Origin of the sequence: Sporosarcina cascadiensis (genome assembly GCF_009650995.1) — a bacterium.
In the GTDB taxonomy this organism is placed as follows: domain Bacteria; phylum Bacillota; class Bacilli; order Bacillales_A; family Planococcaceae; genus Sporosarcina; species Sporosarcina cascadiensis.
On sequence record NZ_WHVV01000003.1, the window covers coordinates 172095 to 229765 of the forward strand.

57 protein-coding genes and 1 riboswitch (2 of these 58 cut by a window edge) are annotated in these 57671 nt (G+C 44.3%); of the genes, 40 read left to right on the forward strand and 17 right to left on the reverse strand.

Annotated features, from left to right (window positions below):
- A protein-coding gene (locus GDZ68_RS04760; RefSeq protein ID WP_153721245.1) for a 2OG-Fe(II) oxygenase crosses the window boundary here: on the reverse strand, positions 1-16 show its 5' end (the start). Its footprint begins 566 nt before the window's first position; only the first 16 of its 582 coding nucleotides appear in the window; its start codon is at positions 14-16; the stop codon falls past the left edge of the window.
- A gap of 420 nt (positions 17-436) precedes the next feature.
- Here GDZ68_RS04760 and GDZ68_RS04765 point away from each other — a divergent pair, with 420 nt between their 5' ends.
- The 8 genes from GDZ68_RS04765 to GDZ68_RS04800 all read left to right on the forward strand — a co-directional run bounded on the left by GDZ68_RS04765 (position 437) and on the right by GDZ68_RS04800 (position 7961).
- Positions 437-700, forward strand: coding sequence for a hypothetical protein (locus GDZ68_RS04765; RefSeq protein ID WP_153721118.1), 264 nt, complete (start codon positions 437-439; stop codon positions 698-700).
- Positions 701-930: 230 nt separating this feature from the next.
- Positions 931-2322 carry a vWA domain-containing protein gene (locus tag GDZ68_RS04770; protein ID WP_153721119.1) on the forward strand — a complete coding sequence of 464 codons (1392 nt, stop codon included), beginning with the start codon at positions 931-933 and terminating at the stop codon, positions 2320-2322.
- A 204-nt stretch (positions 2323-2526) separates the two neighbouring features.
- A complete protein-coding gene (locus GDZ68_RS04775) occupies positions 2527-3141 on the forward strand; it encodes a sterol desaturase family protein (RefSeq protein WP_153721120.1) in 615 nt (204 codons plus the stop codon).
- 22 nt (positions 3142-3163) lie between these two features.
- The gene (locus GDZ68_RS04780; protein WP_153721121.1) at positions 3164-3880 is read left to right on the forward strand and encodes a GntR family transcriptional regulator; all 717 of its coding nucleotides are present in this window, start codon (positions 3164-3166) and stop codon (positions 3878-3880) included.
- Between the two features lie 7 nt (positions 3881-3887).
- Positions 3888-5846 (forward strand): bifunctional metallophosphatase/5'-nucleotidase, encoded by a 1959-nt coding sequence (locus GDZ68_RS04785; RefSeq protein ID WP_153721122.1) that lies wholly within the window; start codon positions 3888-3890, stop codon positions 5844-5846.
- A 211-nt stretch (positions 5847-6057) separates the two neighbouring features.
- Positions 6058-6630 (forward strand): hypothetical protein, encoded by a 573-nt coding sequence (locus GDZ68_RS04790; protein ID WP_153721123.1) that lies wholly within the window; start codon positions 6058-6060, stop codon positions 6628-6630.
- 100 nt (positions 6631-6730) lie between these two features.
- The gene (locus tag GDZ68_RS04795) at positions 6731-7108 is read left to right on the forward strand and encodes a PH domain-containing protein (RefSeq protein ID WP_153721124.1); all 378 of its coding nucleotides are present in this window, start codon (positions 6731-6733) and stop codon (positions 7106-7108) included.
- A gap of 211 nt (positions 7109-7319) precedes the next feature.
- Positions 7320-7961, forward strand: a complete 642-nt coding sequence (locus tag GDZ68_RS04800) for an HD domain-containing protein (RefSeq protein ID WP_153721125.1) — start codon at positions 7320-7322, stop codon at positions 7959-7961.
- A gap of 70 nt (positions 7962-8031) precedes the next feature.
- Here the strand turns inward: GDZ68_RS04800 and GDZ68_RS04805 are convergent, their stop codons facing one another.
- Positions 8032-9705, reverse strand: a complete 1674-nt coding sequence (locus GDZ68_RS04805) for a ribonuclease J (RefSeq protein ID WP_153721126.1) — start codon at positions 9703-9705, stop codon at positions 8032-8034.
- A gap of 150 nt (positions 9706-9855) precedes the next feature.
- Between GDZ68_RS04805 and GDZ68_RS04810 the strand changes: the two genes are divergently transcribed.
- Complete coding sequence (locus GDZ68_RS04810; protein WP_153721127.1) at positions 9856-10338, forward strand: nucleoside deaminase; 483 nt, start codon at positions 9856-9858, stop codon at positions 10336-10338.
- Between the two features lie 48 nt (positions 10339-10386).
- Here GDZ68_RS04810 and GDZ68_RS04815 read toward each other — a convergent pair whose 3' ends face one another.
- On the reverse strand, positions 10387-11118 hold the full coding sequence (locus GDZ68_RS04815) for an MOSC domain-containing protein (protein WP_153721128.1): 732 nt from the start codon (positions 11116-11118) through the stop codon (positions 10387-10389).
- A 174-nt stretch (positions 11119-11292) separates the two neighbouring features.
- On the opposite strand from GDZ68_RS04815, the gene GDZ68_RS04820 reads away from it, so the two are divergent.
- From GDZ68_RS04820 to GDZ68_RS04830, 3 genes are all read left to right on the forward strand, one after another.
- Positions 11293-11445 carry a hypothetical protein gene (locus GDZ68_RS04820; protein ID WP_153721129.1) on the forward strand — a complete coding sequence of 51 codons (153 nt, stop codon included), beginning with the start codon at positions 11293-11295 and terminating at the stop codon, positions 11443-11445.
- A gap of 144 nt (positions 11446-11589) precedes the next feature.
- The gene (locus GDZ68_RS04825; protein WP_153721130.1) at positions 11590-11865 is read left to right on the forward strand and encodes a DUF2564 family protein; all 276 of its coding nucleotides are present in this window, start codon (positions 11590-11592) and stop codon (positions 11863-11865) included.
- Between the two features lie 182 nt (positions 11866-12047).
- Positions 12048-13514: an S-layer homology domain-containing protein gene (locus GDZ68_RS04830; RefSeq protein ID WP_153721131.1), complete on the forward strand. Its 1467-nt coding sequence runs from the start codon at positions 12048-12050 to the stop codon at positions 13512-13514.
- A 75-nt stretch (positions 13515-13589) separates the two neighbouring features.
- Here the strand turns inward: GDZ68_RS04830 and GDZ68_RS04835 are convergent, their stop codons facing one another.
- The 3 genes from GDZ68_RS04835 to GDZ68_RS04845 are packed head-to-tail and all read right to left on the reverse strand — an operon-like array spanning position 13590 to position 16175.
- Positions 13590-13865 (reverse strand): DUF3006 domain-containing protein, encoded by a 276-nt coding sequence (locus GDZ68_RS04835; RefSeq protein WP_153721132.1) that lies wholly within the window; start codon positions 13863-13865, stop codon positions 13590-13592.
- A 3-nt stretch (positions 13866-13868) separates the two neighbouring features.
- The gene (locus GDZ68_RS04840) at positions 13869-15137 is read right to left on the reverse strand and encodes an MBL fold metallo-hydrolase (protein ID WP_228551013.1); all 1269 of its coding nucleotides are present in this window, start codon (positions 15135-15137) and stop codon (positions 13869-13871) included.
- A 51-nt stretch (positions 15138-15188) separates the two neighbouring features.
- Positions 15189-16175 carry a polysaccharide deacetylase family protein gene (locus GDZ68_RS04845; protein ID WP_153721133.1) on the reverse strand — a complete coding sequence of 329 codons (987 nt, stop codon included), beginning with the start codon at positions 16173-16175 and terminating at the stop codon, positions 15189-15191.
- Between the two features lie 354 nt (positions 16176-16529).
- Between GDZ68_RS04845 and GDZ68_RS04850 the strand changes: the two genes are divergently transcribed.
- The 6 genes from GDZ68_RS04850 (at position 16530) to GDZ68_RS04875 (ending at position 23133) form a co-directional block, all read left to right on the forward strand.
- Positions 16530-17726, forward strand: coding sequence for a phosphoenolpyruvate hydrolase family protein (locus GDZ68_RS04850; protein ID WP_153721134.1), 1197 nt, complete (start codon positions 16530-16532; stop codon positions 17724-17726).
- A gap of 119 nt (positions 17727-17845) precedes the next feature.
- Entirely contained in the window at positions 17846-19054 is a 1209-nt protein-coding gene (locus GDZ68_RS04855) for a Tm-1-like ATP-binding domain-containing protein (RefSeq protein ID WP_153721247.1), read from the forward strand.
- Positions 19055-19072: 18 nt separating this feature from the next.
- Positions 19073-19900, forward strand: a complete 828-nt coding sequence (locus tag GDZ68_RS04860) for a phosphoenolpyruvate hydrolase family protein (RefSeq protein ID WP_153721135.1) — start codon at positions 19073-19075, stop codon at positions 19898-19900.
- A 74-nt stretch (positions 19901-19974) separates the two neighbouring features.
- Complete coding sequence (locus GDZ68_RS04865) at positions 19975-20403, forward strand: cupin domain-containing protein (RefSeq protein ID WP_153721136.1); 429 nt, start codon at positions 19975-19977, stop codon at positions 20401-20403.
- 151 nt (positions 20404-20554) lie between these two features.
- On the forward strand, positions 20555-22363 hold the full coding sequence (locus tag GDZ68_RS04870; RefSeq protein ID WP_153721137.1) for a M3 family oligoendopeptidase: 1809 nt from the start codon (positions 20555-20557) through the stop codon (positions 22361-22363).
- A gap of 125 nt (positions 22364-22488) precedes the next feature.
- Positions 22489-23133 (forward strand): FMN-dependent NADH-azoreductase, encoded by a 645-nt coding sequence (locus GDZ68_RS04875; protein WP_153721248.1) that lies wholly within the window; start codon positions 22489-22491, stop codon positions 23131-23133.
- A gap of 517 nt (positions 23134-23650) precedes the next feature.
- Here the strand turns inward: GDZ68_RS04875 and GDZ68_RS04880 are convergent.
- The gene (locus GDZ68_RS04880) at positions 23651-24391 is read right to left on the reverse strand and encodes an SH3 domain-containing protein (protein ID WP_153721138.1); all 741 of its coding nucleotides are present in this window, start codon (positions 24389-24391) and stop codon (positions 23651-23653) included.
- A gap of 633 nt (positions 24392-25024) precedes the next feature.
- Here GDZ68_RS04880 and GDZ68_RS04885 point away from each other — a divergent pair.
- Positions 25025-25945 carry an HNH endonuclease gene (locus GDZ68_RS04885; protein WP_153721139.1) on the forward strand — a complete coding sequence of 307 codons (921 nt, stop codon included), beginning with the start codon at positions 25025-25027 and terminating at the stop codon, positions 25943-25945.
- A gap of 123 nt (positions 25946-26068) precedes the next feature.
- On the opposite strand, the gene GDZ68_RS04890 is transcribed toward GDZ68_RS04885, so the two are convergent.
- Positions 26069-28624, reverse strand: coding sequence for a CBS domain-containing protein (locus tag GDZ68_RS04890; RefSeq protein WP_153721140.1), 2556 nt, complete (start codon positions 28622-28624; stop codon positions 26069-26071).
- A gap of 216 nt (positions 28625-28840) precedes the next feature.
- Here GDZ68_RS04890 and GDZ68_RS04895 point away from each other — a divergent pair, with 216 nt between their 5' ends.
- Positions 28841-29461 (forward strand): HutD/Ves family protein, encoded by a 621-nt coding sequence (locus GDZ68_RS04895; RefSeq protein ID WP_153721141.1) that lies wholly within the window; start codon positions 28841-28843, stop codon positions 29459-29461.
- A 51-nt stretch (positions 29462-29512) separates the two neighbouring features.
- Here the strand turns inward: GDZ68_RS04895 and GDZ68_RS04900 are convergent, their stop codons facing one another.
- Entirely contained in the window at positions 29513-30298 is a 786-nt protein-coding gene (locus GDZ68_RS04900) for an SH3 domain-containing protein (protein WP_153721142.1), read from the reverse strand.
- A 91-nt stretch (positions 30299-30389) separates the two neighbouring features.
- Positions 30390-30941, reverse strand: coding sequence for a hypothetical protein (locus GDZ68_RS04905; protein ID WP_153721143.1), 552 nt, complete (start codon positions 30939-30941; stop codon positions 30390-30392).
- A 110-nt stretch (positions 30942-31051) separates the two neighbouring features.
- Between GDZ68_RS04905 and GDZ68_RS04910 the strand changes: the two genes are divergently transcribed.
- The 3 genes from GDZ68_RS04910 (at position 31052) to GDZ68_RS04920 (ending at position 32644) form a co-directional block, all read left to right on the forward strand.
- The gene (locus GDZ68_RS04910; protein WP_153721144.1) at positions 31052-31648 is read left to right on the forward strand and encodes a TetR/AcrR family transcriptional regulator; all 597 of its coding nucleotides are present in this window, start codon (positions 31052-31054) and stop codon (positions 31646-31648) included.
- A gap of 30 nt (positions 31649-31678) precedes the next feature.
- Positions 31679-32158, forward strand: a complete 480-nt coding sequence (locus tag GDZ68_RS04915; RefSeq protein ID WP_194841061.1) for an OsmC family protein — start codon at positions 31679-31681, stop codon at positions 32156-32158.
- Between the two features lie 66 nt (positions 32159-32224).
- The gene (locus GDZ68_RS04920; RefSeq protein ID WP_153721146.1) at positions 32225-32644 is read left to right on the forward strand and encodes a cupin domain-containing protein; all 420 of its coding nucleotides are present in this window, start codon (positions 32225-32227) and stop codon (positions 32642-32644) included.
- Positions 32645-33125: 481 nt separating this feature from the next.
- Here GDZ68_RS04920 and fabG read toward each other — a convergent pair whose 3' ends face one another.
- Positions 33126-33869 (reverse strand): 3-oxoacyl-ACP reductase FabG, encoded by a 744-nt coding sequence (fabG, locus tag GDZ68_RS04925; protein ID WP_153721147.1) that lies wholly within the window; start codon positions 33867-33869, stop codon positions 33126-33128.
- 117 nt (positions 33870-33986) lie between these two features.
- Here fabG and GDZ68_RS04930 point away from each other — a divergent pair, with 117 nt between their 5' ends.
- The 6 genes from GDZ68_RS04930 to GDZ68_RS04955 all read left to right on the forward strand — a co-directional run bounded on the left by GDZ68_RS04930 (position 33987) and on the right by GDZ68_RS04955 (position 41274).
- Positions 33987-34379, forward strand: a complete 393-nt coding sequence (locus tag GDZ68_RS04930) for a hypothetical protein (protein ID WP_153721148.1) — start codon at positions 33987-33989, stop codon at positions 34377-34379.
- A 189-nt stretch (positions 34380-34568) separates the two neighbouring features.
- Positions 34569-36839 (forward strand): S-layer homology domain-containing protein, encoded by a 2271-nt coding sequence (locus GDZ68_RS04935; protein WP_153721149.1) that lies wholly within the window; start codon positions 34569-34571, stop codon positions 36837-36839.
- Between the two features lie 107 nt (positions 36840-36946).
- A complete protein-coding gene (locus GDZ68_RS04940) occupies positions 36947-38215 on the forward strand; it encodes a polysaccharide deacetylase family protein (protein WP_153721150.1) in 1269 nt (422 codons plus the stop codon).
- A 19-nt stretch (positions 38216-38234) separates the two neighbouring features.
- A complete protein-coding gene (locus GDZ68_RS04945) occupies positions 38235-38732 on the forward strand; it encodes a sigma-70 family RNA polymerase sigma factor (RefSeq protein WP_153721151.1) in 498 nt (165 codons plus the stop codon).
- Complete coding sequence (locus GDZ68_RS04950; protein ID WP_153721152.1) at positions 38729-39802, forward strand: S26 family signal peptidase; 1074 nt, start codon at positions 38729-38731, stop codon at positions 39800-39802. Before GDZ68_RS04945 ends, GDZ68_RS04950 begins: the two co-directional genes overlap by 4 nt.
- Before the next feature lie 113 nt (positions 39803-39915).
- Positions 39916-41274, forward strand: coding sequence for an S-layer homology domain-containing protein (locus GDZ68_RS04955; RefSeq protein ID WP_153721153.1), 1359 nt, complete (start codon positions 39916-39918; stop codon positions 41272-41274).
- Between the two features lie 224 nt (positions 41275-41498).
- Here GDZ68_RS04955 and GDZ68_RS04960 read toward each other — a convergent pair whose 3' ends face one another.
- Together GDZ68_RS04960 and GDZ68_RS04965 are read right to left on the reverse strand one after the other, a co-directional pair.
- Positions 41499-42635 (reverse strand): CapA family protein, encoded by a 1137-nt coding sequence (locus GDZ68_RS04960; protein WP_153721154.1) that lies wholly within the window; start codon positions 42633-42635, stop codon positions 41499-41501.
- A 368-nt stretch (positions 42636-43003) separates the two neighbouring features.
- The gene (locus GDZ68_RS04965) at positions 43004-43444 is read right to left on the reverse strand and encodes a cell wall hydrolase (protein ID WP_153721155.1); all 441 of its coding nucleotides are present in this window, start codon (positions 43442-43444) and stop codon (positions 43004-43006) included.
- A gap of 475 nt (positions 43445-43919) precedes the next feature.
- Here GDZ68_RS04965 and GDZ68_RS04970 point away from each other — a divergent pair, with 475 nt between their 5' ends.
- Positions 43920-45128, forward strand: a complete 1209-nt coding sequence (locus GDZ68_RS04970) for an MFS transporter (protein WP_153721156.1) — start codon at positions 43920-43922, stop codon at positions 45126-45128.
- A 121-nt stretch (positions 45129-45249) separates the two neighbouring features.
- Positions 45250-45825, forward strand: a complete 576-nt coding sequence (locus GDZ68_RS04975) for a uracil-DNA glycosylase (protein WP_153721157.1) — start codon at positions 45250-45252, stop codon at positions 45823-45825.
- A gap of 90 nt (positions 45826-45915) precedes the next feature.
- Here GDZ68_RS04975 and GDZ68_RS04980 read toward each other — a convergent pair whose 3' ends face one another.
- Together GDZ68_RS04980 and GDZ68_RS04985 are read right to left on the reverse strand one after the other, a co-directional pair.
- Positions 45916-46506: a hypothetical protein gene (locus GDZ68_RS04980; protein ID WP_153721158.1), complete on the reverse strand. Its 591-nt coding sequence runs from the start codon at positions 46504-46506 to the stop codon at positions 45916-45918.
- A gap of 44 nt (positions 46507-46550) precedes the next feature.
- Positions 46551-47042, reverse strand: a complete 492-nt coding sequence (locus GDZ68_RS04985; RefSeq protein WP_153721159.1) for a hypothetical protein — start codon at positions 47040-47042, stop codon at positions 46551-46553.
- A gap of 123 nt (positions 47043-47165) precedes the next feature.
- On the opposite strand from GDZ68_RS04985, the gene GDZ68_RS04990 reads away from it, so the two are divergent.
- Positions 47166-48044, forward strand: coding sequence for a 5'-3' exonuclease (locus GDZ68_RS04990; protein ID WP_153721249.1), 879 nt, complete (start codon positions 47166-47168; stop codon positions 48042-48044).
- On the opposite strand, the gene GDZ68_RS04995 is transcribed toward GDZ68_RS04990, so the two are convergent.
- Entirely contained in the window at positions 48033-48548 is a 516-nt protein-coding gene (locus tag GDZ68_RS04995; protein ID WP_153721160.1) for a C39 family peptidase, read from the reverse strand. The genes GDZ68_RS04990 and GDZ68_RS04995 overlap by 12 nt on opposite strands.
- A 56-nt stretch (positions 48549-48604) precedes the next feature.
- Positions 48605-48925 (reverse strand): thioredoxin family protein, encoded by a 321-nt coding sequence (locus GDZ68_RS05000; protein ID WP_153721161.1) that lies wholly within the window; start codon positions 48923-48925, stop codon positions 48605-48607.
- A 178-nt stretch (positions 48926-49103) separates the two neighbouring features.
- On the opposite strand from GDZ68_RS05000, the gene GDZ68_RS05005 reads away from it, so the two are divergent.
- From GDZ68_RS05005 to GDZ68_RS05040, 8 genes are all read left to right on the forward strand, one after another.
- Positions 49104-51524 carry a 3-hydroxyacyl-CoA dehydrogenase/enoyl-CoA hydratase family protein gene (locus tag GDZ68_RS05005; protein ID WP_456242903.1) on the forward strand — a complete coding sequence of 807 codons (2421 nt, stop codon included), beginning with the start codon at positions 49104-49106 and terminating at the stop codon, positions 51522-51524.
- Positions 51525-51551: 27 nt separating this feature from the next.
- Positions 51552-52727 carry an acetyl-CoA C-acetyltransferase gene (locus GDZ68_RS05010; protein ID WP_153721163.1) on the forward strand — a complete coding sequence of 392 codons (1176 nt, stop codon included), beginning with the start codon at positions 51552-51554 and terminating at the stop codon, positions 52725-52727.
- 39 nt (positions 52728-52766) lie between these two features.
- The gene (locus GDZ68_RS05015) at positions 52767-54566 is read left to right on the forward strand and encodes an acyl-CoA dehydrogenase family protein (RefSeq protein ID WP_153721164.1); all 1800 of its coding nucleotides are present in this window, start codon (positions 52767-52769) and stop codon (positions 54564-54566) included.
- Between the two features lie 145 nt (positions 54567-54711).
- Positions 54712-55071, forward strand: a complete 360-nt coding sequence (locus GDZ68_RS05020) for an arsenate reductase family protein (RefSeq protein WP_153721165.1) — start codon at positions 54712-54714, stop codon at positions 55069-55071.
- A 78-nt stretch (positions 55072-55149) separates the two neighbouring features.
- Positions 55150-55533 (forward strand): glycine cleavage system protein GcvH, encoded by a 384-nt coding sequence (gene gcvH / locus GDZ68_RS05025; RefSeq protein ID WP_153721166.1) that lies wholly within the window; start codon positions 55150-55152, stop codon positions 55531-55533.
- A gap of 59 nt (positions 55534-55592) precedes the next feature.
- Positions 55593-55946 carry a toprim domain-containing protein gene (locus GDZ68_RS05030; protein WP_153721167.1) on the forward strand — a complete coding sequence of 118 codons (354 nt, stop codon included), beginning with the start codon at positions 55593-55595 and terminating at the stop codon, positions 55944-55946.
- Positions 55939-56238, forward strand: a complete 300-nt coding sequence (locus GDZ68_RS05035) for a thioredoxin family protein (protein ID WP_153721168.1) — start codon at positions 55939-55941, stop codon at positions 56236-56238. The genes GDZ68_RS05030 and GDZ68_RS05035 overlap by 8 nt, the downstream gene beginning before the upstream one ends.
- Positions 56239-56289: 51 nt before the next feature.
- Positions 56290-56395, forward strand: a riboswitch (SAM riboswitch).
- 339 nt (positions 56396-56734) lie between these two features.
- Positions 56735-57671: the 5' portion of a methionine ABC transporter ATP-binding protein gene (locus GDZ68_RS05040; RefSeq protein WP_153721250.1), read on the forward strand. It continues 86 nt past the right edge of the window; 937 of the gene's 1023 nt are visible here — the first part of the coding sequence; its start codon is at positions 56735-56737; the stop codon falls past the right edge of the window.

Here is a 57671-nt window from a genome sequence, read left to right on the forward strand (position 1 = left end):
TCTCTCGATCAGTCATGATTTTTTTGCCTGCATGATGAAATATCGTTTGCTCTTTATTCTCCGCTATCAACTTCGAACACCTCTTTAACTGTGTGATTTTCAAAACCAAAACGCTTTTTGTAATGGGTTACAGCTAATAACGGGTACTTTTTAAATTTCACACTTCCTTTTGGAATTAAATTCAATTTATTGTAGCATGCTGAATCAGAAAACGTGAAATTTGAATGTCTAATAGAAAAATGGTAATTACTCTCTGCAATTCAAGTATTCATGTTTGTTTCGTACACAGGTACCCTTGAATTGACTGAATTGAGTCAATATACTTCACCTTTGATTTCAGTGGCAAATACATATAAAATAAACTACTGTACATGATTTTTTTGCAGAAAGAAGTATGGACGGACATAAAGAATAAATGTTTTAGTGGAGGGTCTTTATGAATTATAGAGTTATGAACAAACAAGTATTTGATCAAGCACAGCTGCGGTCGGTTTCAGATGTGCCGTTTACAGAAGAAGAACTTCAAAATGGTATGAAGCTGGCAGTATCCAAGGAAGATGCTGAACTAGCGCTTTACTTGGTAGAAGTGGACGGGCAGAAGAAATTCGAAGTGCGCTGGGATGATTCGCAGGAGTTTTTCACCGGCTGGTATTCCGCCTGGGAAAACTTCACATGGTGCCTAAGTATTGCAGGCAGCTGATTTACAGACAACTGCGCGCAACGTATTACTTATATAGTTTCAATAAGAGTCTCCGCCGGTTGCAAACTGGCGGAGTTTTTGCGTTTTTAGATGACAGATAACATAGCAAGTACTTTACACATAGACGTTTTGCCCCCCGCCATAAGAACGGTTTTGTAAATACGGTCTTTTCTCATCTGCAGTTTTCGCTATAATCAAATCAAAATGGTAGTGGCAAAGGAGACAGAGCGATGAAAAAACTGTTGTACGGGTTATTTTGTTCATTCGCAGTGCTGGCAGGCTGCTCAGCGAAAGAAGAGCCCCAAGTGCAGGCGGACAGCCAGGAGCAAACACAGAAAAAGGATGAGGTGCAATCGCAAACAGTTGAGACTGATGCGGACGATTTTGAACTGACAGAACCTGAGTACTATGAGATCGAAGGCGTTGACCGCCCCTTGACCGACGCAGAGAAGGATCTGCTTCGGAAACCGGGAATCTACAGCGGAGAGAACTATGATGAAGAAAAAGTGAATGAAGCAATGGATCAGTGGCCGGATGGGTTGACAGTAGAGGAGTATTTGAATGAAATGCTGCACTTAGTCGGGGAAGATTATTATGAAGGGATGAAGACGTTTCTGACGTTTGATACGTCAGTGGAAGTCGATCATACAAAACCGGATGAACAAGTAAATCAGCCTGCATTGAAAACGGCGCATTATGCAATCTTGATTGATGCGAGCGGCAGCATGAGGGCAACGGCCGGCAGCAAGACCCGAATGGAGTCCGCAAAGGATGCGGTCCTGGATTTTGCCAAACAGATTCCCGAAGATGCGACGATGTCGATGCGTGTATACGGGCATAAGGGTTCGGGTAATCAGGCAGATAAACAGCTTTCATGCACAAGCACAGAAAACTTCTACAGCGGAAAGTTTGAAGATACGGCATTTCGGGAAGCGCTCAGCAAAGTACAACCGGCCGGCTGGACACCGATCGGGCTTGTCCTGGAAACTGTAAAAGAGGATATTCCGGAAGATGCAGAAGAAGTCGTCGTGTATGTGGTGAGTGACGGCATTGAAACATGCGGCGGCGATCCGGTGAAGGCTGCGGGAGATCTCGTTGCCGGGAATATACAGACGGTCGTCAATATTATTGGCTATGATGTGGATAATGAAGGACAGACATTGCTTAAGAAAGTGGCGGATGCAGGAAACGGGGAATTTATTTATGTTAATTCTGAAAAAGAATTAAGGAAGTATATGAGAAAACAATACGAAGAAATCCAGAAGCAGTGGCTGGAGTGGAAGGAGACCGGCAAAAAAGACGCAATAGATCAAAAAGAGAACCTTAAGGAACTTTCTATGAATACGAAAGAGGCTCTTCAGAAACAATCCATGCAGGAAAAAGAACGGTTGAAGGCAGCGCGTGCTTATTTACGAACGAAATATACAGACTATGACCATCCTGTCATCCAGTTATCGAATTATTTGATAGAAGACCAGCATAAGAAATATAACTATATTACGCAGACAGGTAATGAACTCTATAATGAAAGTGTGACAAATGGCCATAAAACATACAATGAAGTAATAAATGAAGGTCAAGAGAAATATAATGAGGCGGCTACGAAAAAACATCAGCAATAGACATGTAATATACACTCCGGAGATCAGAGGATATTTGATCTTCGGAGTGTTTTTAACTGTTTTAGAAAAAACAAATTGACTATCTTTTCTGAACAACATATAGTTAGGTAACGCCAAAAATGCATATGGTCTTACCAAACGAATCGCTTTGCACAGTCGCAACGGCTATAGCGTAATTCAACTATTATGACAGGAGGATGGTCTATGAATAAGAAATATCTGAAAGAGTTTATGACGTTTCCAGACATCACCATCATGCTGATTCTCTTTCTGCCGCTTATGGCCTATACTTTTTTACATGCTCTCTCCATTGGCATCTGGATTGCTTTTATTATAGGGATGGCTACGTATGCGCTGAGTGAGTATGTCATTCACCGATTTTTATTTCATATGAAAACACCGGAAAATCCTTTTTTACTAAAATGGATAAAGCGCTTACACTTTGATCACCATGCTGATCCGGATGACTTGAAGCTGCTGTTCCTGCCGATTTGGTTCAGTCTGCCCGGCTTCTCGATCTATGCCGCCATTTTCTTCCTCATCACAAACAGTTTTCAATTAACACTTGCTTACCTTGCTGGAATCATCATCTACTTTTTATTCTATGAATGGAAGCATTACATCGCACACCGGCCGGTCCAGCCGCGCACAGCCAGGGGAAGGAAGATTAAGAAAGCTCATCTCTGGCATCATTTTAAAAATGAAAACTATTGGTTCGGCGTGACACATACTGCTGTAGATAAAACGTTCGGTACGTACAAAAATCAGAAACTAGTGGAAAAAAGCGAGACGGCTAAAAATTTAGAGAAGCGTGTATGAACGGGTAAAAGGAGATTTTGCAATGAATCGAACAACCATAGTTGAAAAGAAACTGATTAAGGCCATTCTGCAGGGAGATTATCCGGCAGGAAGTCAAATGGAGACGGAAAGAGAATTGGCTATGAAATATGAAATAGGGCGTCCTGCGGTCCGGGAAGTTCTGCAGCGCTTAAGCCACGGCGGCTGGCTGACGCTGAAAAAAGGGCATCGTGCTGTTGTCAATGACTATTGGTACGGGGGAAACAGCACGACGATTGTGGACATTATCGAGTATTTTGATCAAGTGCCCGATGCGTTCGTTCTCTACTTTCTGGAAATGCGCATTGCACTGACACCCCAGTATGTGAAAAGGGCGGTACAGCTCAATCATCCTAAAGTGGTTGGACTGCTGTCGGAAGTCGATGAACTGCCAGATACGCCGGAAGCATTTGCATTATATGACTGGAAGATGCAAAAGGAGCTGGCCAGATTATCGGGGAATCCTATTTTCTCGCTTGTGCTCAATAGTTTTGAACCCGCATATGTAAAAATTGCATGGAAGTATTTTGATGATTCTTTTCGCCGGGAAGCATCAGTAAGCTATTATCAGAAATTATTAGATGCCGCCTTAAAAGGAGATAATCAGCAGGCCGAAAAGCTGGCGCATACCATGATGGAGAAAAGCTATGCGTTATGGGAAGGCCAGTTATCTCCTCAAGAAAAGATCGGTGTGAAGTTTAAATTCGATGACATAGAGTAAGAAGGAGATGAGAGAGATTAACAGACTGCCCGCACTTTATTGGTTGATTTTGCTCGCTGTAACAGTCTTCCTACTGCCTGCTGCTGAGATAAGCGCGGATTCGGCAGAGGATTCCGTCACCATCCTTTTTACGCATGATCTGCACGATAACTACCTTCCTTTTGAGGTCGAAAGGGAGCAAGGGAAAATGACAGTCGGCGGTTATGCCCGATTATACAGCGCGATTCAGGAACAAAGAGAAAAGGACCCGGATGCTATTTTAGTAGATGCCGGAGATTTGTCGATGGGAACATTATTTCAAACCATTTATATCACAGACGCGCCGGGTTTAACCATGATGGGACAAATGGGTTATGACGCAATCACATTTGGTAATCATGAGTTTGACTTTAGGGCGGAAGGGCTGGCGGGAAGCCTGCGCGCTGCGAAAGGCAGTGGAGAAAAACTTCCCCCTATCGTCTCTTCCAATATGAGATTCCCTAAAGACAAGAATGGAAATACAGACGCCGGCGTTCAGACGTTACAAGAGGCGGTGGACGCGTACGGTGTAAAGGAGTATATGGTCATCGAGCGTAAAGGAATCCGAATCGGCATACTTGGCTTGATGGGAGAAGAGGCCGCCGGCAATGCACCTATGTCGGGTGTATCGTTTGATGATGCGGTGGAAAGTGCTAAATCAACGGTCGCTGCGTTGAAGAAAGATCAGGATGTGGACTTGGTGATTGCTCTTTCGCATTCCGGTACTTCGCTTGACCCGTCCCGTTCGGAAGATGAAATCCTGATGAAAAAAGTACCGGACATCGATGTCGTTATTAGCGGTCATAGCCATACCGCTTTTGAAGAACCGATCATTGCAGGGGACTCGATTTTAGGTTCAGCGGGCGAGTATGGGGAAAATCTGGGTGTGCTGAATATTTCACAAAATGAAAACGGCAAATGGAAAGTGAATCATTATGAATTACGCAAAATTGACGACTCACTGCCTTCGGATCCTGACATTTCCCTAATGATTGAGGAGTATAAACAGGTAGTTCAAGAGAATTATCTGCGTGACTTTGGGATGGAATTCGATGAGGTTCTCGCCTACTCGCCCTTTGATTTCACTTCATTTTCAAAGTTAGGGTTTGATCAGGGAGAAGAGCCGATCGGAAACTTGATTGGCGACTCTTTTATTCATATGATCCAGAAAATAGAAGGAAGCGAGTATGAGCCTGTTGCAGCGGCCGTCGTTCCGGTGGGGACGATCAGGGATTCATTCAGCAAGGGGGATATTACGGCTTCCCAAGTTTTCAATGTGAATTCATTGGGCATCGGACCGGATGGAGTTTCGGGTTATCCTCTGCTGGATATCTATTTAACCGGGAAAGAATTGAAGACGGTTGCGGAAGTCGATGCCTCGATCACGCCGCTTATGAACACGGTTCAACTGTATATCGCCGGGTTAAGTTATACGTTTAACACCAATCGTTTCATTTTCAATAAAGTGACGGACATTGATTTGCAGTCTTTTGACGGCGCGAAGGAAGAAATCGATGATAAGAAGCTTTATCGTGTCGTCGGGGGTCTGTATTCCGTTCAAATGCTTCCTTTTGTCAATGAAAAGTCGTTTGGAATCCTGCCCGTCGTGCCGAAGAATGAAGACGGCACGCCTGTCGAGAATTTTGAAGACCGGATCATTTATATGAATGATCACCAGGAAGTGAAGGAATGGTATGCGATTGCGAATTATCTTTCGTCTTTTGAAAAAATAGACGGAGCAGCACAAGTGCCGGATTATTATGAGAAAACCCAGAGCAGGAAAATGGTGGAGCACGATGCGAATGTTTTGGCGATACTAAAAAATCCGAATGGCATCATCTTATCAGCATACGGTATCTTACTGGCTTTCATTGGCATTTTGGTGCTGATTATTGTTTTTGTTGTAAAAAGGAGAAGACGCAGTCTGGGGAAGGGTACTGTCCGGTGAATTCTGTGTAAGCCAGAGCAACACTTTTTATATAGTTTTAACGATGATTTTATCGCTGCGAGTATTTACTGTGAAAGTCGGGTAAATAGGATATAGATGAGGATGGTTGTTCTTCAGAGGACAGAACAGAGCGTTGCTGTGTCCTTAAATATGTCTGTAACTAATCGATATCATAACGGAATAGACGAATAGAATGAGAGGAGAATGTAAAATGAAAATTTCACCAAACCAATCTGCGTTTAGGATCCCTCAGAATCAAAAGCCAGGAGATGAAAAACAGCAGGCTGTGAAGAAAAGTGAGTCAGCCGCCAATAAACCGATCGATCAGTATATACCGACGGAAAAGGTTCAAAACGCCGGATATGAGAAACCTGTATTTAAAGCGGACACAACGACTATCGAACGACTGAAAGCAGAAAGTGAAAAAGCATTTGAACAGCTGCGGAATTTAGTTCGTGATCTGCTGGAAAGACAAGGAATCAGTATGGAAGATGCAGTCAGCGGAGAAAAAGAGGTTATCACGGACGAGCAGACGCGAACGGAAGCACAGAATGCGATCAGACCGGGCGGAGCACACAGTCCAGAAATGGTCAGTGACCGACTCGTTGAATTCGCCAATGCGGTTTCCGGCGGAGACAGAAGTAAGTTTGAACTGCTGAAGAATGCGATTGAGGAAGGATTCAGCGAGGCAAAGAAAGCGCTGGGCGGGGAACTTCCAGAAATTTCTCAGAAAACCTATGAACTTGCGATGGAAAAGCTGAATAAGTGGAAAGATGAAGTATAATATAGGTAATTATTTTTGGGTCTGATGAAATTCATATATGTATAAGAATAACCCGCCGGTCAACCCGCCGGGTGGATTTCATTTCAAAGGGGGAGTTTTGATGGGGTTTTTTGATTCACTGCTGGGTAATGCATCGACAATGGATGTGAAGAAGGTAGAGAAGGATCTGGCATCCATTTTAATTGCTGATGAAGAAGTGAAGGCTGCGTTTAAGATATTCCGTGATCTGATGGTTTTTACGGAAAAGCGCCTAATTCTGGTCGATAAGCAAGGGGTGACTGGAAAGAAGATTGAATATCACACCATTCCGTATAAGAGCATTGCTCATTTCAGTGTGGAAACTGCTGGTACTTTTGATTTGGATGCAGAATTAAAAATTTGGGTGTCGAGTGCAGCGGAACCGCTGGTGAATAAGCAGTTCAAGAAGGACAGCAGCATTTACGACATCCAAAAGATCTTAGCGGCTGTTTGTTTATAAGATTTGCAGAAAGCACCTATGTGAGAAGCATGGAAATCGAATCCTTTCTTACACGGGTGCTTTTAAATAAGTGATATTTTGGAAAGTAATCTACCTTTTTTAAAGGGCAGTGGAAGTGAAAGAAATAGCCATTCCTATACCGGCATATTTTAATCAAAATAGGGAAAAGATAAAGAACAGCTTGTGAAACGCTGGAAAGGAGATGAGCCGTATGGGTATGCATCATTATTTTAAAAGCTTGTCAGATCTGGAGCAAATAATCCGATGTCCGGGAAAGTTTAAATATCAGGAGCATTCTGTGGCCAGCCATTCATTTAAAGTGGCGAAAATTTCTCAATTTCTTGGGACGGTCGAAGAACGATCCGGGCAGGAAGTGGATTGGAGATCCTTATATGAAAAGGCGCTGAATCATGATTACGCGGAACTTTTCACCGGCGATATCAAGACGCCTGTAAAGTATGCTTCGAAAGAGCTGAAGCAGCTGTTCAGTGAAGTGGAAGAAGAAATGACCAGAAACTTTGTGGAAAAGGAAATCCCGTCTGAATATCAGGAGATTTATTTGGAACGATTTAAAGAAGGCAAAGATGAGACGCTGGAAGGTCGTATTTTAGCCGTTGCGGATAAAATTGACTTGCTGTATGAATCATTCGGTGAGATTCAAAAAGGAAATCCCGAGCCGCTGTTTTTAGAAATTTACGAAGAAGCATTGCGGACAATCCTGCTGTATCAAGATATGAACTGCGTAGAATATTTCATGGAAAATATTATTACGGATATGCTCAGTGAACAATTTACCGAGCATGAAGAGTTGAATGACATTACAGTGTGGATCATAGGGGAATGCAGAAAGTAAAAGATGTCCAATAAGAAAATCAGAGTGGAATACAGTTATTCCGCTCTGATGCCGAAACATATTCTGCCATTTACATCTCGATGATAAAAGGAAGAATCATCGGTCTTCTCTTCGTTCGTTCAAATAATAATTTCTCCACTGAACTCTTCACATTTTGTCTAATTACGTTTCGTTTGCTGCCATTTGTGTCCAGTAAGTTATTTACTGTCGTCGTGACAGCGTCATTTACTTCTTTAATCAGTTCCTGGGCATCCCGCTGATAAACAAAACCGCGTGAAATGGTGTCAGGTTCAGAAACTAGCTGACCGTCTGTTTTGCTCACTGTAATCAGAATTACCAGCATGCCTTCTTCCGACAGAACCCGCCGGTCGCGCAATACCACACTCCCGACATCCCCGACACCCAGTCCGTCTACAAATACACGGCCGGCATGGACCTTACGTGTCTGGACTGCTTGATCCGCATCTATATCCACTACATCACCGTTAGAAATAATAAAAATATTTTCTGACTCCACACCTACAGATTCCGCTAGTTGTTTATGTTTATAGAGCATCCGGTGTTCTCCATGAATCGGAATGAAATACTTCGGTTTCATCAGTGTCAGCATGAGCTTGAGCTCTTCCTGATTAGCATGTCCCGACACATGCATGCCCGTCGCCGAGCCTGAGCCATAAATCACATTGGCTTTCAGCTGATATAAATTATCGATAATACGTGACACATTCTTTTCGTTTCCCGGAATCGGGGACGATGCGAAAATCACCGTGTCATCAGGGAGTACTTTCACCTGTCTGAAATTCGAACTGGATAGACGCGACAAAGCGGCCATTGGTTCTCCCTGGCTGCCTGTACATAAAATAGCAACCTTTTCGGGACTCAACTTGCCTGTTTCGTATGGCTCGATCAGCATGCCGTCGGGAATATTCAAATGTCCGAGTTCTGAAGCGACATTCACCACATTATTCATACTTCTGCCGAGCAATGCCAGTTTTCTTCCTGTCTTTTGTGCCGCATCGATGACCTGCTGAACACGGTGTACGTTGGATGCGAAAGTAGAAATAAATACTTTATTACGCGCTTTCCGAAACTCCTCTTCAATATGTCCGCCGACCGTTATTTCAGAGGGATTAAACCCGGGACGCTCCGCATTGGTGCTTTCAGACAGTAATGCCAGCACGCCTCTTTCGCCGATCTGCGCCATCTTATGAATATCGGGCGTTTCATTATTGACTGGTGTCAAATCAAATTTAAAATCACCTGTATGGACGACAGTTCCGACGGGTGTATGAAAGACAACCCCTACGCAGTCGGGAATACTATGGTTCGTTTTAAAAAACGTCACCTCCACATTTCCAAAGACCAATTTTGATTCTGCATGGACGATTGTCATGTCGGTACTGCGGAGCAGGCCGTGTTCTTTCAATTTACTATTGATTAATCCTGCGGTTAAGGCGGTTGCATAAACAGGGATATTCAGCTGTTTTAAAAAATAGGCGATGCCGCCGATATGATCCTCGTGTCCATGGGTAATCAGCAATGCTCTGATTTTGTCCTGGTTTTGCTTTAAATAGCTGATGTCCTGAATGATCAAATCAATTCCCAGCAGGTTTTCGTCGGGAAACATAGAACCGCAGTCAATGACGAACAGATCCTCTTCATATTGCAGCACATACATATTTTTCCCTATTTCATTGATCCCGCCTAATGCAAAAATGGATACGGTGTTTTTGAGAATAGTCATCATAAGATCTCCTTTACATGATAAGCTTCATGTAAGTATGCCCTTTGAAACCTAATTTATTTTGTTGCCGGTGAATCTTGTGAAATAACCTTTACTTTTGATGTGTTACTAGAGAGCGTTTAGGGAACTTAAGAAATGGGAGGGATTAGTATGATAAATGAAATAGACAGGAAGCATTTAACCAGGTGTATTGAATTAGCAGAGAAGGCTTTGGAAAACGGGGACGAGCCGTTTGGATCGATTTTGGTCTCGGCAGAAGGAGAGGTGCTGGCCGAAGATCGCAACCGTGTGGGAGGAGGCGATCCGACGCAGCACCCGGAGTTTGCACTGGCACGCTGGGCAGCTGAAAATATGCCGGCAAATGAAAGAGAAAAGGCTACAGTCTATACTTCCGGTGAGCACTGTCCGATGTGTTCGGCTGCACACGGCTTCACGGGTCTCGGTAAGATTGTCTATGCGAGCTCGTCCGGTCAGCTGTCCGAATGGATGAGTGAAATGGGTGTTGCACCTTCAAGTGTGAGAACCTTGTCAATCCAGGAAATTGTGCCGGATCTGCCAGTGGAAGGCCCGGTTCCTGAGTTGGCGGAGCAGGTGCGCGAACTGCATCGCAGGTTTCATTCGAAAAATCAGTAAGACGCTCTGAGAGGCCAGGAGGGAGAGGAGACAATTTTGGCTTTTTCCTCAGTCGGAATTTGGTCCGTACACTCGATTGCTGATGTCTTCCACCCTTCTGCTGTCCACCCGTTTTCCTAAGGTTGTTTTCCAATTGACAGCCAGCTCATGAACTCCCGCGAGTGTCGCTGCTTCTTCAAAATTTTCCCGGTCGATGTGCATAATAAAATTGCATCTGTCAATCGTCCATTCAGGATGCGGACGTTCAAGTAATCGTAATGTCTGTCCTGCTTCAATATAGCCTTTCTGCAATACACGGTAATACCAGCCGGTGCGTCCGGTGTTCTGAAGAAGCAGCGCCAATTCTTTTACCCGGAATCTGCGCGCCGGTTTCCAGCAAGGCTGGCGGGGCTGGGAAACTTGGATAATCGCCTCCCCGATCGCAAACGTATCGCCAATAGCGATGTCTGTTTCGAGCAAGCGGGCTGTTGAGAAATTCTCTCCCATTCCGCCAGGCTTTATATCCTGATTGCCAAGTTCCTTCTGCCAAACGGAATAATGCTCCGACGGGTAGGAAAATACAGCTTTTTCAGGTCCGCCGTGATGTCTCAGGTCTGCCTGTTCATCGCCTGTCAGATTGGTCTGCGTCAACCAAACAGGACCGGACACGGGCTCTTTAAGAATAGATGTGCTCCATTCCCGGTCCATCGGCTGTTCTGCACCGGCTGCTCCAAATACTTTCGGTCTGCCGGCAAAAAGAGTTTCCACAGTTGGTGATTTTCCTGCAGGTTTGTTGTTCATGGCTATCATCCATCCTCTCTGCTTTCATGTTCAAGTGATCGAACTGAACAATCAACCTGGGCCTCATCGATGTGCCGCGGAAAGAAAGCATATATAATATGTTAATTATTCCATTCCCCTGTTGTATGTACAAGGATTTTGGCAGTATTCGGTTTAAGTCGGCAGTGCCGCATTATGTATTTCCCTCAATCGCTACTCGATGACAGAAGTGTGCCGATGCTGCTGGTGGATTCATTCAGCGGGTCATTCCCCGGAGCATATTTCATTGTTAAGGGAGCAGGGGTGGCTGCTGACTTCAATGAGCTGGCCATGCCGGATCATGGCTGATTCGTATATAATGAAAGACTTTCCTGCTTTATTATCTGGAGTCTGCTTTTTTGAAAAATGACCGTTTTCCCTTCTTATGCATACTTGAGGGACAAAGTGAAATACTAAGTCTGTCAGAATTTTAATTTGCGGGAGGGGAAGTACTTGGCGAAAAATCCAGGCCCAAGTTGGAAAAAGAATCATCCGGGCACTTTTTTCAGTAATTCAGTTGAAAAGGCAGACCGTGCAGTGAAACAGGCGATGTCCCATCCGGAAGAAATGGCAATTGAGCATGCGTTCAATTCGATAGAAACTGCTGAGAATGCATACACGAATGCAGAGCAGTTTAATGTGCATTTGGATAATGTTCAGCAGCATAAAGATCAGTTGGATTCACTCAAGCAGCAGTTGAATGAAACCCATAAGAAAATGGGTGAGTAGTGAAAATCTCTTTTAATACTATTGCATCTGCTCTTCACTGTTTCAGTGGACAGCGGATGCTTTTTTGTCATGCTGCTTAGATCAGGAAAGAACTTTCTAAGATTTTTTGAAACTTTTATAGGGGTCTCCCGTCTGTACGCTGAATGAATTACAGACTTGCATAAAAGGGAGAGAGTAAACACATGAAAAACAAAATAATAGCGCTAGTTGGCGCTTTACTGCTCGCATGCAGTCTGCCTTTATCCGGCGCGTCTGCCGCTGCACAGCCATTTTCAGATGTACCGCCGGCGAAGCACTTCGCAGAAGCAGTCAATGACTTAGCAGCACGCAAAATTATAGGGGGCTATCCGGACGGCACATTCAAACCGGGAAACTCGATCACGCGCGGACAGGCGGCAGCCATTATCGCAAAAATGATTAAATTAGATACAGCAAGCGTCAAGAATCCCGGCTTTAAGGATGTTTCGACATCGAACGGGTTCTACAAAGCGATTGCCGCGATGGCGGAAAAAGGAATTATCGGCGGTTATCCGGACGGCAGTTATAAGCCGAACGATCCGATCAACCGTAAGAATATGGCGGCGATACTGGTTGAGGCGTTTGATTTGCCTCGTGATGCGGATGTGAAAAATCCATTCAAGGATCCAAGCGGTATCACAAGTGACGTGCTCATTATCTACAAACTGGGCATTACAACCGGTACGAGTCCGACTGCATTCAGTCCGAATGCGTTCATCACAAGAGGTCAGGCGGCGAAAATGCTGAAGGCAACAGAAGAAGTGAATATTACGAACGTAGTAACGCTCGAACCAAGTGATCTGGGGTGGGATACTATCTATTTCGTTAATGAATCAGGGAAAGAAGCAGGTCTTGCATCTGAAGTGTTTAAAGCTGTCTTTATTAAAGGAAAAGAAGGCTATACGAAAGACAAAGTGCAGTTAATACCTCAAAAAGAAGGGAAAGGGGCAGTTGTTCTTGGTGGAACATCATCGGGAGAACTGGCAGCAAAGCATCGTAAATACTATGTCTATAGTAAAAAGGTTGATAATGAACTCAAGCTGACATTGGAAGAAACGAACGATATACGCACGACGCCCGTAATCATCGATTCACAGGACAATCCAATCCAGAATATCGCCCTTTCCACAATGGACGGAAAGAAGTTGACTGAAAGTGCGGAAACTTCCACATGTGAAACTATCTTTCATTGCATCGATATTGAAGAAGCAGGGCAGTATATTGCAAACGTGCGGTATACAGACGGAGCTGAAGTTCGCTATGGAATTGAAGCGAAAGCAGAGAATGACAGCTTTCAATATCTAACCAGAAGAGTGAAAGAACAACCAACTGCTGTATTGAAAATAGATGAGACATATGACATTGGCAAACATAAACTTTATCCGGAGAATCAAGAGCAGATTGCAGCCGTGACAAGGGATCCCGGCACAAACACTTTCCGGATAACCGGAAAGAAAGAGGGCAGGATCGAAATTGATTTCGAAAAACCTAACTTTGATGAAGAACATTATGAAGTGTGCAATACTCCCGGTGACTGCGGAAGCCATGTGTTCACCGGGGCCTATGTATTGGTAGAGCAGATCGGTTCGATTATAGGTGTCTACGCAGGGAAGTTTTATTCGGATTACTGATAGTATGACATAAAAAGTACCGGCCTCTGTATGATCAGAAGCTGGTACTTTTTTATAGAATTCGGTCAGCAGGCACTACCCGCGTTTGAACCGACTTCCCTTCGAACGTGATTTAACTTTCTTCAACTGCTCTTCTATTTTCTTTTCCATCACTTCGGTTTCCTGCCTGTTAATCACCAGTTCCGTAATTTTATCACTGACCAAAGTGATCGTTACATAGACGCCTTCTTTTGCGCCTTCCGGCAAGGCGGTGACATCCGCAATGAATTCTTCGCCTGTATCCTCCACAAGCAGGACGGCAAAGCGTCCGTCTTCCATGCGGTCAATGTATCCGATTTCTCTCCGCTCCATTTTTCACCCTCCTGTACAGGCTGCGCCTTCAGCGAGGATATCTGCAATCCTGCCGGGCCCGATACCTTTTATTCTGCTCAAATCTTCTACACTTGCAAACGGCCGTAATTCTATCAGATCCTTTGCTCTGGCAGGTCCGATATGTGTAATATTCATCAGTTCCTCATACGAAGCACTGTTGACATCGATACAGTCGGCCGAGGGAGCTGCTTGATTTTCTGCAGGTTTCTCCACAGGTTTTTCTTCCGGTGTGCCTGCAGGTTCATCTCTCGTACTATCATCTTTAACTGTCCCGACTGTATACGTACTTCCGTCTGTCACGACGACAATCGAGCCGTGTACAGATGTCTCATAGATGTCGATGCCTTTCGCCTTTACCCGTGAGACGACTTCCTCATGCGGATGATCGTACTGACTGTCTTCTCCAGCTGAAATAATCGCGACTTTTGGATCGACTGCCTCTAAAAATGGCAGGGAAGTGGATGTTTTGGAGCCGTGATGCCCGAGCTGCAGGAAATCCGCTTTCAGGTCGTATCCACTGTCGATCATTTTCTGTTCGGTCTGGACTTCAGCGTCTCCTGTGAACAAAAAGGACACATCACCGTACGTCAGTTTCATTGAAAGGGACCCTTCATGCACGTCACCGTTGATTTCATTTGGGTTAAAGATTTCGATCACCATTGGGCCGACATCGAATACATCGCCTGCACGAGGTTCGTAATAGCCGGTGTCGTTCAGTTCGATTGCATCCAGCACGCGGCTGAATACTTTGGAGTTGGCGGTGTCTCCGGAAAGCCAGACTTCATCCGTTTCGATCTGTTCAATGATTTTATCGATCTGCCCGATATGGTCGGCGTGCGGATGGGTGCCCGCTATAATATCGAGATGTTCTACATGCTGTTCGCGTAAATAACTCACTACGTCAGTCGAGTTCCAGTTTCCCGCATCAATCAATATCCTGAATTGCTCACCGTTTTCAGAGAAAGACAACAGTGCGGCGTCTGCCTGGCCCGCATTGATGTAATGAACGGTCAACTCCTCCAAGTCATCGCTTGACTGTAAGGGAGAAGCATCCTTTTCAATTTCTGTTTCCTCTGCCTTGGGCAAAGGAGCGGTTTCACTGCCGCCGATCTGTCCGACCGGCATGGGTTCGCTTTGTTCTTTCTTCGCTTGATCTGCTGCATCTTCGATTTTTTCCTGCACAGGATTGCCTGTACTGCAGCCCCACAGCAATAAAATCAGAAGGAATGATGCCCATAACCTGTTTTTCACTCTGCATCCTCCTATTTAAAAGATAGCTATATTATAGCAGTTTGCAAATTTTTATTGGGAAAGAGGGGGTACGGGGCCATCTTTTTTGATTATCACACGTTTTTCACTCATCAATTCACTGACAGTTCCGAGACGATAGCCTTGTTCAGTAATTTGTGTAATCATGGCTCCTATTCCTTCCGCTACGGGTTTCGTTGGATGCATTAATATCATCGAGCCATTCTCTACTTGAGTTACTACTCTGTTCACCATCACAGAAGTAGCGGGCTTTTTCCAATCAACTGTGTCCACTGTCCATAAAACTGTATGCATTCCGAGCTGACTGGCGACTTCAACAGTCTGCTGATTAAAACTGCCGCTGGGCGGACCGAACCACTTTGGCGATTCGATTCCAAGTGTTTTACTAATGATATCATTTGTCCTTTTTAATTCTTCGCTCGTTTCAACTTCCGATTTTCGCTGCAAATCGGGATGACTGTATGCATGGTTGCCAATTTCATGACCGTCCTTAAAAATCATTTTTGCCAAATCAGGATTATTTCTTACCCAGCTTCCGTCAAAGAAAAAGGAGACTTTCGTTTTATTTTCCTTCAGTACATCCAAAATTTCAGGAATAAATTCATTGCCCCATGCAACATTAATTAAGAAGGCCACCATTGGCTTATCCGGGTTTCCTTTGAAAATAGGATGGGGTCCTAAATCTTCCAAATGAACAGCAGGCGAAGTTTCCTTATAGACTACTTTTGATTTGTCCATTTTGCCATTAGCTTTCATAATTTTATGACTGGCTTCTATATCTACTTCCAATCCATTATAGCCGGGAATGGCCTTCCAGACTCGGTCGACTTTTGCGTCAACCGCAGGTATATGATGTTCTTGACTAAATGATTCTAGCTCGATGGTCAGCGGGTCTTTACCAGTTTTTGATGCGGAGGCAGTATTCGTTAATTCAGCATCTACTTCAAAATACTTTGTGGAAAAACCTAAGAATAGTATCCCCATACAAATGAAAATTGAAATCAGCCTTAGATGTTTCACTTTTCCAACTCCTTTATTCGTAAATGTATTACTGATTAGTATTTCCTGCACTTGAATTAGTATGCTTTCACGGTATCAGCATTTTTATTAAGCAGACAAAAGCAGTACGGAATGCGATTTTTAACTAATCTGTATTACTTTATAAAAGAGTTCTAGCTGTTACTTATCTCGAAAAATCAAGTGTGCTATAGTAATCAGTAAGAAATTGATTCAAACTGCATTTCCTTCAAAACGTCTCTCGTTAAATGGTATTTCAGGTTGGTTTGTCACTTCCGGTCTACTGCTTGATGAAGGGGTGTTTTTTTCTTTGAAGTAAGTTTGGAGTTTTGGAACTTTTAAGTGGGAGTATATGTGATGAATAAATTTGATGTAGCAGATCTATTAAAAAGACGGTTGAAAAAAGACGGAAAGCTGGTGGGGGTTGCCGCCGGAAATGGAATGACGGCCAAATATGCGGAGGAAGGCGGTGCTGATTTTATATTGGCGTTAAGCTCAGGGCGTTTTCGGCAAATGGGAGTTAGTTCATTGACTGGTTTTCTTCCGTATGCAAACAGCAACGAGATCGTAATGGAATTCGCATCGAAAGAACTGATTCCAAGGATAAATGATATCCCTATTTGTTTTGGTTTATGTGCTACAGATCCAACTATTCAGTTGGACAACTATATTGAATTCATTAAGAGCAGAGGATTTGCCGGCATTAATAATTTTCCGAGCGTCGGACTGTTTGATGGCATTTTCGGGGAATCGCTGGAGGAGCAGGGGATTTCATATGCTCTTGAGGTAGAAGCCATACGGATAGCAAGTGAAAAAGAGTTGTTTACCGTAGCATTTGTATTCAATGAGGAGCAGGCGGTATCGATGATCAACGCAGGTGCAGATGTTATTTGTGTACATTTGGGTTTGACCCAGGGCGGTACTTTAGGAGCCAAAAACATTTTATCTCTGCAGTCTGCCAAAAAGTTGGCTGTGAAAATTTTTGACCGCTGCGATGAACTGAACACGAATATTATTAAAATGGTCTACGGAGGCCCGGTCAATAAACCGGTAGATGTTCAATTTATGTATGATGGCACCAATATTATGGGATATATCGGAGGTTCTGTTTTTGAACGGATTGCCACAGAGCAAATGTTAATCGAGATTACAAAATCATTTAAGCAGACCAATGATTTTCATTACGATGAATTGATTAGGAAAGTGATGAACGGGATAGGAAATCACGAAGATTATATTGATTTTATAAAGAAATATATCAGTTTGAATTATATGAATGAAATCACACTGAATGAGATTGTAGAAATATTGAATCTGTCCCGATCCTATGTAAGTACCCTATTTAAGAAAGAGGTCGGCATTTCATTCACGCAGTACTTGATTGAATACCGCCTGAATCGAGCACTGGAAATAATAGAGCTGGAAAATCTGCCGCTGAATAGAGTGGCAGAAATGACAGGCTATCAGGATTATTCTCAGTTCAGCAAAATCTTCAAAAAGTATAAAGGTATATCACCTAAAGAAATGTTAGATAAAAAACGAAACGACAACTAACCCTAACATAAAGACATGCCAATTTCCTTATGAAAGCGCTATTATTGAAATAGTAAGAATTATAGAGTTTTCTAGATCGTTTATTTTGTAAAATAAACTGAAAGAGGAGTGTTTTCATGGTGAAAACAATTGCTTTAGCCGGAACTTTTGATTCTAAAGGGAAAGAGTTTTTATTTGTTAAAGAACTAATCGAATCGTTGGGTGCTCGTACATTTACTATTCATACAGGTGTATTTGACGCGGAGTTTGAACCGGATGTGTCGAATGCCAGAGTAGCAGAGGCAGCGGGTGAAGACATTCAGGAGATTGCCGCTAAAAGAGACCGGGCGAATGCAACGGAAGTACTTGCCAAAGGAATGGAAATTTTGCTGCCGCAATTATATGAAGAAGGAAATTTTGATGGCGTATTGTCGTTTGGGGGTACTGGGGGTTCGTCCATCGTAACGTCTGGAATGAGAGCGCTGCCGATTGGTGTGCCTAAACTGATGGTATCGACCGTTGCTTCAGGAAATACAGAACCTTATATCGGCACGAGCGATATTATTATGATGCCTTCCGTAGTGGATGTTGCCGGTTTAAATATCATTTCAACAAAAATATTTTCCAATGCAGTGTTTGCCATAGTGGGCATGGTGAAATTTGAAAGCAATACCGAAGTGGAAAAAAAGCCGCTTATTGCTGCTTCTATGTTCGGTCTGACAACTCCTTGCATCAATCAGGCGAAAGTCTATCTTGAGGACAAAGGATATGAAGTCCTGATTTTCCATGCTACTGGTATTGGCGGGCGCACGATGGAAAGTCTCATAGCAGATGGCTTCATCGATGGTGTACTGGACGTTACGACAACGGAATGGGCAGATGAACTGGTCGGCGGTGTGCTGGCTGCTGGTCCTCATCGTTTGGAAGCGGCGGCAGCCAGAGGAATACCTCAAGTTGTTTCGGTAGGAGCAATGGATATGGTGAATTTTGGGCCTTTTGCTTCCATTCCAGAAAAATTTGAAGGACGGAATTTCTACAAGCATAATCCGACTGTTACGCTGATGCGGACAACGGCTGAGGAAAACAGGCAAATCGGCGAAGTAATTGCAGAAAAATTAAATATGGCCGAGAAAGATACAGTCTTGTTATTACCGTTAAAAGGATTGTCGGGTCTGGACGTCGAGGGTCAAGCTTTTTATGGGCCAAATGAAAATAAAGTGTTATTTGACACGTTGAAAGAAAAAATAGATCAACAAAAAGTAGAAATCATTGAACTGGATACAGATATAAACAGTCAGGAATTTGCAATAGCTGCTGCTGCACAATTGATCAAACTACTTGAAAAGTAAAGAAAGGAGCAAAAAAACATGTTAACAAAACAAGAAATTCTTAACCGTTTTAAAGCAGAAGTCAATGAAGGTAATATTTTATTGGGAGTAGGCGCAGGGACCGGGGTGACGGCTAAGAGCAGTGAAGCCGGCGGGGCGGATATGCTGATCGTATACAACTCAGGACGTTACCGTATGGCGGGCCGGGGTTCATTAGCCGGGTTATTGTCCTATGGAGATGCAAATCAAATCGTTGTCGAGATGGGGAATGAAGTACTGCCGATCGTAAAAGATACACCTGTGCTTGCGGGAGTAAACGGAACAGATCCATTCCGGGTCATGAGCAGATTCCTGGCACAGCTTAAAGATCAAGGTTTCCACGGAGTTCAGAATTTCCCTACAGTCGGGCTGATTGACGGAACATTCCGTGCCAATCTCGAGGAAACCGGGATGGGGTACGATCTGGAAGTCGAAATGATCCGCTTGGCCAGCGAGTTGGATCTGCTGACCACTCCTTATGTATTTGATGAGGAGCAGGCGAAAAAAATGGCTGAAGCTGGTGCCGATATGCTGGTGGCTCATATGGGGTTAACAACGAAAGGAACGATCGGTGCAAAAACGGCCCTGACTTTAGACGACTGTGTGGAACGCATTCAAGGTATTGTGGACGCTGGTAAGTCAGTCAATCCTGATATTATGGTCATCTGTCACGGTGGACCGATTGCAGAGCCGGAGGATGCGGCTTATGTAATTGAAAGAGTGGATGGGATTGTCGGATTCTTTGGTGCCTCAAGCATTGAACGTTTCGCGGCAGAAAAAGGAATTAAAGAACAATCGGAAAGATTTAAAGATATTAAGAAGAAGTAAAAAGTAAGGTCTCACTTTTATAATATTGGATGCAGAAGCATGCAAATAAAATTTCGGCAGAAGGAGCAGATAACATGAGCCAAGAAAACCAAACGGGAAATTTGCGCTATATTCATCCGGAAGATGTGGAAACTCAGATGTTTGATTGGGGAACATTGAAGTGGTTCAGTGAGCCACGTGTAACGAATGCACAGAAATTCAGCATGGGCATTGTAAATTTAAAACCCGGAAAAGGACATGACCGGCACAATCATCCTGAAGAAGAGGAAGTGCTGTATGTCGTGTCAGGCGAGGGCGAGCAGACAGTAGATGACGGCGCTCCTACTAAAATAACAGCCGGCATGTGTGTGCATATACCGGCTGGGTCTTATCACTCCACGATTAACACAGGATGGGAGACACTGAAGTTAGTTGCCATCTACAGTCCGCACGGTCCTGAGACTGTTCTAAGAGCAGATCCGGCCTGCACAGTACTGAAGCCTGGTGAACTTCCTGAGTTTTAACCTATACAACAGTCTACGGCGCATGACAAATCACAGTCATGCGCTTTTTCGTATGCTGAGGTTCATTAGGGAAAGCTGTATTCACGGATTTGGAAAGTGGAATTGAAAGTGACATAAAGTTTACAATAGATAGATAAGGGAGTGAGTTAAATTGAAATATCATGACACGTGGGATTTAGAAACGGTATTTAAAGGCGGGACAAATTCTCAGGAAGTACAAACTAAAATCTCTTCTATAAAAGAAGAGATTGCACAGTATGCGAAACAGCTAGAGGGATGGAATAGTGAGCCCGCCGAAGATGCATCTGCATTGCAGGTCATATTAAAGCAGCAGGAAGTAATCGGAAAAGGTTTGGGCCAAGTGGCTACATTTGTCAATATGTGGCGAGATGCCTTTATGGATGATGAACATGCAAGTGTCGTCAACGGCCAGGTAATGGAACTGAGCAGTGAAATCCAGCAGCTCGCAACGATATTCACTAAAAAACTTGTGGCCATTACAGACGAACATTGGACTAAACTGCTGCAGGATGACGCATTAAACGAAATTAGTTTTTCTTTGAATGAAATACGGGAACAAGGCAAACGTCTGTTATCTGAAGAGGAAGAGAAGCTGATTGCTAAATTAAATAAAGACGGCATCGCTGCGTGGAGCGATTTATATAATACAGTCGGCTCTATTATGACAGTTCCTTTTCCAAACGAAGATGGCGAAACTGCTGATTTATCTATTGGACAGGCAATGAACAAAATGTATGCAGATCCAGATCCCAAAGTGCGCGGTAGACTTTTTGAGGAATGGGAAAAGGTATGGTCTAAGAATGGTCCCGTATTTGCAGACATTCTGAACCATTTAGCCGGTTACCGCTTAACATTGCAGGAAGCTCACGGCAGAGAAGGTCATTTGGAAGAACCGCTTGAATACAACCGTATGACAGAACAGACGCTGGCGGCAATGTGGTCAGCAGTCGATACGCAAAAACACAAGTTTCTTGAGTACTTAGATGAAAAAGCGAAATTATTGGGCATGGAAAAGTTGGGCTGGCAGGACGTGGACGCCCCAGTTGCGGCAGGCGAAACAAAACCCACACGTTTCACTTATGATGAGGCGGCTGATTTTATTATCGAGCACTTCGCTTCATTTGGTCCGAAACTGACGGAGTTTACCAAGCATGCACTGGAAAATCGCTGGGTTGAAGCGGAAGACCGTCCGAATAAACGTCCAGGCGGTTATTGTACGAGTTTACCTGAATTTGAAGAGTCCCGTATATTCATGACATTTACCGGATCACCAAGTGATGCCAGTACATTAGCACATGAATTAGGACATGCTTTTCACAGTTACGTTATGAAAGATTTACCTGAAATGAATCAGGGCTATGCCATGAACGTGGCAGAAACAGCCAGTACATTTGCGGAGACAATTATTGCGGATGCTACAGTGAAAAATGCGGCAACCGATGAGGAAAAAATCTCTCTTTTAGCGAATAAATTAGAAGGCGCTACGGCAATGTTTTTAAATATCCGTGCACGCTTCTTATTTGAAGATCAGTTTTATCAGGAACGTGCAAAAGGAATTGTGTCAGAGAAACGTTTGAATGAATTAATGACCGCAGCGCAAAAAGAAGCATTCGGTGATAGTCTTTCTTCTTATCATCCACATTTCTGGGCCGCCAAGCTGCACTTCTTTATCGACAGTGTGCCGTTTTACAATTTCCCTTATACATTTGGTTACTTGTTCAGCTTGGGGATCTATGCGGAATACTTGAAATCCCCTGAAGGATTTGAAGAGAAGTATATTGCCTTACTGCGAGACACTGGATCCATGAAAGTGGAAGAGCTGGCGAAGAAACATCTCGGTGCGGATATTACGAAAGAAGATTTCTGGACAGCCGGAATTGAGCTTGTCGGAAAAGATGTGGTAGAATTCATTGAGTTGACTGATCGGCTGCAGAAATAAGGTGAATTCGTACAGTATACTTTTTGATACTATACCACTTTAAAGTGCGTACTTACCTAATTGATTAATGTAGATTATAATAAAAAAGCAGTATATTTTTAGACATAAGAGGAGAAGTATAAATGATGAATATTCTAGTTGTAAAAGCAAATAACCGTCCAGCCACTGAAGCGATTTCCAGTAAAATGTATGAAACGTTCATGGCTGAATTAGAAGAAAAAAACGTAAACGTTGTAACATACGATGTATTTGAAGAGGATACGCCGTATTTTGGCCAGGAATTGTTTAACGCTTTCGGTAAAGTGCAGAACAGTGAAGAGCTGACTGATGTCGAATCACGCCTGTTGGCTGCTAAACAAAAAGCAATGGATGCCATCTCAGCTGCCGACGTTGTCGTATTTGCATTTCCATTATGGAACTTAACGATCCCTGCTAAACTGCAGACATTCATCGATTATGTCTATGCTGCAGGCTTCGCTTTCAAATATGATGCGGAAGGCAATATGATCAGCTTGATGACAGATAAGAAAGCGATCTTCTTAAATGCCCGCGGCGGTATTTATTCAGCACCTCAGACGGCTCCGATGGAAATGGCTGTTACGTATATGCGCAATGTATTTGGCGGCGTCTTCGGAATGGAAATCATCGATGAAGTCGTAATTGAGGGGCATAATGCCAAGCCGGACCAAGCAATGGAAATTATTGCTGACGGTATGGAAGAAGTGAAAGCTTCGGCAAAACGTTTGCTGGAAATGGCAGTTCACGCGTAAATCATTTATTTACTAAATGTATTACAGAAATTCAACTCTAACAAAAAAACGATATTCATCGGGCTGAGCCTGTTTGATATCGTTTTTTTTGTATGCACATATAACAGTCAGCCAATAGCTGCCTGTACACGCATTTCAGGAAAAGGGATAATTTTGGTGAATGGTTAATTCGGCAGGCGTTTATGCGGGCATGCAAAACGGTTCAGACTTTCGTTTGATTGCTTCGAACAAGAGTGGGGTAAAGCATTTTCAATGTAACTACTGGCAAAACGTCTTGATATTGGATTGCATAAGTGGGTATGGTTTGTCCATTCAGAAATATCTTCAAGGCTGTAGCTGGCTGCGATGAATAAGCCAGACGACACAGAAATAGAGCGACTTCAGGAAGAGGTTGGTTGTTTGGATTTGTAAGTATTAACCAAGTATAAGAGGCTTTCTTGTTTCTTCCTATACGAATACTTTCTCAATAATTAAAACAATCGCTGCCCCGTTCAATCTGGAGCAGCGATTTTCATATTTATTTGCCTGTTGAATAAGATGCCAACTCGGTAATTGTTTGTCCAGAACCATTTACACTTTTAATAATACCGATACCTTTTGCTAAATATTCACGTGCACCGTTAGGATGACGTAGAATCACTACATTTCGGAAACTGCCGGCTTTTACTTTAATCGTTTTGGTCGTGCTTTCTACAAGGACTCTACCGGTTGTGTACGTACCTTGTTTTAGCGGATAAGCAACATCCACGAAAATAACATCCGAATTGTTTACACCCATCATCAATTCATTTCGGCCTTCAGAATAAAGATAGCTTGAATCAGGATATAGCGGGCTGCTTTTATTGTATAGCTCTGTTAATCTGCCGTTTTTCTTTACATGGAATGTCTCTCTCTCATCATCCCAGAAAGATGGGGTATACGTAAGAATCAAGCCATCTACCGGTGTCAGACCCTTCGTGACGGTTGTCGGAGCAACTACAGGGTTTTTCTTGGATAATGCCGAACTATAGACATATCCTTTGCTTTTCCCGGCTTGTACATATGACCATCCTTTTGACGCCGATAGAACGTTCAGCTTTGTGTGGTTTTTAATCGTACCCAGCTTGGCAGCATTTTGTGCGGGTTTAGCGCGAAGAATAATATCACTTTTTGCACTAACATACATCTCGGTAGATTTTGCGGCTTCAACCGGCTGTGGAGACAGGGCCAGGAAACATCCGAAGCATAATAACATCATCATAAACACATTTTTTTTCATAATTTCACTCCTCGTTTTCTAGTAACGCATATGTAAATCGATAGACCAATATCTATCAGTAGACCTATACTCTTATATCATACTATTCAGCCAAATATAATAGCAAGCTGGTTAGCGAAAAATCCAAAGTCTTCACTGGTTTAATTTTAATTACCTGTTAATGAAAAAAGTAAATCTCTATCATGAAACTTTTATCAAAATTCTTCGTCTGTACGGTCCTTATTAGACACGTGAGGATTATAAATGAAAATAAACCATATATTTCATCTAGCTATAGCAACGGCTGTTGCAGTTCCAGCCATTATGGTACCGCTGCAGCCGTAAGCGCAAATAATGAATCTGTTTAAGGATTTGTCGAGACAGAGCCCATAAAGCAATTGGAGATCGGGAGTTCTGTAACAGTACAGACTGTAAGCAAAAGTTCGCCGTTAATATCCGGACGAAACAGGCAGAAGAACATTTTGTGCGTATGATATACGGAGAAGAAGGATTGCAGAGGCATCAGGCGCAGTGGAAAAACAATAAATAAAGGTATCCGTGCACGATTCATTCAGAATATGATCTTGCGCAGGTACCTTTTACTATATAATGAAAGGAGAATAAATACAGATGCCCGTAAAGGAGTGAAAAGACATGGAAAGTTACATAGTGATGCAAGGGCGCACCTACCACGAAGAGAAAGAATTAGGTATCCTCTTTTCATTGCAGCAGGACAGTATAGGCAATGTTCATCATTTCTGGGAACGGATGAAAGAAGTAGTCGAGGGGGATCGTATTTTTCATTATGTTAAAGGGGATATTGTGGCAATCAGTGTAGCGAAGTCGGGATATAGAGAAGAATACAAGCCAATTACTATCCCGCTTCCCGACAGTGAAAACGCGAAAGGCTATTTAGTGGAGGTCGAGTACTATGAACTTGATAAGCCGTTAATGATCGCTGATTCTTTTGATGAAATCCTTCCGCTCCTGCCAAAATTGTATTCTCCGTTTCAAGATAATGCCAATGGCAATCAGGGCTATCTTTATCCGTGCAATGAAGAACTTACAATCAAACTGGTCGAGCTGATTGCGGATCTGAACATTTACGAAATCGATGAAGAACAGTTGGAATTTGTGATGGGCACGGTGCAAAAGACTGAACACGATTTTCTAATTCCACTTCTTGCTGAAACCGAATCAGAAACGAAAACTAAAGTAAGAGTAGGACAACAGCGATTTCGAAAAGATCTCTTGCCGCTATGGCATGATCAATGTGCACTGTGCGAAATAAAGCTGCCGGAACTTCTTCAAGCAAGTTATGCAAAACCTTGGAAAGACTGCACAGCCAGTGAACGCATCAATCCTAACAACGGCATTCTGCTCTGCCGTAACCACGATGCCCTTTATCAGAACGGGCACATTGCATTTGACGGGCAAGGCAAGATCCATATTTCAACTGCAATACCTGAAGAAGACTACGAAAAGTACGGTCTTCACACAAAGTTGAGAGTAAACAGAACCGAGAACAACAAGCCTTATCTGAAATGGCATAAGAAGCATATATTTAAACAGTGAAAAGAAAATGGTGCCTGTGCACCAAACAATCGCGTTTGTTTAAACATTCACGATTATTTAAATAAACAGGAAAGTTGAAAATTTCCTGTTTGTTTCGCACACAGGCACCCATGCGTTTATTTGTCATTCATCTTTACATAAGTATATTTCCAGCCATTGATCTGCCTGTTCTTTTGAAGAGACTTCTCCATTCAACTGGCTTGCTTCGAGATTCAGCAAAAGTTCAGAAAAAAGAGGACCGGGTTTAATCCCTGCTTTCATCAAATCGGCACCTGTCAAGTATTTCTTCAGGCTTCGCCTCTTCTCTAAATAGTCTCGGACTGCCTGCTGTTCTCCTGTGCCCACAGCCAAAATAAACAAGATGGCTTCATTAGAAAAGGCGTGTAAAAAGAAATGCAATTCACCTGCGTGCTGTGTCTGTTTCCACTTTTCATTTCCTAACAGATCTTTGATTTCTTCAATCAGTTTCCGCTCCGGCTTCGTCAGTGCAAATCTTTCCGCCGCGTACAATTTGGAATCGCAATAAAACGGGATTAAAAAGTAATTGAACCAGACAGGCTGTTCTTTCTCACCGTACAGTTTCTGCACTGCTTCTGCAGCTGTACAGGAAGATTCCATTCGATCCGACTTAACGCCGAATTGCTGCCAGACATTCAGTTCAAAAAGACGGCGGATGACTTCCGGCGGTCTGCCTTCTTTAAACAAACGTATCATTTCCTCATTAATACGCTGTGTTGTCAACTGTTTCATTTTGTCGATGGACTCCAAGGCCAACTTTTCAGTCTGCTCGTCCATCGAAAATCCGAAACGGCCTTCAAAGCGGATGGCCCGGAATATACGAGTCGGGTCTTCGACAAAACTGAGATTGTGAAGAATTTTAATTGTTTGTCTTTGAAGATCATATTGTCCGCCGAACGGGTCAATCAATTCACCGAAGGATTCTTCGTTGAGCCGGATTGCCATCGCGTTGATTGTGAAATCACGCCGCTGCAGATCATCTTCCAGGACGGACTTTTCAACTTCAGGCAAGGCAGCTGGCTGTTCATAGTACTCCAGTCTTGAAGATGTAACATCAATCGACAACCCTGTCGGATGAGTCCAAGTTGCAGTTCCGAAGCTTTCATGCTCGAGCACTACTCCGCCATAAGCTTTTTGTAACCCTCTTGCCAAATGAATTCCATCACCTTCAGCCACAATATCAATATCATCATTTGGTCTGTTCAGCAAAATATCCCGAACAATCCCGCCGATTAAATAAACTGGCATACTCATTTTACTTGCAGTTTTGCCGATTTCCTTCAGCAGCCGGCAGACATCTTCAGGCAGCTGTTTATTCATTTTTTCAGCAAGTTCTATTGCTGTCAGGCCTTCTTCGATGATTTTATCCGCAAGAACATCACTATACAGTACTTCGATAATATTGGACCTCGTCACAATTCCCACAAGTTCTCCATCTGCGATAACGGGCAGGCGTCCGATATTATGCGCAATGACAAGCTCCTGAATTTCTTCCAATGAAGCATCCAGCCCTATTGTATACACTTTGGTTGTCATATACGCCTTCACCGGCGCATGCCCCAGCCCATGATGATTGGCTTTATCCAGGTCCCGTCTGGTGATGAGCCCGGTTAAATGGCCATTTTCAACAATTGGATAACCTGAATGCCCGTAGCGGTACATGAGACGGCCGGCCTCTTCAATCGTTGTGTCGGGAGAGAGTGTCTTTACAGGACTGCTCATCAATTCTTTTGCAGTGATTGCAGGTTTCAGCATCAGATGTAAATCGTCGATCAGCTGGCTGACAATTGCTTCCTTGTCACCTTTTTTTACCGTGGCCGAGCCAGCGTGCTGATGTCCGCCGCCTCCAAGCTTTTTCAAGATAGGCAGCAGCGTGATCCGTTCGGAATTGGCACGTCCGACCACAACGACAGTCGTTTTCATTTTGACGACGGCAATTGCCGCATCCGTCCCTTTGACGCCGAGCAGTTTACTCGTCAGCAAAGCGAGTCCATTTTGGAATTTTTCCAGTTCAAATGTGGAAACCGCGATCTCCAGTCCGTCTATTTCATGGATTTCCGTATGGGACAGGAGATTGTCCAATAAATGCTGCTGTTCCGTTGTCAGCGTTTGTTCTGAAAAACGCTGGACTATTTCCATATTCATTCCTTGTCCCAGCAGATAGGACGCCATTTGAAAATCACGTGTTGTCGTATTGTTATACGTGAAATTCCCCGTATCCGTGTAGATCCCCAGCCCGAATAAAGACGCTTCAAACCTCGAGACAGGCAGCCCGCGTTTTTGAATCTCTTCCAAAAGCAGCGTGACGGCAGCCCCTGTCAGTTCTACAACTCCTTCATCATACTGAACATCTTTTTCACCTTTCGGATGATGATCATAGACAATAATATTTCGTGTTTTCGGATCAAAGTCCTGTGGAAGACTGCCGATCCGGGACAGTGACGCGACATCGACAATAATCATTTCCGTCACTTGTTCCCATTTGATATGCGCACTTGCAATGAAGTCAAACATGTCCCGGTAAATATTCAAAAAGCGCTGCACCCGGGTTTCCAGCTTATCGGAAATCACCAGCTGCGCTTCGGGATAGATCTTTTTTGCCGCAATCATGGAGGCAAGTGCGTCAAAGTCGGTGTTTACATGTGATATAATAATTTGCAATTACAGTTCCTCCTTTTAAATGAATGAAACGCGTAGAATATGAAATATTTTCATTCGTATTATATAGAAATATCTTCTTAGTAAAGATAGCGGATAGTTCTATTCTACAACAACATCTTGTTTCATTACCGGTAAAACTTTCCGACAAATTTGAAATGCTGTCGTTGTGCCCTATACGCATGCAACTCTATAAAATGAAAAAGGAGAATAGTAGATATGTCCTATTCCGTACAACTGATAAAAAAAGATGAGCAAATAACGAAAGAATGGTCTGGCGGCGATACTACGCAGCTAGCCATTTATCCTGAAGATGCACAATATACCAAGCGAAATTTTTTGTGGAGAATTAGTACAGCCCAAGTTGAAGCAGAAGAATCTGATTTCACACCGCTGCCTGATATAGACAGACTAATTATGGTGATCGAAGGGGAAATGACACTGCAGCATGAAGGACATCACCGCGTCCATTTAACGCCTTATGAACAGGATCGGTTCAATGGTGGATGGACTACGCGGAGTTATGGAAAAGTGCGTGATTTCAATCTCATGCTGGGAGAAGGCTGCGACGGTGAACTGGACGCCATTACGATTGAAAAAGACAGTCATTACGAAACAGTCAGTTCAAATGCGGATAAACGCCAAATTGTTCAGGCTTTTTATTGTGTAAGCGGCCCGGTTTGTCTGCTGGTTAATGATAAGGAAGAGTTTGATGCAGAGAACGGTGATTTATTTCTGATGCACAGCGAGGGTTTGGACAGGGGTATTACTATCAAAGTTTTCAATAAAGCTGATGTCGAAGCGAAAGTTATTAGAGCCGGCGTGGTACCGAATGACTGAACCAGAAAAATCGCTGTCCCGAGAAAAGTGGGGACAGCGATTTTTTATTGTTTATTTTCCAGCCTTTACAGATACCAACTCGGTGATAATTTTTCCGTTGCCGGCAGTACTCTTAATTATCCCGATACCTTTAGCAAGATACTCCCGGGAGCCGTCAGAGTAACGAAGAATGACGACATTTCGGAAACTGCCGGCTTTTACTTTTATCGTTTTTGTTGTGCTCTCTACCAGGACCCGCTCTTCTTCTGTGAAACCCATCTGCGTTGTATACGTACCTTGTGTTAAAGGATAAGGAACATGTACGAAGAGGAAGTCTGAACTGGATACCCCCATGATCAGCCCATATTGATCTTCAATATATGTGAAGCTGGACAATTCCGGATAAACTGGGCTCTTCTTATTGTATAAAAAAGTGTACTCATCTTCTTTTTCCACATAGAATTTCTCCCTCTTATCTTCGAGAAAAGATGGTGAATAGGTGAGGATTAATCCATTCACAGGTGTCAATCCCTTTGTGACAGTGGCGGGTGCAGCGTTTTTCTTGGATAACGCCGATGTATACACATAACCTTTAGATTTCCCGGCTTGGATATATGACCATCCGTTTGAGGAAGATAAGACGGTTACGCTTGAATAGTTTTTAACAGTACCCAGCTTATCGGCATGTTGAGCTGGACTTGCACGCAAAAAGATATCTCCCTTTGCATTTACATGCATTTCTGTTGTCTGTGCTGCCGAAGCAGTTTGTGATGGTACTGTGCAGAAGATGCCAAGTAACAGCAGCATCATGATCGATATTAGTTTTCTGATTTCCTTCACTCCTATTAATTGTCCCATACATGTAAGTCTATGCAGTTAACCGCATTACTAGAACAAGTTTTAGAAATAAAACAACAAAACAAAAGCCGATTCGCAATGAATGGGCTTTTTACGTAGATTTTTTTACTTTTTCAGCACGCGGCCAGAAAAAATAAGAAAGAGAGATTGCGACGTCAATGGCTGCAACCAAAGCCCAAAGTTTCAGCATCTGCAACAAAGCCTCCGTTTTATCGGCATCTGCAACAAAATAAATCATCCCCGCAAGAAAAGCGCCTCCGATTATAAATGCCAGCACATGCTGCAGGGAACCTTTCAAGGAATGCCGTGCATGCGCATAGCCCGTTTTCTTTTGGGGTTTTGTGCCCTGCTTCTTAATGTAATAAAGAAAGCGTTCGTCCGCCCACTGAATCATGCTTTTACCAAATGCGACGGAGATTCCCAGATAAATTGCAGCAATGGCATGAACTTGGGTCGCTGTGGCGCCATTGTACATATCTGTGGCGGTTACGATAATCAATAGCAGGTCAATGACTGGAGTCAAGGCCAGAAAAAACAATCCAAGGCGTTTTTTATTAAAGAAATAACGCGTAATAAGTCCCGTCAAGATGACCACCCAAAAGCCTATTTCACAGGCAACAATCGTCCAAGCAATGAAATTCATCCTATCACCTCTTTATTTAATACAGTTGTATTGTTTTTATTATCGTATCACGGCAAACCTTTCAATACAACTGTATTGTTATAAAACAAATTGTAGACTATACTAGTTATATGGCAAAACAAGTAAATTATGAAGAGCGTAAAGAATTAATTGCACAGGCGATGTGGCGTGTCATTTTGGATAAAGGGATGGAAGGGGCGTCAGTACGGAATATTGCGGAGGAGGCAGGGCTCTCGCTTGGAGCGCTGCGTCATTATTTTTCGACCCAGGATGACTTGCTGGTCTATGCAATGACGCTCGTGCAGAAAAGAGCGACTGCCCGAATTGAAGCAGTTGCCAGACAAAAACTGCCGCCAAAAGAAATGGTACTGGCGGTGCTTTACGAGATCGTGCCGCTGAATGAAGAAACGCGGGCAGAGATGGAAGTCTGGTTTGCTTTCATTGCGTATGTGAATCATCGAAAAGAGGAGCTGCCGATACCGGATGACAGTATTCGGGAGGGGGCTCAAAAAGTGATAGATTATTTGAATGGATCGGCTATATTAAAAGACGGCCTTGATTTGGATTTGGAAGTGGAGCGACTCTATTCATTAATCGACGGAATTGCGATCCATGCACTGCTGGAACCTGAGCGGCTTGATGCGGAAAGGGTTCGGAAAACCATTCGATATCATATTGAATCGCTGTGCATTCCGGCGCTATTTTAAGAAGCTATACCCAAACTGGAGGAAATGCATATGAGCAGAGTAGAAATCATGATGGAAATGAAGAAAAAGATAGAAGAAAATCCTTCCTTGGCAATCAGCGAGTGGCAAGGGATTTGTAAATATGTGGTAGGTGAGCTCGTTTCATTGGAAGTGAAAGATCTGCAGGAAATGAACTTCAAAGGTTTACTGAAGCCCGGAGAAGAGCGGGTGATGCCGGTTGAACTCATGGTCGCTGCCGCAGCCAGCAGTTTTGGCGTAATCTTTCATATGGAAGCTTTCAATCAGGGAATCACAGTGGATTCCGCAGAAGTGGTCTTTTACGGGACTGTCAACAAGGCGGAATACTTGGGAATCAAAGAAGGCAACAGCGGGATAACGAAGCCGATGATTACTTTGAAGGTGCATTCATCTGCATATAAAGGAAAGGTAGCCGAAGTCGCAGCCATTGCGGCAGAGCGCTCGCCGATTCTGTCTAGTCTGACTGAGCGCGTAAAGCTCCATATCATATAATTTCCGTATAAATGTTTAGAGACCCCTTTTTAAGAGAATTGTATACATATAGGAGGTCGATATATTATGACAATTGATTACAAGGATCACGGAAAAGAACCATATGTGCTGAACATTGAGGAAGCTACTTTGAAAAATGAAAATTTCCGGACAACGATTTGGACGGGTGATAAAATTCAGGTGACAGTCATGAGTATTCAGCCGAATGATGATGTCGGTCTGGAGATCCATCATGGAATTGAGCAATTTCTGCGTGTGGAAGAAGGCAAAGGGCTTTGTCAGATGGGACCGAAAGAGGATCAGTTGGATTTCGAGCGCAAAGTCTCCGATGATGACGTCATTATCGTTCCGGCAGATACGTGGCACAACATTACGAATACGGGCGATAAGCCGTTAAAACTGTATTCCATCTACGGAACGCCTGATCATGTAAAAGGCACGGTGCATAAAACGCATCAGGACGCAGAAAATGATCCGAATGAATAACGTTCTTTCGGAAGCAGTGCAATCTGCATAAAATAGAAACGGCCCCAAAAGTCGAGCGAGAAGACTTTTGGGGCCGCTTTTTATGTAGCGGAATAAGGGGGAAACTTCTGCTGTGCCAAGCAGAAAATTGCTGTGCAACTTTCTGCAATTTGATCATTCAATACAGGTTTGTGATCATAGACTCCGCGTGCACGCTCATAGCGCCCGGCCAACTGCTCATACAGTCCCCGCGCGTGATCATAGCATCCGCAAACTTGATCATATTCGTCCCGCGGGTGATCATAGCGTAATTTTTATTCTTCTTGGAATCTTGATGGCAGCCCCCCGCGCGCCAAAACAGCGCTCAAACGCGCGAAAGCCGCCGTTGCGCGCACCAAAGTAGGATGCTCGCGCGCGTAAGTCAAGTTTTGCCGCACCAAAACACCTCTGCTGCGCGCCAAAAGCCGGCCGCAGCGCACGTTTCATGACATTTCGCAAAAGTCTACACCATCAAAAACCCGCCGCTGACGCTAATGCATTCTCCGTTTACGAAACTCGAATCATCGGAGGCCAGGAAAGAAACAACCGACGCCACTTCTGCGGGATTTCCCATGCGGGCTGCCGGTGTCAGCATTGTAGCCATTCGTTTGACATCTTCCGGCAGATCTCTTGTCATGTCGGTATTAATTTGTCCTGGAGCAATCGCATTCACAGTAATCTGCTTGCTGCCATTTTCTTTAGCCAGCGTTCTCGTCAATCCGATGACACCGGCTTTGGACGCACTGTAATTGGCCTGCCCCATATTGCCCCAGCTGGAAGAGGAGGAAACGTTGACGATTTTTCCGTATTGCTGATCGCGCATGCCGGGGATTACGGCCTGGCAAGTGTAGAACATGCTGTTTAGATTCACATCCATGACCGAATTCCATTGCTCTGCCGTCATCTTATGGAAGAATGAATCCCGCGTGATACCTGCGTTATTCACCAAAATATCAACCCTGCCGAACTGCTCATAAATGGCAGAAAATGTTTCTTTCACTTCGGCGGCATCCGCCACGTTGCACTTCCAGACACGGGCTCTTTCCCCAGAACCATCCAGTTCTATAGCTGTCTGTTCAAGTTTCTCTAAATTCACATCCAACATGGCGACCGAAGCGCCGTCTGCCAGCAGCCGCTCCGCAATTTTCTCGCCGATCCCCTGAGCCGCCCCCGTGACGACTGCCACTTTATTCGATAATTTACCCATCTTCCACACTCCTTGTTATATTAATAGAATAGTAAGGTAACTTTACCATAAATGAATGGTGATTCATACTGATTAAATATTTTCGTGTGGTGTATAATTTCAATAGGAGATGATAAAATGACCATCAGCAGAAAAGTTTATTTACAGAAAATCATTACATTGCACGAGCGGCTGATTATTGCTTCAGAGGAATACGAAAATATTTCTGAGGAATTCATTCAGCAGGGGAATTTGGATATTCCTTCAATGAAGGAGCAGTGGCTGAAGAAAGTCGTAGAATTTAAGCAAATTAAAACGGAGATGAACGGCCTGGAAATTCCTGCTGCGTTTGAAAAAGAAGGCGGCGCACTGAAAGAAGCATACGAAATCTACGTCAGCTGTGTGGAAGAAAAAACGCAGAAATTCAGTGTGGAAACGATGGAAAGCGGTGAACTGGACGCCATTCAGGAGGCAGAAGTGCAGGCGGCTGAAGAAATGGAAGAGTTGATGGAAGCGATGTTTGAAAAGTGAAATTATAAGAGCAAAGACTGCAGACAAATCTTCACAGAGTTTGTCTGCAGTTTTTTGTCGTTTTCGAGCTTTCAAAAAAGTTGAAACTAATTCCGGATATTTCCGTCTGTACGTTGCCTAATTGAAAACAGGAGTAAAAACACCCGTTTATGTACTTCTGAATATGAAAGGCATCGGAGTGGATTTTATATGTTGGGAATCTTATTCAAAAAAATGCGGAGTCTTCTTTTCATCATCTTGCTATTTACTTTACTCATTTTCATCGGACTGCCCCGGCTGAATTTCGGTGCAGAATTTCAAACACAGCGTTTTTCGGATATAGACAATACATTTTGGGCAAAAGAGGAAGTTACCCGGCTGGCGGAAGAGGGAATCATCACGGGTTATCCTGACCTTCAATTTAGACCAAACATCAACATTACACGCGGGCAGGCAGCTAATTTATTGGCCAATGCATTAAACATGCCAGAAACGCCATATCAGCCTGTATTTAAAGACGTCACACCAAAATCTGCCTATTTACTCGGAGCGATGGCCATGTATCAGGAAAACATATTTACCGGAAATCCGGACGGCACATTCGGAGCCGGCGATCTCCTGACACGTGAGCAAATGGCGAGTGTCATCGTCCGGGCATTTGACTTACAAGATACGGGGGCCGCTGCCATCTTTAAAGATGACCGGGCAATCAGTGTTTCTCACAAAGATAACGTGAAAATCCTGCAACAGCATGGAATTACCACGGGGAAAGCGGATGGGTCATTTGATCCGAAGTCACCTGTAACGAGAGGGACATTCGCAGTATTCATACATAGGGCAATGATTCAATCGGGCGCATTGGCGGAGAGAAAAGCCGTTACGTTCCATGAAACAGAAACGATTGGAGAATTTGATTTCATTTCAGATACTGAACAATTTTTAGTATTGCCGCTGGCTGACGACCGTAAAACGTATCTGCGTTCCGACCAACCTTTACAACTGCTGACAAAACAAACGCAATCCTACCCGCATGCAACAGATCAAATATACAAATATGGTGTGGGCAGGCTGGAATCCGTTATGTTGACGGTAACCAAACGAGAGCTGCCGAACGGTGATTACTTCGTATTCGCCGAGTTGCGAAATCCGCAGGCTGTTCCGGTGCGGGCGGATCTAATCCAAATTGAAGAAGGGGTAACGTCAAGTACACTTGAGTCATTTGATAAATATCCCATGAAAAAAGAAACGGATGAAACGTTTGGGGCTGATTTGACGACGGTTCCAGCCGGTATGCTTGAAACAGCAGCAGAAGAGGGTATGAGTCAGGAAATGATCGGGAAATCCTACCGTTCCCGTGAATTAGAGATGAAGTACGCTCAAGGCGCATCAAGCCATACCCGTGAATTGCTGGATGAAAAGGATGTGTACAGCAGTATTTTATTAGGAACTACGCGTGTCTCTGTAGTTGAATTGGCTTCACAGGGCCGGGACATCATCGATCAATGGACTTTGTCTTCTCCCAATAAGCTGTTTTCGACAAATGAACGCAGAGACGCCTGGATGCATGAATCGGTCATGAACTATAAAAAACGGAATAATTGGTATACCGCTGCGGGAGCCTTCAATAAAATGGCTGTCACCATCGAACCGATGCCCGCTTCAGGAAACGGCTACGGCCGCAATTTATTATTAATGAAAGAAGACCGCGTCATGCTGCTGTACAACGAGACAAAGGAACGCTACTACGAAGATCTGCTGCATAATTCATTCACCAATTTAGCGAAATTCAGAGGAAATAATACGTTCTGGGAAACGGAAGTGACAAGCACCTATCTTAAGGACTTATATGACATCACCGCCCCCTTTGTAGATACCCGTTTTAATGAGCAGATTGCGCTGTTCCTGTACAAAGGCGGAAAAGCTTTTGGACATTCAGATTACAATGAAGGCTTACGAAACTATGCCGATTTGCTCGTTCAGCAGAAGGAACAGGGAAACGTCACTGCAGTGAGTTCAGATGCCTATTATATACCCGATTACTTCCCGGCGGAGCAGAAAGTGCGCACGCATACTTCCATGAATCATCTGCTCGGCGGGATGAATATTCTTTTATTGGCCTATCAGGAGTTTGGAGAACCTGTCTATTTGGAGACGGCCAGTGCGATTGAGCAAGCGATTCAGCTGGAAGAGAAGGCGTGGATCAGGGATGACGGAGACATCTGGTATAAACGTGCACCTGACGGGGAGTTTGCCGGCAGAGACTATACACATTTAACACTGGAAGATTTAATTTACTCCTATGAAAACTGGCTGGCTGCAGATAAGACAAAATCAGCTGTATTTGAGCGGATGATTCGTTCAAAAGCCGGCTATATGAATGAAAACAGAAAAGGGTATACTGTGAAGATTAAAGAAGGTTTGGAACGAATCCATATGTCCGGCTTGCTGCCTGCAGGAATAGAGCATACCGACGCACTTTGACGCAAAACGTCAGTAATTCTACGTTGGATAAATATTTTTGAAAGAGTTGAAACTTTTTCTGAATATCTCCGTCTGTACGGTGCCTGAATGAAAGCGGAGGTAAGAGAATGAAGAGAATTATAGTTGGGGTGCTGATACTTGGGGGATTGTTTTTATGGTCTGCGGGTAACGGACTGCTGCACGAGCTGCCTTTTTTCAACGCACAGCACGGGAAAGCTTTTGCACAGCTGATCCAAAATGAATCAAAAACAGAGTTTGAGAACGTATTGATATTGCAGGAACGTCAGCCGATGTATATGAGAGAAACCACATTAGTGAAGATTGGAGAACTGCAAGCCGGTCAGCCGGTTGCGATTATGGGCGAGGATGAAGATTATTACGAATTGCGTTTGGGGAAAATGTCTGCGTATGTCCGCAAAGGGCAGGCAAATGTGGAAAAACGGAAGCTGCAAACTGTAAAGAATATCGAGCGGCTAGGTGCAGTTAAAACGAATCGTCAGACGATTGTCTATGAAAAAGCAGACCTGCAAAGTGACATATTGATACAGCTGGAAGATGGCTTTCGTTATCCCGTCGTACAGGAGCAGGGAGATTGGTATATCATCAAAATCGGGGAACGTCCGGGATACATACATAAGCAGTCCGTTGAATTTGATGAAGGGCTGCCAGTGCTTGTATACCATCAGGTGCTGCCGCGTGATTTGATGACTACCGAATTAAGCACGGTTTCATTGGAAAGTTTTGAACGTCAGATGAACTATTTGGCGGAACATCATTTTACTGCACTGACGTCCCGTGAACTCTATGATTATTTGGAGGGACGACTTGTGGTACCGGACGAAGCAATTGTTATCACATTTGATGATGGGTTATTATCATCAAAAGAATATGCATATCCAGTTTTGAAGCAATATGGATTTACCGCTCTTCACCATATTATATCCTCGCGCCTGGATAGAGGGCATCATGCGCCGACGTTTGCCGGCGGGGAATTACTGAAATATGTCAACGCTGATGATTTGATTGAGATGAAAGATGTGTTTAAATTTGAAGCGCATACCGATGATCTGCATCAACTGAACAGTGACCGGCAAGGTCTTGCTCTGCACCGTATGAAAGAAGAAATCGTGGCGGATCTGCAAAATAATCTGAAATTAGTCCCAGGGTCGATTTCATTGGCCTATCCATATGGACAATATAATGAAGAATTTGTTGCAGCGGCGAAAGAAGTCGGATTATTAATCGGCTTTACAACAACCGAAGGATATGCAAATATGGATAAGTCGAATTATGAAGTGAACCGATTTGGCATAACCGAAAAAAGGTCATTTGAAGATTTTGCTGCGTATGTAGACGGGAATATGACATGGCCATAGAAGAGAGTGATTTGCGCACATGAATGAAATAGATCAACTGATGAATGAGCATTCGCGTTATTTAGTGCGCATCGCTTATTTATACGTCAAGAATTGGTCGACAGCGGAGGATATCGTGCAGGAAGTATTCGTCACGTATTTTCAGAAGAGTGACCAGTTTCGAAACGAAGCTTCACTGAAAACCTATTTGACCAAAATGACAGCCAATCGCTCAAAAGATTATCTTCGCTCCTGGAAGTATAAAAAAGATGTCGTGTTTGAAACGATTTTCACTTCTACTAAAGGAGCGGATGAAATCGTGCTGGAACAGGAACGTCTGGCTTCATTGGAGAAAAATCTGTTCAAGCTGCCGCTGAACTACCGGGAGCCGTTAATTCTATTTTATTATGACGAGCAGTCCATTGCAGAAATAGCCGATTATTTGCAGCTTAATGAAAACACGGTGAAAACAAGGCTTCGGCGTGCGAAACAGCAGATGAAGGGGTTTTTTGAAGAAGAGGAGGTGGTGAACCAGTGAGTGATTTTAAACATAAACTCGATCAGATGATGGGCGATACATCGGAGCAGGAACGCCGGATAAAACAGCGTGTGCGAGATGAATTGCAATCATCAGTCAGGAAGCGTTCATGGCCTGTCCTATTCGTCAGCGCGGCAATTCCCGTCGTTGCTCTGTTGCTTTTCCTTACCATCGGGCCTTTAAATCAGCTTTCTTCTGACGAAGGCCGGGGCACGCCATATGATCCGTTGGATGATTTGGCGGAAATTTCAGCGCTGCAGAAAAAACAGCAGCTGTCTTCGGTGGATTATGAGAAGTTTGCCGAGCTGCCGAATTTTGAGAAAGTAGACGGGTTGTATTATGTGGATCAAGAAGGATTTTCATTGAAAGGAAGTTCCGATTCGTATCATACAGTGATTGAGCGCCAGGCGAATTTATATGACGAGGTAGTCTATAAAGCTGGAGATATCGTACGCACGATGACCAATACATCGAGTCACTTGCCGACTTATGCGGATGCCTATTATGAGGTAATTGCGGTGCCGGGAGACCGTGTCGTTCTGAAAGACGGACAGCTGAAGATCAATGGGAAGCTTCAGAAGTCCGATATTATGGAGCGCTATGAAAAAATGGGAGTCAAGATCGCAGGAGGCTATGATCAGCTGTTGAATGCGCGGGAATACTTTTTGCTGAATCATTTCCCGGCAAGTGAAACGATACAGGGAGCGACGATTACACCTGTCCATAAGATTTATGGGAAAGTGGCAGGCATTGCTTCAGAGGAAGGCGGTGATTCCATTTATCTGGATTATTTATCAGGGGATCTGCGCAGTGAGTACTCGCCTGAACAAATGTTTGATTTGTATTTATATGATCAGCTGCTAGGCGAAAACAAACTTCCGGGGTCTGAAGAGCTGGCGCAGTCCAGTCGGATAGCGGAGCTGTTTCTGGAAGCAGCCTACCGGACCGAGACAGCTATTTCAGCCGATCAAGTAGAAATCCGTTATCAATATGGACGGCAGGGTGTCGCGGAGCATGTGTTCAAAATGGGAATGAACACGAATTCGGGACACTGGCAACTGGAAGACTGATAGACGATGGGACCGGGCCGGCATCAAAAGCCGTCAACCAACCGCTCGCGATATAGATTAGCCGGTCTGGTTTCTAAGTTGAATTGGAGAAATGACTAGAGGAGGTAAGTATATTGAAAAATAAACTGGCCGTCGTATTGCTGGCTGCACTGCTCGTTTTTTCAGCTGGGCCATTTGAGGCGCAGGCTGCAAAACAATTTTCAGGTATAGACACGCACTGGGCAAAGAATGAAATCATGTATTTGTCCGAGCGGAATATCATTGGAGGCTATCCAGACGGCTCGTTCAAACCGAACCAGCCGATTACCAGAGCACAGGCATCGGCTATGCTTATTAAGGCTTTGAAGATTCCTCTGACGGAAAATACATCCGTTCAGTTTAAAGACGTTGCGAAAACCTCTCCATACTACCAGATTCTCGCAACGGTCAATGAAAAGGGAATCATGCGCGGAGATAACGGATTCATGCGACCGGGCGAACAAACTTCACGGGCTCAGATGGCCGCCATCCTGCGCCGGGCGTACGATATGCCGCTCGACAAACAGCCGACATTCATAGATGTCACACCAGCGCACTGGGCATACCAGGACATTAACGGAATCGCGAAACAGCGGATTGCGGGCGGTTCGAAAGGCAAGTATATGCCGTCGGAATCTGTCACACGTGCACAGTTCTCGGCATTTCTTGTTCGTGCGATGGATGATTCGATGAAACTCAGCGACTATCATTCGTATGTCAGTCAGAAGGGTAAAACAGTCGAACAGAATGGCTCGATGTACACGGTAGCTTCTGGTGAGCATCCATATAAACTGATCAAAAAGAATAGGAAAAGCGGAGCAGAAGAAGTCGTCATGAGTACGTATGACGCTCCAAGGGATGATACGTTTCAAGTATTCCTGCTGCCTGGCTTCCAGCTGGTTTTGTATAATGAGGATATTTTCATTCCTTATTGGTATTCTGTCGGGGAGATGAGTGAGCTGCCAATTTCTTACGGTCTGATGAAAATTACAACTACCGGGCAGAACCTGACACTCATGAACCAGCCTTCCGGATTTACGTTCCGCAATATGTTTATCTGGAACGACCGGATTTTCTATACAAATGAAAAAAATAAAGAGCGCTATTTTGATAACACCTTCAATCCTGATAAGTGGCTGGATGATCCGCTTGTGCTTTATTCGACCGCAATGGACGGCACAGACCAGAGAGAAGAATACTCTTTTGAAGCACGTGTGATCTTTGATGATGTAAGGTTTTCTCCAAAGCATGCTCAAGTGAGTCAGAATAACAGCTCGGTGCTGTATGATCATTCCACATTGTATTATTTTAATAAAAGAGGCGTTTACAAGTACAGCTTGCTGGATGATACGACGAGCAGAATTTTAAATGTAACTGCAAAAGATATGAAAGTTACTGACACGCAGTTAATCGTAACGGATTCCCATGGGAAGAAGCATGTGCTGAAGAAATAGGAGGATTGGTGCGGCAGAAGGCTTTCTAGGTGCGCAGTCTCTCTGGTTTGGCGCGCTGCAGCGATGTAAATGTGCGGCGGCCGGCATGCTTGGTTCGGTGCAGAAGTGTTTTGGTTCGTTTCTCAACTGTTTTCGCGCTCCTGCAGATTTGCCGGCCGCGAATTAATTCAACACAACAGGCTGCTCTGAAATTCTCAGGGCAGCCTGTTTATTTTTCTGTAAATCTACCACTTCGGCACACCCACATGATTTTCCACCCAGCCTTCAGTGTACGTAATCGCATGACCTGCATTTTCCAAGGGCACGACTTTAAAGCGATTCTGTTCATCTTTTATGACGCCAGTCGGGAAAAATCGTGGATCTTCAATGGTCACCTTTGATATATCGCCTGTCTTTTCTTTCGTCACGGTCAACCGTGCAATCCCACCAAAATTCGTATATTCATACGGCTGGGCCGAATAAAAATTGCCGAGAGAGAAAAACACTTTTGTCTCCCCGATTTCCCCGTAACGTTGCAGGACGTGCGGATGATGTCCAAAAATGATATCAGCGCCCGCAGACGAAATATACTGAGCCAGTTCATCCTGTGCCTGTGATGTCTGCAGTCTGTACTCGGGACCCCAGTGTAGAGAGACAACGGTGACATCGACAGCCGGTTTCATTCGCAAAATATCGTCAGCAACTTTCTGATAGTCGATCAAATTGACCAAATAGTCTTTGCCGGGCGGGACAGGCTCGATATTCGTTCCGTACGTATAGGCCAGCACACCGATCCGTATGCCGTTCACTTCGACTATCCTCAAGGTCTCCTGATCTTCAAATGAATTATAGGCGCCTACATACTGCATCGCATATTCTTTCGCATGCTCAATAGATTTCATTACGCCGATTTCACCCTTGTCCAATGTATGATTATTGGCCATTGAAATCATGTCCACGCCTGCTTCCTGCAGGTCGCGGATAATGTATTTCGGGCTGTTGAATATTGGATAAGTCGACAATCCAAGTTCAACACCTGCCGGCATGGATTCCTGATTGGCCAGCAAGAAATCAATGTCCGCTAGCTTCTCCTTCACTTCGGTGAACGCAAAGTCAAAACTTGGATACGTGTAAATGGGGTAATGCAGGAGCACATCGCCAGTCATGCCGATGGTTGCTGTGGTCACAACTGTATTTTCAACACGCTGCACTACATTCTCTTCTACTTTATTATTCTCATCTTTTATGCTGTTACTTTCAGATTTATCTTTTACCCATGCAGCAGAAAGAGAACGATCTCTTTCTGTCCAATGATTCCATAAAAGATAACCGCATACGACCCAGGTCGTACACATGACGGCGACAAGCCATTTTGTCTTCACGTTCCACTCCCCATATCAAGATGTGGGATTGTCACGTTTTAAGTACACGGAAATTATACCCACACTTCTTTTTTTAATAATTATTTCCCTCTGCTGCTAAAATCACCTGATTATACCATATGGTAAATAAATATAGAAGGTGCTCTCGATTATGATCTATTCATTGTACGAACTTTTAGGAACTTCACATAAAATCAGATCAGAAAGAGGTATGATTTGCGGAATCTCAAGAATGAATAAAAAAGACGTTTACAATTGGCCGGAAGACAGGCTGATGTAAACGTCTTCTTACTTCTACTCAACAAACAACATGCCATTCTCCAGTGTCATTGCATCATTACAGCTGAGAGTTCCTAATGAAATACTACTTATCCCATATAAACACTTTCACAAGTACCTGCCACTGGTTCATAAAAACAATGACTTTTGAATTGCCCTGTAAACGGCTGGCCGTACCAAGTGGGAGGGCAGGGGCCGTATGGATTAAAGTACCAAAGTGCATACTGCGCCGGATGCTGTCTCCATGAATCTAAATTCTGTTTGGCCAGCCTTTTTTCGGTCTCTCTTGCACGCTGGTAAAACATATTTCCTTTTTGCACCGCTTCAAAAGAATAATTCCCGCCTTGTATCTGGAAAATGACGTCATTAATCGTTCTCACATCGTTAAAATCCAAACAGTCTGCTATCGCCCGGTTTACAATAACATTGCCGACATACAGCATTCCTTGTTTCCCTTCGCCCTCAGCTTCAGCGCGCATCATCCTCGCCATTAAATCAATGTCTGAATCTCTGTATTTAACTCTTGGCATTTTTTCACCTCAACCATATTTTATGTGAAGTCCGCCATAATGATGTCAGTTTATCTGAAAGTTAACAGGAAGACAAATACAAAATCGTTTTTGCATATGTAGAAGTCCTGTTTTTCCAGCAGGACCGTGACGCAGAAGTTTAGCCGTGATGCAAATGGTTGGATGTCACTAAAAATAAAAATTTACTAGTGGATATTCAAAATATCATTTGTTAAAATAAACAACGGAAATATATTTCTTTTAACACGGTTCAGAGAAGCCGAAAAGAGCAATTGTATATGGTTAGCTTGTTTAGTCATACCCTTTTGTCCTCTTCGACGGAAGGGTATTTAATTTGCCCAATTATCAGAAACGTGCAACAGCAGCATCTTCTTTTAAAGGACGTCCCGTGAGGCGGAAAAGAAGAATAGGATCCATTTATCCATTCTATCTGTAAAAAGAAGCAAACATCTAGAATATACTGGAGGAAGACAGAATGGAGTATCGAAAGAAAACTGTTGTGGCATCGGTAACAGGTTTAACTTTAGAGGGCATGGACATCATGTTTATTTCTTTTGCCATGACTATGATTATCGCAGAATTCCACATCGACTTGGCAACAGGCGGACTGATTTCATCCGTAACGAATATCGGAATGTTGTTTGGCGGTATCGTATTTGGAATTTTAGCGGATAAATACGGGCGAGTTAAAGTATTTACATATACCGTTTTACTATTTGCGATCGGCACAGCACTGACGGGATTAGCCACGAGTATTGAGCAAGTTTACGTCTTCCGTTTAATAGCCGGAATTGGTGCCGGAGGGGAATACGGAATCGGCATGGCCCTCGTTGCAGAAGCCTGGCCAAAGAATAAACAGGGAAGGGCTTCTTCTTATGTCAGTGTCGGAGCGCAGTATGGTGTGATATTGGCTGCATTGATCAGTGCAGTGATCTTGCCGACGCTGGGATGGCGGGCATTATTCTTTGTCGGTGTCATTCCTGTCATCTTCGCTTTTATTGTCAGAAGGAATTTGGATGAATCACCGGAATGGCTGGCTGCTCAAAAAAATAAAACCGCAGTGAAGAAAAAAGAAAAGGGAAAGTTGCTGCAATTATTTGAAACACCCCGAATCACATTCACGACCCTCACTTTAATTGTAATGGCGACCGTTCAAATTGCGGGGTATAACGGATTGATGATCTGGCTGCCTTCCATGTTGCAGCAGTCACAAGGGCTGTCTGTTTCCAGCTCTGCACTTTGGACAATCAGTACGGCGGTGGGCATGATTATCGGAATGCTGACGTTTGGTATATTTCTTGATAAGTTTGGAACAAAGCGTTCATTCGGTCTATTTCTCATCGCTTCAGCATGTGCTGTGTTTTTATATTCCTATGCAACCGGAAGTGTCGGTGTCTTACTCGGGGGTTCAATCGTAGGATTCTTCTCCAATGGAATGTTTGCAGGATACGGGGCATTGATTGGCGGCCTGTACCCTGTTCAGATCCGGAGTACAGCAACCAATACTATTTTTAATTTCGGCAGAGCGATAGGCGGATTCTCACCGATTCTGGTTGGCTTCATCTTGCAGAGTTACGATATGAAAGTTGCGATGCTATATTTGGCAGGCTTGTACTGCATGTCCTTCCTGGCTATGCTTACGTTAAAAAAAGGGAATGACGATCAAGTAAATCACGCGATATGAACAGTTAGAAAGACACCTTCCAGTAACGTGCACATAGAGGCACACATGGGAGGTGTTTTTTCTGTTACTTGAATAGAGTCAAGTGCTTAGGGGAATCTAAAGTATCAGGAGTGTGAGGTTAATGAATTCATTTAGTTGTGAGGTGTGGCCCGAAGACCCAACGCCAAAAGAACAATTGGAATGCCGGGAGTGCGGACTTTATCGTCAAGGGTCCCGGATGGTTTGGGGAGAGGGGAATCCACGGGCACCCATTCTGGTAATTTTGGATAATCCGGGCGCCCGTGAAGACCGTGAGGGGAACCCGATGGTTTGCGGAACACGCCAAACGTTACAGCAGGCTCTTCATGAAGTCGGTTTATCAAAAGACACCATCTACGTTACCTTCATTTTAAAGCGAAGACCTGTACGGAAATATGATAAAGAGCAGGTCCGTTCCATTTGTAAGCATCATTTGGAAAAACAGCTGATGAATCAAAATCCTTTATTGATCATATGCCTGGGTAATGTGGCAGTTCAATCTTTCTTCAAAAATCCTGAAGTCGATGTTAAATCGCTGCGCGGCAGCTGGCATGATGTCGGCGGGTATCAAACAGCTGTGGCATACCATCCCCTTGCTGTCCGGCGCAGACCCAATCTGTATCCGAAGTTTGCCGAAGATTTATCATTCGCAGCCGAGAAGTTTCGGCAGATGCGGTAAATGTATGCGGTACTCATTGCTGTTTTGATTTTTGGTTTATTGGCAATCTGCCTCATTGAAAAAACCTGGCGAATTTCCGCCAGGATTTTTTTACGTACATCTAAATGAATCAATCTTCTTCAAATCCATCCCATAATATTCCCATCGATAGTGGCGCGGATCCCATCGGTAGCCTGCAATTGATGTGCGGCCGACGAATGTTGGATAATACCAGAACCCTTTATTTCTAGAAGTCCATATATACGTATAACGGTACAGGCATCCTGCTATACCGCCGGGATCGACTGCACGCAGCTGTGCGTCCGGATAACTGGGTGTCTGACTTGGCGGCGCTGAAGTCGGTGCGCTTTGCTGATTGGGATTACCCGGCTGGCCTTGATGTCCTGGAGAACCGGGATAGCCAGGCTGCTGCGGATATCCCGGATAACCCTGCCCAGGATACCCTGGCTGCTGACTTGGATAACCTGGATATTGGCCTGGATGTCCTTGCTGCCATGGCGGGTAGGATTGCCCCGGAGGCGGATAGCCCGGCATGCCGCTTGAACCCGGTCCTCCCGGCCATCCTTGTTGATTTGGTTGGTATTGCGGGTAATGATTTGTATGATGATGGGATTCAAATTGCTGTCCTGGATAACCTTCAGGTAACTGCGGGTACCACATATTTTCGCCTTGCTGATTCAAAAAATCACTCCTTCTTTCTATTGTGTGCAGCGTATTCATTTCATTCAGAAGCAGCGAAATGCATCAATACGTTGTAAGTCAATTCCTAAGTACTCCCATCGGTACCTTCGTGAATTCCACTGGAAACCTGCGACAGAGTTTCTGCCGACGAATGTCGGGTAGAACCAGAATCCGTTGAACCTAGAAGTCCAGACGTATGTGAACCGGAATAAACAACCGGAGATTGCTCCGGGATCAACTGCAAATGTCTGGAATTCGGGGTAACTCGGTACTTGGTTTGGCGGAGGCGAAGTAGGCGCTGCCGCCTGGCTGCCTTGGCCCGGCTGATTCGGAAAATTCGGCTGTCCTGGAAATCCAGGAGAACCGGGAAACCACTGAGAGTCTTGCTGGCCGGGGAAACCTGGAATTCTTTGCATCCAAGGAGGAAATAACTGAGCAGGGGAAGGTGAATTCCAGCCTGGAAAATTAAATCCTGAGCCTTGCTGATACGGCTGCTGATTTGGAGGGTATTGTCGATATTCATCACGTTGATTCAAAACATCACTCCTTCTATGCTGTCTCGAAATAGTATATGCAGCGGCTGCACCGTTTGACTTTCTCTTCACTGGATCTGCTGCTGTGATACACTAAAGAAAAGGAAGTGGATCATATTGAATGAAATGAAACCGCATATTTTAGTAATTGACGGGATGGCTTTGTTATTCCGATCTTTTTTTGCGACGGCACATAGCGGACAGTTTTTTCCGAATGCTTATAATGTGCCGACGAATGGCGTACAGGGATTTGCACGTCACACGATGAGTGCCATTTCCATATTTCAGCCGACGCATCTGGCGGTGTGCTGGGATATGGGTTCCAAGACGTTTCGCAATGAATTATTTCCAGACTATAAATCGCACCGGCCGGCACCGGCGCCTGAGCTTGTTCCGCAATTTGATATGGCACGGGAAGTGTCGGAAACATTAGGATGGAAGAGTTACGGGATTCCGAATATGGAAGCAGATGATTTGATTGGTTCGCTGATTAAGTCGTGGAATGAGAAAGCCAAATTCACTGTGGTGTCGGGTGATAAGGATTTACTGCAGCTGTTGAGGCCCGATGTGACCATTGCCTTAACAAAAAAAGGCTACACACAGTATGATGAATACAATGCACAGCGTTTTATAGAAGAGTATGGAATCACGCCTGGGCAATTTGTTGATATGAAAGCTTTTACAGGAGATTCTAGTGACGGCTATCCGGGAGTGAAGGGAATCGGTCCGAAAACAGCTCTGAAGCTGATTCAACAATACGGTTCGGTGGACGGGGTACTCGCAGCCAAAGAAGAGTTGGCTGCAGGCGTGCGTAAAAAGATTGAGACAGATGAAGAGATGCTGATGCTGTCGAGAGAACTGGCGGAGATTCATTGTGAATTAACGCTTGATGATCGGCTCGATCAGTTGACGATTCCTGCATTCACTGAGGAAACGGCCAAACTGATGGAACAGCAGGGCTATTCTCTGATCGCTCGGCAGGGATTACCTGTTTCACCGTTTTGACGGCTCGATTTTGACGAACGTCAGGATGCTTTCATTCAGCTGATAAGGTACGGAGCGGACAGTGCTTGGACGGTTTTTGCCGCCGTTGTCTTGAACAAGTAAATGGAGTTTACCTTCTATATATTCATAGCCTACCAGGACAACCCAGTGGTAATCGAATGAAAAACGGCCGCGCCATTTTAGACGGAACCATTTATCGAATTTCACCGCTGCAGGGCGCCCTTCGTCCAGCTGTTGCATGGCTTCGTCTATTGTACATACTTCAACGGTCCAGTCTTTACCGAGAAGACGGTTTAATTTACGTACGAAGCGCCATGCAGGCAAGCCGATTTTTGTTCCGCCGAGCCGGCGGTACAGTTTGTTGATGTCGGGAGCCTGTTGCGCAGGGAAAAGATGGCGCAGCAGCACATATGCGGTGACAGGGCCGCATGCTGAAGCCCGGTACTTAGGCTGAATATCGTGATCATGCTGCGATTTACCTGTAACCTCTATGAATCTTGCCAAGCCGGGCACCTCCTGTATTGAGAAACAGCGCTGACCGAAGTCAGCGCTGCTTTTCATTAAATTTTTACTTCATCCAGAAAATCTGTCACTTGTTTGGGTGATTTTGCGTTTGCACTGTGTAAGTGAGCCTGTTTTTCTCCGTCTTTGAAAATCAGCAGACTCGGGATTCCCATCACTTCGTATTTTTCAGCGATTTCAGGGAGAACATCACGATCGGCTTCATACCATGAATACGCATCGTACTTTTCGACGATCGGATCAATGAACATATCCATACGTTTACAGTCCGGACACCAATCGGCTTCGAATTTTACAAGTACCGGTTTATCACCCGCGATTAGTTCATTAAATTCTTCTGTGGATTTAATTTCTTTCATTTATATCGCCTCCATTCAATAGATAGTGTACAATGTTTCCTGTAGGTTGGGTATTTTAATGCTTGTTCAAAAAAATCTGCAAAGTAAAACTATTTCTGATTTAAATATTGCGAAATAGTTTCAAATGATTTACACTAGTATCTATAAGCAACGCGTATTTTTTTTACGCTATAAATGAATGAGTGTTCATTCAAAGATAAAGGGAGGATTGCACGTGACTTATCAAATTAGAAAAGCGGCAGTTTTAGGATCTGGTGTGATGGGTTCAGGTATTGCAGCACATTTAGCCAATATCGGAATACCTGTTCTTTTACTGGACATCGTTCCACCAAAATTGGGTGCCGATGATGAAGCAAAAGGGCTGACGGTTGAGGATCCTAGATTCCGCAATAAGTTTGCTGCGACGGCGTTGGAGAAGTTATTAAAACAAAAACCAGCTCCTCTTACAACAAAGAGAAACTTATCATTAATTACACCGGGTAACTTTGAGGACGATATGGAACGGCTTGCTGAAGTAGATTGGATTATTGAAGTAGTCGTTGAAAACTTGGATATTAAGAAGAGTCTATATGAGAAAGTTGAAAACGTGATCAAGCCGGGTACAATTGTTACTTCCAATACATCCGGTATCAGTATCGAAGCGATGTCGGAAGGCCGTTCGGAAGAATTCCAGAAACATTTCCTGGGAACGCACTTCTTTAATCCACCAAGATACTTAAAATTACTAGAAATCATTCCTACACAAAAAACCTCACCTGAAGTAATAGACTTCATGACAGAGTTTGGTGAAAACCGACTTGGTAAAGGAGTGGTTATTGCGAAAGATACTCCGAACTTCATTGGAAACCGGATTGGAACGTACGGCCTGCAGGTAATATTGCATGAAATGCTCGAACGCGGCTATTCAATCGGTGAGATCGATTCCATTACAGGTACATTAATCGGACGTCCGAAGTCGGCGACATTCCGCACACTTGATGTAGTTGGACTTGACACGTATCAGCATGTTGCGAAAAACGTTTATGACCAGACGACAGGTGACGAGCAAAAAGTATTCGATCTTCCTGAAGTGGTAGTGAAAATGGTTGAAAACGGCTGGATCGGTGCGAAAGTGAAGCAAGGCTTCTATAAGAAAGAAGGACGCGAAATCCTTGAGCTTGATCTGAAGACGATGGAATATGGGCCTGCCCAGAAAATGAAAGCGCCTTCAATAGATGCGGCAAAACAGCAAAAAGGTCTTGCCAATAAAGTGAAGACGTTAGTGTATGCGAAAGACCGTGCAGGAGAGATTCTGTGGAACACACTTCTTCCGCCTATGCTGTATGCCGCTGAGCTTCACGGCGAAATCGCAGACGATATCGTAGCGATTGATAACGGCATGAAGTGGGGCTTCGGCTGGACTCAGGGACCATTCGAAATTTGGGACGCAATCGGTGTCCGCAAATCAGTTGAGCGATTGAAAGAAGAAGGAAAAGAGATTCCTTCATTTGTGCAGTCGTTACTGGATAAAGGCTATGAAACTTTCTATAAAGAGGAAGACGGCGAGCTTTACTACTTTGACGGTACAGACTACCAAAAGGTAAAAGTAAATGAGAGAGAGATCAATCTCAAAAGCTACAAGAAGAAACATGGCGTTATTAAAAAGAATTCCGGAGCAAGTCTAATTGATTTAGGCGATGGCATTGCATTACTGGAGTTCCATTCACAGTCGAATGCAATCGGACTGGATATCACACAAATGATCAACTACGCAATTGATGAAGTGGAACAGAACTATAAAGGCCTTGTCATCGGTAACCAGGGGAAAAACTTCTGTGTCGGTGCAAACCTTGGAATGATCTTGATGGAAGCACAGGATGATAACATCTTTGAACTTGATTTCGTAGTCCGTTCATTCCAGAACGCGATGATGAGAATTAAATACAGCAGTAAGCCGGTCGTCGCTGCACCATTCCAGATGACACTCGGCGGTGGAGCGGAAGTTTGTCTTCCGGCTGCACATATTCAGGCTTCCTCTGAAACATATATGGGGCTTGTAGAAGCAGGCGTCGGGCTGATCCCGGGCGGCGGCGGAAACGTCAATCTGTATCAGAAGCATCTGAAAGGTCTTCCGAACGGCGTGCCGGTTGATTACCAGAACGTTGCGAATAAAGTATTCGAATCCATCGCAATGGCGAAAGTTTCGACATCTGCAGACGAAGCAAGAGAAAATAACTTCTTGGATTTTGCAGACGGTATCAGCTTCAATCCAGACCACCTGATTTACGATGCGAAGCAAGCGGCACTTTCATTATATGAAGCAGGCTATGTAGCGCCGAAGAAGGCGAAAGTTCCGGTAACGGGCGATTCGGGCTATGCAACATTGCTGTTGGCTGCAGAAGGTATGCACTTATCCGGCTTTATTAGCGATCACGACTTGAAGATTGCGAAGAAATTAGCTCATGTCATTTCAGGCGGTAAGATTCCGTTCGGTACACTTGTTGATGAGCAGTACTTGCTGGATCTTGAGCGTGAAGCATTCTTGAGTTTGGTGGCAGAGCCGAAATCACAGCAGCGTATGCAGCATATGCTTGTGAAGGGCAAACCGTTACGTAACTGACAGGTAGATGATAAAGGAGGAAACAGAATGCGCGAAGCAGTAATTGTAGCCGGTGCTCGAACACCGATTGGAAAAGCGGGAAGAGGTTCTTTGGCAACTGTCCGTCCGGATGATCTCGGGGCGTTGACGATAAAGGAAACATTGAAACGTGCAGGAAATTATGATGGGCCGATTGATGATCTGATCATCGGCTGTGCAATGCCGGAAGCAGAACAGGGGAATAACGTGGCGCGAAATATCGGCGCATTGGCAGGCTTGCCTGATACAACGCCTGCTGTAACGGTCAATCGTTTCTGTTCATCAGGATTGCAGACGATTGCCTATGCGGCAGAACGCATTATGCTCGGTCACTCAGAAGCAATTATTGCTGGCGGTGTGGAATCCATGAGTATGATTCCAATGATGGGGAATACGATCCGTCCAAACGTTAAATTAGCAGAAGAAGCACCTGAATATTATATGGGAATGGGGCATACAGCTGAGCAAGTGGCACAGAAGTATGAAATCTCACGTGAAGACCAGGATGCATTCGCTGTAGAATCACATAGACGTGCAGAAGCTGCAATCAAAGCAGGAAAGTTCGTTGATGAAATCGTACCGGTTGAAGTGACAAAACGCTTTGTCGGTCCAGATGGCAAGTATCAAGAAAAAACTTCGCTGTTTGAAATGGATGAAGGCGTGCGTCCGGGAACGACTTCGGAAGTACTTGGCAAATTACGCCCGGCATTCGCGGCGAAAGGTTCTGTTACAGCAGGTAATGCTTCTCAGACATCTGACGGAGCGGCAACTGTCCTCGTAATGGATTCCGAGCTTGCGGAAAAGCGCGGTTTGAAACCGATGGCAAAATTCCTTTCATTCGCAGTTGGCGGCGTACCGCCTGAAATCATGGGGATCGGGCCGATCGAAGCGATTCCGAAAGCATTGAAGATCGCGGGATTATCTATTGAAGATATCGATCTGTGGGAGCTGAATGAAGCATTCGCATCTCAGTCACTGGCGGTTATCCGGACTCTTGGACTGGATACAGACAAAGTGAACGTTAACGGCGGAGCTATCGCTACTGGCCACCCGCTCGGTGCGACAGGTACAGTGTTGACATTGAAATTAATTAACGAATTAAAGCGCCAGGGCAAGAAGTACGGGGTCGTGACGATGTGTATCGGCGGCGGAATGGGTGCTGCAGGGGTCTTCGAAGTACTATAAGTCCAGTAAGGAAAAATGGGAGAAACAGGGGGAGTATAGATGACTAAAGCTATGGAGGGTACTAAAATGACAGAATTCGTAAAGGGTGGAGCATTTTTAACTGAGGATATGGACGCAAACCGCGTCTTCACACCGGAAGATTTCACAGACGAGCAGAAGATGATTGCAAAGACAACGGAAGAGTACGTGAAAAACGACGTTACACCGTTGATCGAAAAGCTTGAAAACCATGAGTTTGAACACTCCGTAACATTGTTGAAGAAAGCGGGGGACCTTGGTCTGCTTGCTGCAGATATTCCAGAAGAGTATGAAGGTCTTGCACTGGACAAAGTTACTTCTGCATTGATTGCTGAAAAAATGTCGCTGGCCGGCGGCTTCTCGATCACTCACGGCGCACACGTCGGGATCGGTACATTGCCGATCGTTTTATTCGGTAATCACGAACAGAAGATGAAGTATTTGCCGAACTCTGCCAGCGGAGCGAAAATTTCTGCTTATGCATTGACAGAGCCAAGCTCAGGATCTGACGCATTGGGAGCAAAAACTACAGCTAAATTAAATGCTGAAGGCACACACTATGTACTGAACGGTGAAAAACAATGGATCACAAACTCTGCATTTGCTGATGTATTCGTTGTCTATGCAAAAATTGACGGTGATAAGTTCACAGCATTCATCGTGGAGAAAGACTTCCCTGGCGTTTCAGTAGGGCCGGAAGAGAAGAAGATGGGTATCAAATCATCGTCCACACGTACGTTAATCCTTGAAGACGCTCAGGTCCCAGTTGAAAATCTGCTTGGTGAAATCGGCCGCGGACACGTCATCGCATTTAACATCCTGAACATCGGACGTTATAAGCTTGGAGTAGGTACAATCGGAGGATCGAAGCGTTCACTTGAATTGGCTATCAAATATGCGAACCAACGTAAGCAGTTCGACACGCCGATTTCTCAGTTCAACCTGACAAAAGAAAAATTCGGTACGATGGCTTCCATGCTGTATGCTACGGAAAGCTTGATCTACCGTACAGTCGGATACTTTGAAGAGCACAACGCTGCAATGAGCCCTGAAGAGCAAAAAGACGGAGCAAAAGTAGCAGCATCCATCGCGGAGTATGCGATTGAGTGTTCCATCAACAAAGTTGTCGGTTCAGAAGTGCTGGATTACATCGTCGACGAAGCGGTTCAAATTCACGGCGGATATGGTTTCATGGCGGAATACGAAGTAGAGCGCATCTACCGCGACTCCCGTATCAACCGTATCTTCGAAGGTACGAATGAAATCAACCGGATGATCGTTCCAGGTACATTCCTTAAGAAAGCAATGAAAGGCGAGCTGCCATTGCTTCAGCAGGCGCAGGCTTTGCAGGAAGAATTGCTTTCCATGATGCCGGAAGAAGTCGGCGACGAGCCGCTGGCACAGGAAAAAGTACTTGTGAAAAATGCGAAGAAGATCGGTATCCTGGTGGCAGGCCTTGCTGCACAGCGCTACGGCACCAAGCTTGATCAGGAACAGGAAATTCTTGTGAACATCGCAGATATTGCAAATGATTTATTCGGTATGGAGTCTGCAGTTCTTCGTACGGAAAAAGCAATCAACAAAAACGGTGCGGAGAAAGAAAACCAGAAGCTTCTATATACACAGATTTTCTGTCAAGAAGCGTTCGGACGCATTGAAGCGGCAGCAAAAGAAACATTGCTTGCAGCAGTGGACGGCGACAACCAACGCATGATGATCTCTGCATTGCGCAAATTGACTCGCAACAATCCGTATAACTTGATTGCGAAGAAGCGTGAAGCGGCTGATAAGCTGATTGAAGCTGAGAAGTTTATCGTTTGATGTGAATGAATAATGAAGCGCTCCGGTTTGATACGGGGCGTTTTGTTTTTGGTAATATACTAAGCCTTAACGGGAATTCCACTGCAAAATTAGCAAGACACAACAATTGTTTGATATACTGACGAAAAAGGAGAGGTTATTACATATGACAGTTATTTATTATGGTTACCCTAAATGCGGTACGTGCCGCAAAGCCAAGAAGTGGCTGGAGAACGAAGGGATTTCATTTGAAGAGTATAATATCGCGGAGCAGCCTCCAAATGAAGAGACGCTGCGGACAATGATTGCAAACTCGGGCCTCGAAATGAAAAAATTCTTTAACACCAGCGGAATGAAATACAGAGAGCTTCAATTAAAGGACAGACTTCCTTCGATGTCAGACGATGAAAAGATTGCTTTGCTTGCTTCAGACGGCATGCTCATCAAGCGTCCGATCGTTACAGACGGAGATCATGTCACAGTCGGCTTTAATGAAGATACTTTTACAGAAACATGGTCAAAGTAAAACGGGAATCTTGTCTTTCATTCGGAACTATGGCAAACTAACTATAGATAAACTATTATAATCGTTGGAGGTTAAGACATGAGCACACCAAAAGAATTACGTTATTCAGAAGAGCACGAGTGGGTAAAAGAAGAAGACGGTAAATACCGTATCGGGATCACACATTTCGCACAGTCTGAGCTGGGAGATATCGTTTTCGTTGAACTGCCTTCAGTCGGCGACGAAGTGAAGTCAGACGAGCCTTTCGGAAGCGTTGAATCAGTAAAAACTGTTTCTGAATTGTACGCTCCTTTAACAGGTAAAGTTGTAGAAGTGAACGAAGATCTAGAAGACAGCCCTGAACTTGTAAACGAATCTCCATATGAAGGTGCTTGGATGATCGTTGTGGAGATTGCAGATAAAGCTGAACTTGATGAATTAATGACAGCTGAGCAGTACGATGAAATGACAGCTGGCGAATAAGAAAACGAAAAGCGCCGGGATGTTCCGGTGCTTTTTTTACACTATGAGGAGGAAACTGGATGCATCCGAAAGTACTCATTGTGGAAGGCAGTTCCGATCGCAGAAGGCTTATGCCGATGCTGGCGGAACCGGTAGAAATCATTTGTACAAACGGCACGATCAGTTCCTATCATATAGAAGAACTTCTAGAGCCATATGAAGAGCAGGATCTTTTCATTTTTGTGGATGCGGACGCCTCAGGTGATTCCATCCGCAAATTGTTCGTGCAACTTTATCCGGAAGCAAGGCACTTATTTACAGACCGGCTGTATCGGGAAGTAGCGACAACACCGCTCAAAGTCTTGGCGGGCATTTTAGTTGCAGCGAATTTCAAGGTACATCCCGTCTACTTGGCAGGAGGAGCAAATGGATAATTGGACAATTGACGATTGGGAACGCGAACGGGCGGCAGAGCAATTGGCCGCTTTTTATCTGTTCACTCCGATGTGCGGAACGTGTGCAGTGGCCTCAAAAATGCTGACAGTAATCGAAGCGATGCGTCCTGAGTTAACAATAGGAAAAGCGGATTTGAATTATACGGAGCAACTGGCTTATGATTACGAGATTGAAAGCGTACCTTGCCTGCTCATCCACCGGCAGGGAAAACCTATTGAAAAGATCTATGCATTTCAATCCGTACCTAACTTATTGGAAAAGTTGACTTGACATTCATCTCGATTATATGGTATAAGTAATACAATCAATTGAATAACGATACTCTTATAAAGAGCGGTGGAGGGAAGTGCCCTATGAAGCCCGGCAACCGTCACAATTGTGAAATGGTGCCAATTCACTCAAAGCGGAATGCTTTGACAGATGAGAGAACGGTAACGTACATAATTTTTCATACGTTCAGCCTTTCTGCTCGTCTGCAGAAGGGTTTTTTATATTCAAAAGCGGAATGCGCCGTTTAGCCTCGACAGGCACTGGAGGGCTTGCCGACAAAGGTGCGGTTTTTGCACCTTTTCGGAAAGACCGAAGTGACCCGAGAGGCTGGCGCATGCAGCTGGGTGTATTCAAAAGCGGAAGATGCCGTTTAGCTTCGGCAGGCGTTGGAAAGACTGAAACGACCCGAGGAGCCGGCATCTGCAGCGCTTCGGCAGGCACTGACACATTAAACTATCAAAACATAATCACGGATTTACTAAAGGCGGTGCAGAAAATGATTCAACTGACAAACGTACATAAGAGATTCCAATTGAACCAAGCGGAAATTGTAGCGGTAGATGACGTGACGCTGGCTATCAAAGAAGGAGAAATTTTCGGCGTCATCGGTTATAGTGGAGCGGGAAAAAGTACATTGATCCGGCTGTTGAACGGTTTGGAACAGCCGACTTCAGGGAGTATTGTAATCAATGATCTGGAAATGACTACACTTAAAGGTGCAGGTCTTCGGAACGCGCGGCAGAAGATCAGTATGATTTTCCAGCATTTTAATTTGCTTTGGTCGCGTACAGTCGAAGACAATATTTCATTTCCGCTGGAGATTGCAGGTGTGAAGAAAGCTGAACGCGACGCGAAAGTGAAAGAACTGATTGATCTGGTTGGATTATCAGGACGAGAGAAAGCTTATCCTTCCCAGTTATCAGGCGGGCAGAAACAGCGTGTCGGTATTGCCAGAGCGCTTGCTAATGACCCTGAAGTTCTGCTGTGTGATGAAGCGACTTCAGCATTGGATCCCGAAACAACAAATGCTATCTTAGATTTGCTGACAGAAATCAATGAACGTCTCGGTTTGACGATTGTGCTCATTACTCATGAAATGCAGGTCATCCGGAAGATTTGTCATCGCGTGGCGGTTATGGAAGCGGGAAAAGTGGTGGAAGTCGGCAATGTGCTCGACGTCTTCCAATCACCACAGGCCGAGATTACGAAACGTTTCATTTCTCAAGTTTCAGATAATGCAGATGCAGACGAAGCAATTAAGCATCTGCAGGAAGATACGAACGGCAAGCTCGTAAAGCTGACGTTCATAGGAGAACGGACTGAACAGCCGGTTCTGGCGGAATTAATCCGCAAGTTTGAGATCGACGTAAATATCGTGCAGGGGAACATCTCCGCTTTGCATGACGGTGCGTACGGAACATTGATGTTACAGC

Coding starts and splice junctions, on each gene's coding strand:
- GDZ68_RS04765 (WP_153721118.1), top strand. CDS start 437: ATGAATTATAGAGTTATGAACAAACAAGTATTTGATCAAGCACAGCTG.
- GDZ68_RS04770 (WP_153721119.1), top strand. CDS start 931: ATGAAAAAACTGTTGTACGGGTTATTTTGTTCATTCGCAGTGCTGGCA.
- GDZ68_RS04775 (WP_153721120.1), top strand. CDS start 2,527: ATGAATAAGAAATATCTGAAAGAGTTTATGACGTTTCCAGACATCACC.
- GDZ68_RS04780 (WP_153721121.1), top strand. CDS start 3,164: ATGAATCGAACAACCATAGTTGAAAAGAAACTGATTAAGGCCATTCTG.
- GDZ68_RS04785 (WP_153721122.1), top strand. CDS start 3,888: ATGAGAGAGATTAACAGACTGCCCGCACTTTATTGGTTGATTTTGCTC.
- GDZ68_RS04790 (WP_153721123.1), top strand. CDS start 6,058: ATGAAAATTTCACCAAACCAATCTGCGTTTAGGATCCCTCAGAATCAA.
- GDZ68_RS04795 (WP_153721124.1), top strand. CDS start 6,731: ATGGGGTTTTTTGATTCACTGCTGGGTAATGCATCGACAATGGATGTG.
- GDZ68_RS04800 (WP_153721125.1), top strand. CDS start 7,320: ATGGGTATGCATCATTATTTTAAAAGCTTGTCAGATCTGGAGCAAATA.
- GDZ68_RS04805 (WP_153721126.1), bottom strand. CDS start 9,705: ATGACTATTCTCAAAAACACCGTATCCATTTTTGCATTAGGCGGGATC.
- GDZ68_RS04810 (WP_153721127.1), top strand. CDS start 9,856: ATGATAAATGAAATAGACAGGAAGCATTTAACCAGGTGTATTGAATTA.
- GDZ68_RS04815 (WP_153721128.1), bottom strand. CDS start 11,118: ATGAACAACAAACCTGCAGGAAAATCACCAACTGTGGAAACTCTTTTT.
- GDZ68_RS04820 (WP_153721129.1), top strand. CDS start 11,293: ATGTATTTCCCTCAATCGCTACTCGATGACAGAAGTGTGCCGATGCTG.
- GDZ68_RS04830 (WP_153721131.1), top strand. CDS start 12,048: ATGAAAAACAAAATAATAGCGCTAGTTGGCGCTTTACTGCTCGCATGC.
- GDZ68_RS04835 (WP_153721132.1), bottom strand. CDS start 13,865: ATGGAGCGGAGAGAAATCGGATACATTGACCGCATGGAAGACGGACGC.
- GDZ68_RS04850 (WP_153721134.1), top strand. CDS start 16,530: ATGAATAAATTTGATGTAGCAGATCTATTAAAAAGACGGTTGAAAAAA.
- GDZ68_RS04860 (WP_153721135.1), top strand. CDS start 19,073: ATGTTAACAAAACAAGAAATTCTTAACCGTTTTAAAGCAGAAGTCAAT.
- GDZ68_RS04865 (WP_153721136.1), top strand. CDS start 19,975: ATGAGCCAAGAAAACCAAACGGGAAATTTGCGCTATATTCATCCGGAA.
- GDZ68_RS04875 (WP_153721248.1), top strand. CDS start 22,489: ATGAATATTCTAGTTGTAAAAGCAAATAACCGTCCAGCCACTGAAGCG.
- GDZ68_RS04880 (WP_153721138.1), bottom strand. CDS start 24,391: ATGAAAAAAAATGTGTTTATGATGATGTTATTATGCTTCGGATGTTTC.
- GDZ68_RS04885 (WP_153721139.1), top strand. CDS start 25,025: ATGGAAAGTTACATAGTGATGCAAGGGCGCACCTACCACGAAGAGAAA.
- GDZ68_RS04895 (WP_153721141.1), top strand. CDS start 28,841: ATGTCCTATTCCGTACAACTGATAAAAAAAGATGAGCAAATAACGAAA.
- GDZ68_RS04900 (WP_153721142.1), bottom strand. CDS start 30,298: ATGGGACAATTAATAGGAGTGAAGGAAATCAGAAAACTAATATCGATC.
- GDZ68_RS04905 (WP_153721143.1), bottom strand. CDS start 30,941: ATGAATTTCATTGCTTGGACGATTGTTGCCTGTGAAATAGGCTTTTGG.
- GDZ68_RS04910 (WP_153721144.1), top strand. CDS start 31,052: ATGGCAAAACAAGTAAATTATGAAGAGCGTAAAGAATTAATTGCACAG.
- GDZ68_RS04915 (WP_194841061.1), top strand. CDS start 31,679: ATGAGCAGAGTAGAAATCATGATGGAAATGAAGAAAAAGATAGAAGAA.
- GDZ68_RS04920 (WP_153721146.1), top strand. CDS start 32,225: ATGACAATTGATTACAAGGATCACGGAAAAGAACCATATGTGCTGAAC.
- fabG (WP_153721147.1), bottom strand. CDS start 33,869: ATGGGTAAATTATCGAATAAAGTGGCAGTCGTCACGGGGGCGGCTCAG.
- GDZ68_RS04930 (WP_153721148.1), top strand. CDS start 33,987: ATGACCATCAGCAGAAAAGTTTATTTACAGAAAATCATTACATTGCAC.
- GDZ68_RS04935 (WP_153721149.1), top strand. CDS start 34,569: ATGTTGGGAATCTTATTCAAAAAAATGCGGAGTCTTCTTTTCATCATC.
- GDZ68_RS04940 (WP_153721150.1), top strand. CDS start 36,947: ATGAAGAGAATTATAGTTGGGGTGCTGATACTTGGGGGATTGTTTTTA.
- GDZ68_RS04945 (WP_153721151.1), top strand. CDS start 38,235: ATGAATGAAATAGATCAACTGATGAATGAGCATTCGCGTTATTTAGTG.
- GDZ68_RS04965 (WP_153721155.1), bottom strand. CDS start 43,444: ATGCCAAGAGTTAAATACAGAGATTCAGACATTGATTTAATGGCGAGG.
- GDZ68_RS04970 (WP_153721156.1), top strand. CDS start 43,920: ATGGAGTATCGAAAGAAAACTGTTGTGGCATCGGTAACAGGTTTAACT.
- GDZ68_RS04975 (WP_153721157.1), top strand. CDS start 45,250: ATGAATTCATTTAGTTGTGAGGTGTGGCCCGAAGACCCAACGCCAAAA.
- GDZ68_RS04990 (WP_153721249.1), top strand. CDS start 47,166: ATGAAACCGCATATTTTAGTAATTGACGGGATGGCTTTGTTATTCCGA.
- GDZ68_RS05000 (WP_153721161.1), bottom strand. CDS start 48,925: ATGAAAGAAATTAAATCCACAGAAGAATTTAATGAACTAATCGCGGGT.
- GDZ68_RS05005 (WP_456242903.1), top strand. CDS start 49,104: ATGAGTGTTCATTCAAAGATAAAGGGAGGATTGCACGTGACTTATCAA.
- GDZ68_RS05010 (WP_153721163.1), top strand. CDS start 51,552: ATGCGCGAAGCAGTAATTGTAGCCGGTGCTCGAACACCGATTGGAAAA.
- GDZ68_RS05015 (WP_153721164.1), top strand. CDS start 52,767: ATGACTAAAGCTATGGAGGGTACTAAAATGACAGAATTCGTAAAGGGT.
- GDZ68_RS05020 (WP_153721165.1), top strand. CDS start 54,712: ATGACAGTTATTTATTATGGTTACCCTAAATGCGGTACGTGCCGCAAA.
- gcvH (WP_153721166.1), top strand. CDS start 55,150: ATGAGCACACCAAAAGAATTACGTTATTCAGAAGAGCACGAGTGGGTA.
- GDZ68_RS05030 (WP_153721167.1), top strand. CDS start 55,593: ATGCATCCGAAAGTACTCATTGTGGAAGGCAGTTCCGATCGCAGAAGG.
- GDZ68_RS05035 (WP_153721168.1), top strand. CDS start 55,939: ATGGATAATTGGACAATTGACGATTGGGAACGCGAACGGGCGGCAGAG.